This window comes from Pedobacter glucosidilyticus, from assembly GCF_002483235.1.
GTDB classification, from domain to species: Bacteria; Bacteroidota; Bacteroidia; order Sphingobacteriales; family Sphingobacteriaceae; genus Pseudopedobacter; species Pseudopedobacter glucosidilyticum_B.
In genome coordinates, this window is sequence record NZ_DLHN01000021.1 from 1 (window position 1) to 57,671 (window position 57,671).

A 57,671-nucleotide genomic window follows, 5' to 3' on the forward strand; every position below is an offset into this window, starting at 1 on the left:
CAAACGCTCACAGATGTGACAGCCATGTTAGACTATACCGTCTTAGGAAATAGTATTTTTAGAGGAGAGTTAGCCAGTGATAATGTTTATTTCACACTGGCAGATTTTAATGCCATCAGTGCAGAACGAGACCGCAATACTTTTATCTGGCAGAGTACGGCTTTGGATGGAGATGGTGGTGGCTGGGCTTCAAAATACAATAGTGTATTTGTAAGCAATGTAGCACTGGAAACGCTGGCTACCATTACACCAAAAACACCAGCAGAACAAGCAGAATGGAATCGTTTAAAAGGTACGGCACTCTTTTTAAGAGGCTACGCTTTTTTTGAACTTTTAAGTCATTATGCTGCTGTTTATGAAGCTGCTACTGCAGATGAAAAATTGGGCATACCCCTGAAATTACGTTCAGACATTAATGATAGGCAAGCAAGAGCAAGTTTAGAAGCATCTTATCAGCAGGTACAGACAGATTTAAAAGAAGCTTTAAAACGCTTACCTCTAGAAAGTACAGTAGCCACACGCCCCAACAAGAAGAGTAGCTATGCTTTATTATCTAGGGTGTATATGGCGATGGCCTTATATCCGCAGGCAGGCTTATATGCAGACTCTTGTTTAAATCTCTATGCAGAATTACTAGATTTCAATACCATCAATGCAACAACAGCGGCACCTTTTAGCAGATTCAATAAAGAGGTGATTTATCATGGAACAGGAGTAGGCTCTGGTTTGGTTCCTGGCAGATACCGGGTAGATACACTTTTGTATGATAGCTACAGCAATCAGGATATCCGTAAAACAGCTTTCTTCAGAAGAAATGGTCCTCAAAATTATACTTTTAAAGGAGGTTTTGATGGAGTAGTATCCAGTGTTTATTTTTCAGGCTTAACCACTGGAGAGCTGTATCTCAACAAAGCCGAAAGTAAGGCAAGGGCAGGGCAGCTTAATGAAGCTATGCAAACCTTAAACCAGTTAAAAAAGCATCGTTATCAGCGCAACGGCTATACGGATTTTGTAGCTAATACCGTAGAAGATGCTTTAAAAATCATTTTGGAAGAGCGAAGAAAAGAACTATTGTATAGAGGCATCAGGTGGACAGATTTAAAGCGTTTACAACGAGAGCCTGCTTATCAGAAAACATTACTGAGGATATTAGGAACCAATAGGTACGAGTTAAGGCCAGATGACAGTGCTTATGTATTTCAAATACCACAGCAGGTGATAGATCTTTCTGGTATTACGCAAAACTAAGAAAACCCAAACAGCATGGGGATATGCTGTTTGGGTTAATGCTTGTTAACTTAGTTGCGTAAGCTAACATCAGGCTGGCTAACAGAAGGGTTTTCCAGAGCAGCCTCAATTTGTTCAATCAACATACTGTTGATATTTGGCTGACCAGGCGTTGCACCTTCTTCGGCTCTTATGGCACAAACTTCGCTGCTTCCTTCACAACCGGGGGCAGTACTACCTACAAGCTGGTAGCTACTGGCTAAAGTAGGGTCGCCAGAGCCATCATACTCAAACCAAAACTGGTTTGTTGCTAGGCTACTGCTGTTAGCTTTAAAAGCAGAGAATAAAACAGCACCTGAGATTGCTGCTACAGCAATCATAGGAATGATGAATTTTTTCTTCATCTTTGATTTGGCTTTACTACACCTCGAAGCCATAGAGTTTTACATGATGATGCCTACTCTGTTACAGGGTTTTCGGCGTCCCCCTTTTTTCTTGAAAAGTTTAAACAACAGGTGCTTATTACTGTAAGCATCGGTTGTTTTGAAGGGGATGTACTTGCAGCTATCCCACTGATTTAATTTGATTGAGTTTTCATGATAAATCCTTTAAGCAGTACCTGAACATAAGCTTTTATTCGACCTTGGCCTTTGTGGCAGTGCTGCTTAAGCCTAAGCAGTTCCGTTGGTAGCAAAGGGCGCAGTCGAGAGCTTTTGTTTACTTTTTGCGGAGAAAAAGTAAATGCCATTGCCCGGCATGAGGGCAGGCAAGACTGTGCCTAAGGGATCATCATATTATTTTCATTCTTCAAAATCATAAATTAATGCCTACTCTGTTACAAGGTTTTCAGCGTTCCCTTTTTTCAACTAATTAAAATAGGTGATATTAAATGTTAAACATTCAAGATTACTGTAAGCCAACTCTGGCGTAAAATTGCTATTGCTACTTTCATTTAAGTTGAGCAGTTTGCCACGGTCTTTGCCATCACTTCTTAAAGCCGGAGCTTCCATTTTATTTAAAGCAATGGGTAAACGATGCGCCATAAAATAGCTTCCTCTGGCAGCAGCCTGACTAACAAAGCGTTCATCCAGACTGTTGAGGTAAGCGAGTTGTGCTTCATCTAAGTAGAAGTTTTGAGCAACCCAAAGTTTAAAATTCTGATGAAAGGCATTAGCCTCTGCGTTTAAATCCTGGTCGCTCTTGGCATAAAGAGTAGCCAGTTTTTGCTGTACACCAGCGGGGGTAAAAGGAACTTTTTCCATAGTTGTTTTTTTTATTAAATGAATAGATAGGCCGGCCGGCTAAACAAAATTAGAGGCTAAAAGCTTAAAAAAGCTAATAGAAAACCCACAAAAGTGATGAATGGTAGAAATTAGATGATGAAATGCAAAAATTTTTTTGGCTCTTGATATTTAGAGCTAATATATTTGAGTAAACCATAAAAAATATGAAGTTATAATCAGTATGATGTTGTTTCTTAGGTTTGTTTTATTAAGATTTATTTTATGTTTTCAGCTTTTAGAAGGAACAAGCAATCATAAAATACCCTATTCACCGAAATGAGTAAGCAATCTTCTCCTAGCTATCGGGAGTTAGGCATCAACATCTGATATTAAATAAGTGTAAACTATCCACTATTTAAGCATATTTTGACTTTATACTTTTGATTTTTTACTTGAAAAACATGAACAAATGAAATCATTCATTACCTTATGGAATAAGAAAGACGGAAAATACTTTTCTTTTGGTGTACGCTTAATAGTAGCCTTATTAGTGTCTCACTATCTAGTAGTTGTACCTCAAACGAAATCTTTTTGGCAAATCATGCAGCAAACCAATTACTATTGGGCAATGCTATTTAGTACTTTGATAGCAGTTGCACTTTTGCAATGTGTGCATAGTACCACTCGATATTTAGATAGTCGTATCAACTGGGAAGACAATTTATGGAAAAGAGGTAGCTATCAATTGATATTTGGAGTGTTACTGGTATTGTTACTAGATTACCTATTTATCAGATTTTACTTCTGGTATTTTGATAATGATTTTGAGGCTAGTGGCTATATGCAGGTGGAGTTTCAAATCATCACCATTCAGGTCTTACTATTAAATTTGATATATGTATTCAGGTATTATTATTTAGCCTACCACATAAAGAAGGCACAAAGTAGTGAAGAAATAAATGTGAGGGTAAGTTTAGGAGATTGTGTATTTTACATCAAAGCCATAGAAATACTAGCCATTATTAAAAATGGAAACGTAGGCACTATCTATACTACGAACAAAAAACTATATAACACCACAGAATCTTTAGAGCAACACGTAAAGAAATTACCTGCTCAAGACTTTATGCAGGTAAACCGTTCAGAAATCTATGCGAGATGGGCCTTAAAAGGCTACTATCGTAAGTCAGATTATAGCTACCATTTACAAATAAAATTTATGCCCTATGAACCTTTAAAATGCAAGGTAAGTCGTAACAGATTAAGCGGTTTCCTAAATTGGTTTCATCAGGTAGAGAAATAAATTGCCAGCTATAAAGCTATCCCGATTGCTTTGTCCATCGTAAGTTTGTAGAGAAATGTTTGGATAAGCGTAAACAGAATATAATTTTGTTCAGTTTAAAAAGATCCAGCAGAGAGAAGGAATAAGACTTTAGTTTCATAGCGAACACACTTTTTTGTTCATCGCAAACACATTTTTTTGTTCATAGCGATGAGGAACGAAGAAGCTATCTCTTCATAAAGGCTATCCTATAAGTATTATGAGAGAAGCCACGTTCCTCGCTTGACAAACTGGGCGAACAAAGCGAAGCTATCCCTTCATACAAGGCTCTCCCTTCATATAGGCTATAAAGAGAAGCCACGTACCTCGCTTGACAAACTAGGCGAGCAAAGCTATCTCTTTATACAAGGCTCTCCCTTCATACAGGTAACAACAGAGATTGCTTCATCCTTTGCTTGACAAACTAGAGCGTTTAAACAAAGAAAAGTCTACAACTTAAAAGTAACCACCCAGCTCAGTGCTCTCTGCGCCCTCCGTGGTTAAAACGTAACGAACACAGTAAAGCTATCTCTTCATACAGTGCTATCCCCTCATGCAGGCTATAAAGAGACTGCCACGTACCTCGCAGTGACAAACTAGAGCGGTTAAAACATTAAAAAAATATTTGCGGTTAAACCGATACAATTGAAGAGATTAAAAACAAATCACCATAACTACCCAGCTCATTGCGCTTTGCGTCCATGTTGTTAAAAAAGCGATACCATCGCCAAACCATGTTAAGTACTCGTTACAAACGAGCACAAGAAAAAGCGATACCATCGCCACACCATGTTAAGCACTCGTTGCAAACGAGCGCAAGAAAAAACAACCTCCAAGTAAAACAACAAATCAAATCACAGACCCAATTGTCGTATAAACTACCCAGTAGTTAGGTCTTTTTGCTTGCTACTCAGTACTTTTTACCTCCAACTTTCTACACTCCACAGCATACTAATGTTTGAAATGGCGTACACCAGTAGTAACCATCGCAATACCTTTTTCGTTAGCTTTATCAATAGAGTCTTGGTCCTTGATAGAACCACCAGGTTGTAAAACAGCACTTATACCAGCTTCGGCAGCTAGCTCAACACAATCCGGGAAGGGGAAAAAAGCATCAGAAGCCATAACAGCACCTTGTAAAGAAAAACCAAAGCTTTCTGCCTTAATCACAGCTTGCTTTAAAGAGTCTACCCTGGAAGTTTGCCCCACACCACTGGCAATTAAAGTATTGTTTTTAGCAAAAACAATCGTGTTAGATTTGGTATGTTTCACCACTTTATTAGCAAAGAAAAGATCTTTCAACTCTTGCTCAGTAGGTTTTTGCCTTGTTACAGCCGTCATCAATTCAGGACCTTCTACCGTATTGTCTTTATCTTGCTCTATCACCCCATTCAATAAGGTTTTAAAGAGTTTTCCCGGTAAAGCAACATCCTTTCTACGTAAGATGATCCTGTTTTTCTTACTGGTCAAAACCTGTTCTGCTGCAGCAGAATAAGCTGGTGCTATTAAAACCTCGAAGAATAATTTATTGATTTCTAAAGCGGTAGCCTCATCAACCTCGCCATTGCAAATCAACACCCCGCCAAAAGCAGAAACTGGGTCGCAGGCTAAAGCATCTTGCCATGCATCTAATAAATTTGGCCTGCTGGCCACACCGCAAGCATTGGTATGTTTTAAGATGGCAAAAGTAGGCTCCGTAAACTCATCAATTAAAGCCACCGCAGCATCAACATCTACCAGGTTATTATAAGAAAGTTCTTTACCATTCAATTTATCAAACATAGCGTCTAAATCCCCATAGAAATAACCTTTTTGGTGAGGGTTTTCGCCATAACGTAAAACCGTTGCCTTTTGCTCACTTTGTTTAAATACAGTTAACGCATCATCACCCTGGTTAAACCAGTTGAAAATAGCACTATCATAATGAGAAGAAACATGAAAAGCATTTCTTGCAAAAGCCTTACGTTGCTCCAAGCTGGTTTCGCCATTTTGTGTTTCTAAGATATTATTTAAGGTAGTATAATCATCTTTAGATGCGATAATGACAACATCCTGATGGTTTTTTGCAGCAGCTCTGATTAAGGAAATACCACCGATGTCTATTTTCTCAATAATATCTTGCTCTGGAGCACCAGATTTCACTGTTTCCTCGAAAGGATATAAATCAACAATTACCAAATCTATCTCTGGGATTTCGTACTGAGCAATCTGCTCCTGGTCGCCGCTATGCGCTCTTCTAGTTAAAATACCTCCAAATACTTTTGGATGCAAAGTTTTTACTCTACCACCCAAGATAGAAGGATACGAAGTAAGGTCTTCAACTGGGATAACATCCACACCTAAGTTCTTGATAAAGGTTTCGGTACCTCCGGTTGAGTAAATATTTACTCCTAATTTTTGCAATTGTAAAATTACCGGTTCTAAATTGTCTTTATAAAAAACTGAAATTAAGGCGTTTTTGATTTTTACTGGGTGGTTCATGAATTTAAATTTTTGAAGGCGCAAAGATAGAAAAATCAATAAGCTTTAAGAAGTAAAATTCAATATTGATGAACGATGAAATAAAGCTTTTTTATTTACCCATTTCTGCTCTGCGCATAGGCATCACATCAATGATTTTATAAAGCATATTCAGGCTGGTTATTTGGTGAGAACGGTATTTCTCTCCGCCATCTTTACCCACAAGGATGATGGTGAAGGTATTGGGTTTTGTAATGAGCTTGAGTTTATCCTTGGGTAAGCCTTCATCAAAAAAATAAGTACTCAATTTAATAGCTCTTTCTGCTAAACCCTTTTCATCTGCTTTTAACAATGCCAATTGACGAACAAAAGTCTCGTCTTCTTTACCAGGCGATAATAGGATAACCTCTCTATAATCTTTAAATTGAGGAGGATGATAAGCGAGGCTAAAAGCAAGAATAAGCAAGCTTAAGGTTTGCATCTTTTTGTTTATGAGTGTATTAAATACGAAACGTTCACGATGAGAAATTGTTTCAATTTCAGCAGTAAATCAAACAATCTTAAAAATTACATTACTATTTCATTAGTTCACTAGGTGTATGCCTTTTATTAATTATTTTTGCCGCTCAATTTAGAAAGAGAGCTGTGGAATTTATCTTATACGTATTTGACTTTATCATTCATATAGACAAGCATTTAAATGAAATTATTGTTAATTATCAGTTCTGGACTTACCTCATTTTATTCATCATCATTTTTGCCGAAACAGGTTTTGTAGTAACGCCTTTTTTACCGGGCGACCCCTTATTGTTTGCTGCCGGAGCCTTAATAGCTGGTGGTGGAACAGGCTTAAATATTTACCTGCTGGCATTATTACTCTTTATTGCTGCTATTGCCGGAAATCAGGTCAATTATTTATTAGGAAATTATTTTGGTCCTAAAGTATTTAAACCAGAAAATAGAATTTTAAAATATAGCTATTACGAGAAAACGCAGACGTTTTTTCTCAAACATGGTGGCAAATCTGTAGTGTTTAGCAGATTCTTTCCCGTATTAAGAACATTTGTACCTTTTGTAGCAGGCGTTATTAAAATGCCTATAAGCAAATTCTCTTATTACAATATTACCGGCGGTTTCATTTGGATTGTGAGTTTCCTGTTTCTGGGTTATCTGTTTGGTAATTTAGATTTTGTAAAAAATAATTTTAGCTGGGTAATCTTAATCATCAGTTTATTTACCACCTTGCCGCCAATTATTGGCGCTATTTACGCTAAAAAATCTGAAGCCAAGACTTCCTAATTAGGCTGGTATTAATTTTGACATGATCAGGTATGGATAAATACCTGGTGATGCTAACAGTAATAGGGGCTGCGGCTTTTGTCATGACTTTTATGCCTGCCATTACCGCAAAAACTAAAGTTTCCTATTCACTATATTTTTTAGTCTTCGGAGTTATCATCTACAGTTTATTTCCGCAACATTTACCATCTGCTCATCCTAAAGCTCATCCTGATATAAGTTTGCATCTTTCAGAAATGGTGGTCATCATTTCTTTAATGGGTACAGGTATAAAAATAGATAGGCCTTTCAATCTCAAAAACTGGGCTTCTCCCTTGCGCTTGGTTACCATAGCCATGCTGCTTTGCATGCTAGGGGTAGCCTTTTTAGCCTATTATATATTAAATTTTGATTTGGCTTCAGCAATTTTATTGGCGGCTGTACTGGCACCTACAGACCCTGTATTGGCATCAGATGTACAGGTTGGTCCACCTAACGAAGCTTATAAATCTGAAACTAAATTTGCTTTAACAGCAGAAGCGGGTTTAAATGATGGTCTGGCTTTCCCTTTTACCTGGTTAGCCATTACTATTGCTTTTATCCAAATAGGGGAGAAAAATAATTTACTGGAATGGTTCTCCCTGATGCTGGTGTATAAAATTTTAGCAGGTATTGCCATTGGCTACCTGGCAGGAAAAGCTACCGGATATTTAATCTTTAATTTGGCCAAACGATTTGATTTTCTAAAATCACAAGATGGTTTTCTGGCGCTCGCCTTAACATTATTGGTTTATGGCATTACAGAGGCTTTTGGTGCTTATGGCTTTATCGCTGTTTTCATAAGCGCCTTTACACTAAGACATTCAGAAAAAAGAGACAATTACCACCACCACTTACACAATTTTATCGACCAAACAGAACGTATTTTAATAGCAATTGTACTCTTGTTGTTAGGAGGCTCTTTGGTACAGGGAGGTTTAAAATACCTGAACTGGGAAATAGGAATTTGCGTGGTAGCTTTTTTATTGGTGATAAGACCTCTTGCTGCTTACCTCAGTTTATACGCTTTAAAATTTCATTTTAAAGAGAAAATGGCTATCAGTTTTTTAGGAATCAGAGGCATTGGTTCTATATTTTATTTATCTTTTGCCATAAAAGAAGTAGATTTTAAGTTCGAAAATCAGTTATGGTCTGCCGTATTTTTTACCATCTTAGTATCTATCGTTATACACGGCTTTTCTGCCCCTCGTATCATCAATTATCTGGGCCAAAATATCAAGAAAGAAAAAGTACCCGAATAATTTAAACCTCTGTTTTAAATGATGATATTTGAAAATCAAAAATTCAAATGGGATATGGCCAATAGCTTCATCAAACTTCTGGAAGAAAACGATTTAAAGAAAACCCAACCTCGCTTAAGTGTATTAAAAGTGTTAACATCTCGTGAGATGGCTACCTCACAGCCAGATTTAGAAGCTATTTTAGGTAAAGAGATAGACCGTGTAACCTTATACAGAACCCTAAAAACTTTTGAAGATAAAGGTATCATCCATAAGGTAATAGATCATAAAGGTACAGCTAACTATGCCATGTGCTCGCACCAGTGCAACGCAAAAGAGCACCATCATGACCATCTACATTTTAACTGTACCCAATGCAATCATGTATACTGTTTAGATGAATGTATTTTGCCTCAATTTACAGTACCTGCCGGATATCAGGTAGAAAATGTACAATTGATAGCTACCGGTATTTGTGCTAAATGCAGGCAAGCTTAAGCAGCCATTTTCTCACATTCATCAGCACATAATCTACAAGCTTCAGCGCAAATCTGGCAATGTTCCATACCCATTTCTGCATGCTTTTCGCATTCTTGGGCACAGTTATAACAAGCATCGGCACAAATATTACAGATAATGGTGCTGTAAGAACTGTTCAGGCTCATCAGTTCGGCATTTAGTCTGCAAATGGTAGCACATTCTAAATCCATTTGGATACATTTCGCCATTTCATCTACACCCGATTCTCGTAAACAGGAAGTAGCACATTGGTTACAAGCAACCGCACAAGCCAAACAAGCCTCTATACATTTTCTGTATTTTTCTGGTATCATTTTAAATGTTTTGGGTATGATATATCAGCTATTGTGCCAAATGTGATATGTTTAAAGCTTAGCCTTGAAAATCTGAACTTCAAAATAACTTTAGAAAAAAGAGTAAATTTGTAACGTTCAAATTAATCTGTATGAGGTGATGCCAGAAACGCAAAATATTGAGTTTAAATTAATCTGGAGAGATGAGTACATAAAATGGATTTGTGGTTTTGCAAATGCCTACGGCGGAACTATTTTTATCGGAAAAGATGATACTGGAAATGTAGTTGATTTGCAGGGTTCTAAGAAACTTTTAGAAGAAATACCAAACAAGGTTAGAGACACTTTGGGGATTTTGGTTGATGTTAATCTGCACTAAACTAACTTTGGTAAATATATCGAAATTATTATTGAGCAACATCCTTATCCAGTCAATTACAAAGGGCAATATCATTACAGAAGCGGAAGTACCAAACAAGAATTGAAAGGAGCCGCACTTGATAAGTTCCTCCTAGAGAAAAAAGGCAAAAGATGGGACGGTGTTCCTATTCCGAATGTTTCTATAAATGATTTTACTCAAGAAATATTTGATTTTTTTCGAAAACGGGCTTTTAGAAGCCAAAGAATTGATGAAGAAAGTTTAGCTGACAGTAATGAACATCTTATTGAAAATTTACAACTTAAAGAGGGTAAATTTCTTAAACGAGCATCTATTTTACTTTTTCATCCCAAGCCTGAAAAGCATGTAGTAGGAGCTTACATAAAGATTGGTTTTTTTGAAAGTAATAGTGACTTAAGATTTCAGGACGAAATTCACGGAAATCTTTTTGAACAAATTGAAAAGACAACAGAAATACTATTCACAAAATATATTAAGGCCTTGATAAGCTATGAAGGATTGAACCGCGTGGAAACTTATGAATATCTGATAGAAGCAATTAGAGAAGCGCTATTAAATGCAGTTGCCCATAAAGACTATGCAGGTGGTGTTCCAATTCAAATTAGTGTGTATAAAGATAAATTAATGATTTGGAACGAAGGACAACTTCCAGAAAACTGGACTATCGAAACACTTTTAGACAAGCACTCGTCTAAGCCATTCAATCCTGATATCGCAAACGCACTTTTTCGTAGCGGATACATTGAATCTTGGGGTCGGGGCATTTCTAAAATGACAGAGCAATGTCTAAATTCTGGACTTCCTGCACCCTTATTCTTTTTTAAAAGTTCAGGTTTTTGGGTAGAGTTCAGAAAAGATATTTATAATGAAGAATATTTGCGTGAAATGGCACTTAATGAAAGACAAAAAGATGCTCTGTTGTTTTTTAAATTAAAGGCAGAAATTGTTAATGCTGAGTATGTTAGTCGCTTTTCTGTTTCTGATAAAACAGCCAGAAGAGATTTAGTAGAGCTAGTTGAAAAAAACCTGCTATATCGCATTGGTAAGGGAAAAGGCACAAAGTACATATACTATGTCCGATAAAACCACTAAATGTCCGATAAATGTCCGATAAATGATAGTATACTTTATACAAGACAAAATCTCATAATTATATCGGAACTTAACAATTATTTAAGAGATATAGCCAATAACAGTTTGTTATAAATTGGTATTACTCACAATAAGCTACTACCAAATAGCTACCATACGTTTGTAGTTAAACCATTTTGTTTTTTTAATAAATATTAACGTAACTTTACAACGTGAAAAAACTATTTACGCTTACACTGATATTTCTTTACTCGCTTTCTGTATTAGGAGTAGCGGTAAATAAATTTTATTGCTGTGGCGAGTTAGAATCGGTTACTTTCACAACCTCAGAAAAATACCTAAAGGCTAGTAAAGAAAGTAAAGATGCTGGATGTTGCCAAAATGAGGTACAAACATTTAAAGTTAAAGACAGTCACCTGTCAAGCTCAGCTAAATTTTTAGAGGCTAAACTTTTTGCAACGCTTTTATCACCAATCCCCGTATTTGATTTTAAAGTTGTAAATACAAAAGAAGTTGTATTGGCTTACCAAAGTCATGCACCACCATTAGGAGCTCAATCTCCCATCTATCTACAAAACTGTAATTTCAGAATCTGATTTTTCTTCTTGATGCTTCGTAAATGCGGAGCTGTATCAAAATGCCATTTCTTGTGAGACAGCAAAACAAGTTAATGTCGTCCTGAATGTTAATGCCTGTTTACCGCAGGCAAGTATTTCAATCAATATGTAATGATGTTTTAAAGTAGTTCGATAATGGAGCCTAAGTAGAAACAACCGTTTACACTAAATTCCGCCTTGGCGGTTGCGGTATCTACAGAATTAGCCTTAGCAGAACCTTTAGAAGCAAGCGGCGCAGCGGAGAGTTTTTGGTTACTTTTTGCGGAAACATGCGAAGCATTCATGAAGACCAAAACATAAAATCAATACTTTGAATAAAAGTAACTTGACATGGCCGGTCAAGAGGCCGGAGAGCTGGTGCGTGAATGCTTGAATTTGAAATATTAATAAATAACGTAGATGATAGAAAAGTCGAAGGACAGCACTTTATTACAGTTCCCTATTTCAAGTTTTTGGGTATCCTACCCTAAAAGCATATCCCCAACCTTAGTATTTAATTTTTTATGTACAGATAATATCCCTGCAAAGGGTTGATTTTAATTTTTTTATAATGAAAAGAATAGCTTTAAGTTTAGTGATTTTAGCAACATTAGTTGTAACCGCATGTAGTAACAATACCCAAAATAATGATGCCACTGCAACGGATAAAAACATGACCTACACTTGCCCAATGGATCCTGAAGTAATTGCCTACGAGCCTGGTACCTGCCCTAAATGTAAAATGGATTTGGTAGCTCAGGCTGATGTAGCAAGTGATACCACACACATACATAGCGATACTACTCATCATAACCATAACCATTAAGAAAAGATGATACCAGCAATTATAGATTTTTCTTTAAAAAACAGGCTCTTCGTTTTATTGATAACGATGGGCTTGTTTGGCTGGGGGATATATGCTGTACAAGAAAATCCGATAGATGCCATCCCTGATTTATCAGAAAATCAGGTGATTGTATTTACCGAATGGATGGGTAGAAGTCCGCAAGTGATAGAAGACCAAATTACTTACCCATTGGTAAGTAATTTACAGGGTATCCCGCAGGTAAAAGATATCAGAGCGAGTTCTATGTTTGGGATGAGCTTTGTATACATCATTTTTGATGATAAGACAGATATATATTGGGCTCGTACCCGTGTATTAGAACGCTTAAATTACGCCCAGCGATTATTACCAGACGGTATTACCCCAACACTTGGCCCTGATGGAACAGGCGTTGGCCACGTATTTTGGTATACACTAGATGCCGGTAAAATGGACCTTGGCGAGCAACGAGCTTTACAAGACTGGTACATCAAACTGGCTTTACAAACCGTACCAGGTGTTGCAGAAGTGGCCTCTTTTGGTGGGTTCGAGAAGCAATACCAATTGGTGATAGACCCTTTAAAACTGCAATTCTATAACCTTTCCTTAATGGATGTGATGAATAAGGTGAAAGCGAATAATAATGATGTTGGTGGAAGAAAGTTTGAGATGAGCGATATGGCCTACATCATTAGAGGTTTGGGTTATGTAAAGAATAAGCAAGATTTAGAGAACATTGCTATTGCCAATAATAAAGGCATCCCAGTAAGGGTAAAAGACATTGGTACGGTGCAAATGGGGGGCGATTTAAGACTAGGAATTTTTGATGAAAATGGCGAGGGCGAAGCCGTTGGAGGTATTGTGGTGATGCGTTATGGCGAAAATGCCGATAAAGTTATTGCTGCTGTAAAAACCAAAATGGAAGAAGTAGAGCGTGGACTGCCTGCTGGCGTAAAGTTCAATATCGCTTATGACAGAAGCTCATTAATTGAAGCCGCCATTTATACCATCAAGGTGAAACTGTTAGAAGAAATTATCGTAGTATGTATCATCGTTATCATTTTCTTGATGCACTGGAGAAGTGCTTTAAGCATTATCCTACAAATACCTGTTACCATTGCTTTGAGTTTCTTATTGTTAAACGCCTTTGGTATTTCATCTAACATCATGTCTTTAACCGGTATTGCTTTAGCTATTGGTGTTATTGTAGATAATGGCATCATCATGTCTGAAAACGCTTATCGCCGATTATCCGAATGGCAAAACAATCCAATACATCAAAAATCATGATAGGATTCATCAAAAATATATTCAACAAGAAAAAGGAAGATTTAGGTTATACGCCTATTCCTGAAGCTACCCGCTTGCAAATTATTGCTGATGCTTGTAAGCAAGTATCAAGAGGGGTATTTTTCTCTACCATTATCATCATTGCCTCTTTCTTACCTGTATTTCTATTAACAGGGCAGGAAGGAAAACTATTTGGTCCTTTAGCCTATACTAAAACCTTCATTTTAGTGATAGATGCCATTTTGGTGCTCACTTTAGCACCGGTACTCATCTCTTATTTTATGAAAGGAAGGTTTAGAAGCGAAAATGAAAACCCGGTAAACAGGAACTTAGAAGCTTGGTACGAACCCTTGATTACCAAGTGTATCCACTGGCGTAAAACCACTATCGGAGTAAATATACTGGCTTTATTAATTAGTGTGCCGATGTTATGGAGCTTAGGTAGAGAGTTTATGCCTCCGCTAGATGAAGGTTCTATCTTATTTATGCCCGTAACCCTGCCCGATGTTTCTAACGGTGAGGCCAAGCGTATCTTACAAGTTCAGGATAAGTTGATTAAATCTGTACCAGAGGTTAGCTATGTTTTAGGAAAAGCCGGAAGAGCCGAAACAGCAACGGATAACTCGCCTATCAGTATGATAGAAACGATTATCCTACTTAAACCTAAAAGCGAATGGCGTTCTGGTCTTACGAAAGACGATATCATCAACGAGTTAAATCATAAATTACAAATACCTGGGGTTACCAACGGTTGGACACAGCCTATTATCAACCGTATCAATATGCTTTCTACAGGTATTAGAACAGATGTTGGTGTAAAAGTTTATGGTCAGAATCTTGATACGATTGATGCTTTTTCGCAAAAAATACGCAGCTATTTGCAAGGTATAGATGGAGTTAAGGATTTATATGTGGAGCCCATTACTGGCGGTAAATACATTGATATTGCCATTAAAAGAGATGAAATAAGCAGGTACAATTTAAGCATCGATGATGTAAATACTGTGGTAGAAAGTGCTTTAGGTGGGATGCAATTAACCACTACGATTGAAGGCCGACAAAGATTTTCTGTGAATGCCCGTTACGGTCAAGATTTTAGAGATAACCTACAAGATTTAAAGCGTTTACAGGTACAAACCATGGATTTTGGACCTATTCCTTTAGAAGCTGTGGCTGATATTGGGATTTCTGAAGGTCCGCCTATGATTAACTCAGAAAATGCTTTACTACGCGGTACCGTTTTGTTTAATGTCAGAGATCGGGATTTGGCAGGTACGGTAGAAGAAGCTCGCGAAAAGCTGGATGCCATGATTGGGCAATTACCTAAAGGTTATTTTATAGAATGGAGCGGGCAATACGAAAACCTTATCCGTAGCGAGCGTACCATGAAATTGATTATCCCTATTGTATTGGTGATCATCTTTTTATGTATGTATTTCGCCTTCCACTCGGTAAGAGAAGCATTTTTTAGCCTAATTTCTATTCCTTTTGCGCTTATAGGAGGTGCTTTTATGGTTTATTTCTGGGGTGTTAATTTATCAGTAGCAGTAGCTGTAGGTTTTATAGCACTTTTTGGTTTGGCGGTAGAAACAGGTATTGTCATGGTGATTTACTTGAATGATGCCATGCAGCAATTGGTTGCGCTGAAGGGAAACTCAAGAGAAACCATTACCAAAGAAGATTTAAGAACTTATGTTATCGCTGGTGCAGCAAAACGTTTAAGACCAAAGTTAATGACGGTTTGCGTTTCTCTGTTTGGTTTAATCCCTATCCTTTGGAGTACAGGTGTGGGTAGCGATGTGATGATCCCTATAGTATTGCCAATGGTTGGTGGGGTGTTAACATCATCAACACATATATTATTGGTTACACCATTAATATTTCTGATGACTAAAGAGTACGAGTTAAAGAAATATGGAAAAATAGAGGTATTAGATGCTAAACACTAGATTTTAATAAGATGAAAACAAGATTAATGATACTAGTGCTGCTTTTGCAAGTTGTTTTTGTAAAAGCACAAGAAAAGTTAGACTTAGCAACTATTTTGAAGGAGATAGAGCAGCAAAATCCACAGTTGAAGATGTACGATGCCGAAATTAAGTCTATGGATGAAATGGCAAAAGGCGCTAAAGATTGGGAAAGCCCACAGTTGGGAACTGGTTTATGGATGGTGCCTTACAATACTTCTATGTGGAGAAGAGGCATGGATGGTAGTACCGGTATGGGCCAATATGCCATCAGTTTAGAACAGATGTTTCCTAACAAAAGTAACCTTAATGCCAATGCAAAGCTGATGGAAACAGCATCCTCTGTAGAGTTACAGAATAAAAAAGGTATTGCTTTTAATTTATTCAGCTTAGCTAAACAAAATTTTGTAGAATGGAAATTAGCGAAAGAAAAAGCTAAGGTTTTAGAGCAAAATCAGCAGTTATTGGCTTTTATGATTAGGAGTACCGAAATCAGATATAAAAACGGTTTAGAAAAGTTAAATACTTATTACAAAGCAAAAGCCGCTTTAGCCAATATAGAAAACATGCAATTGATGTTAGAGAATGATATCAAACAGAACAAGATTATGCTGAACACTTTAATGAATCGCAATAAGCTATCCAGTTTTGATATCGATACCATGTATCCGCAAAAGCAATATCAGTCATCATTGTATGATAGTACAACATTAGCCAACCATAGAAGTGACATCAAAGCTATAGAGCAAAGCATAGTATTGAACGGTTTAGAGCAAGCTGTAGAAAAAAGTATGTTGAAGCCAGAATTTGGAGTGAGGTACGAGCACATGTTTGGTTTTGGTGGGATGCCTATGCAATATTCTTTAATGGGGATGATAAAAATACCTGTTGCTTGGTCTACAAAATCAGAAAGGGCAAATATAGAAGGTTTAAAATGGCGCTCTGAGGCTTTAAGACAAGAAAAAGATATGCTTTTAAGTGAGGTAAGAGGGAGGGCTTTTGGAAAAGTAAACGATTTGCAAACCAAAGAAAAGCAGCTTAAACTTTTTGAGCAGCAGATTATCCCGGCTCTAAAGAAAAATTATCAAAGTTTACAACTCTCTTACGAGCAAAATACAGCAGAACTTTTTATGTTGTTTGATGCTTGGGAAAGTTTAAACATGACTCAACTTAATTATATCGATTTGCAAAAAGAATGTCTGATGATGCAAATAGAGCTGGATAGAATTTTAGAGTTGAAGTAAACCATTAACATATAAAAGATTTAAAAATGGTGAATTTAAGATATAAAAAAAGCGTTTTTGTAATAATGCTCTCGCTTATAGCTGTAATTTCTTCTTGCGAACTTTTTACCGATAAAAAAGCACATGAGCATACCACGCAATATACTTGCCCCATGCATCCAGAAATTATCAAGGATGAATTTGGCAGCTGCCCAATTTGCAAGATGGATTTAGTGCCTAAAATAACCGAGGCAGAGCAGGTAAAAGATGTAAGTTTAGAAAGTTTACTACAACCTACCAATAGTTTGGTAGTTTCTAAAATAGGCCTAACTAAAATCAGCGAAAGCGAAGAAGAAATAACGATTGATGCTTTAGGCTTTACCGCTTACAATGATAATTATACAGGTACGGTATCGGCAAGATTTGGTGGGAGAATAGAAAAAATGTATCTGAAATATAATTTTCAGGATGTAAGCAAAGGGCAAAAAGTATTAGAACTTTACAGTCCGGAGATGCTTACCGCACAAGAGGAGCTGTTATTCTTGGTGAAAAATGATGCTGAAAACGAAGTGTTAATTCAAGCTGCTAAACAAAAATTACAGCTATTAGGTGTATCTGCTCAGCAAATTAATCAAATCATTAAAACTAAGAAAAGCAATTTTACATTGCCGGTTTACAGTGCTTATACCGGGCATATCCATGATGTGAGTGAGCCTGAACAAGCTATGGCAGCTAGTGCTGCAACCAGTCAGTTACAGTTAAGAAGCGGGATGTATGTAAATAAAGGAGATTTTCTTTTTAAAGTATACAACCCCGAGCATTTATGGGTATTGGTTGATATTTACACGCACCAGCAAAAGATGTTGAAAGTGGGTTCGCCAGTAAGCCTTACCGTAGAAACGCATCCTGATAAGCCTATTCAAGCTAAAATAAATTTTATTGAGCCTTTCTTTAGAGAGGGAGCTAAAACGATTAAGGCGAGGATCAATATTGATAATCCGAAATTACATTTGCCCGTTGGAGCACAGGTAAAGGCAACAATTAAAGCCGAAACTTTATCTGGAAAATGGTTACCAGAAACAGCCGTGATCAGCCTAGGAATGAATGAGGTAGTGATGCTGAAAACAGCCGCTGGTTTTAAAGTACATGAAGTAGAAACCGGTTACAAAGGGAATGCTAAAGTACAAATACTAAAGGGGCTTACGGCTAATGATGAAGTGGCTGTAAATGCTCAATACTTAATAGATAGTGAAAGTTTTATCGCAATTAAACCATAAGATGAAAATATTAAAATTGATTTCGCTTGCTGTTTTAATTGTTTTATCAGCCTGTAGCGGCGATAAAAAAAATACAGCAGATAGTAATACCTATTATACCTGCTCCATGCATCCACAAATTATGGAGCCAGAGCCGGGTACTTGTGCCATTTGTAAAATGGATTTAATTGCGGTTCAAAAAAATGCTAGTAAAAAGGTGAACGAGTTGATGTTAAGCGACCAGCAAATTCAGTTAGGGAATATCCAAACAGATACAGTAAAAGCAGGTGGCGTAAACACAGAAATTACCGTTACAGCAACTTTAAACACCGATGAAAATTTACAAGAAGCTATCAGTGCAAAAGTTGCGGGTAGGGTAGAGCGTTTGTACATCAAAAATATAGGTGATTTTGTTCCTGCAGGAGCTAAGCTGATGGATATTTACAGTGAGGAGTTGAACAGTGCTAAACAAGAGTATCTGGCAGCTTTAGAAAAGCAACAAGAATTCAAAAGCGGTTTGATAGATTATGGTCGTTTATTGCAAAGCGCAAAGCAAAAATTATTGTTGTGGGGGATGACAACACAGCAGATTAAAACGCTGGCGGCACAAAAGAAAATAGATGATTTGACTACTTTTTACAGTAAAAAAGGAGGTTACATTACTGAACTTATGGTTACCGAGGGCGATTATGTGATGGAAGGTTCCTTAATTTTAAAACTGGCAGATTTATCTAATTTATGGGCAGAAGCTCAGCTTTATGCCTCACAATTAGCACAAGTTAACTTGAAACAAACCGTAAAAGTTAGCATTCCAGATTTTCCTGAAAAAGAAATGATGGGTCGTGTTGATTTTCAAAACCCTGAAATTAATGCAAACAGCAGGGTGAATTTGGTTAGGATTAATGTGAAGAATAACGATTTACAATTAAAACCTGGCATGCTGGCCTATGTAAAACTCAAAGGTAAAACCTCTGAAGGCATATCGCTACCCATAAATGCGGTACTTAGAAACGGCAAAACCAATGTGGTTTGGCTAAAAACGGGTAAAAATACCTATACCAAAAAAGAAGTTATGATAGGTTTAGAAAACAGTAACCAAATAGAAATTAAAGAAGGTATAAAAATAGGCGATTTGGTGGTTACCAAAGGGGCTTATCTATTAAACAGCGAATTAACATTTAAACAAGGGAGTTAGCCTAGGCTAACTCCCTTGTTTTCAAAAATTATCCTTCATACCTCTCTCCTCCAGACGTCTATATAGCTTATTAAAATTGCATGGCTTTACAATTTTAAATTACAATTTCTATACCTTAAACACTCAATCACTTGCTTTTGCTAAAATCCTCACAAACACGTTAATATGAGGTAATTCTTTGCCAAGATGACATACTTTTTTCAATAGAATATATCTCATATTTGATAAAAGACCAATCATTATAAATCTTATTTCTTGTATAAAAGCCAACATCAATTGGGTATTACAAGATAGGAATAGGCAAACCAATTAACTCAGATATGAAATCAATTTTTACACTAATTTTTGCTTGTGTACTCTGTACATCATTAAAAGCTCAACCTTGGAGCTATAACTTTGGCAGCCAGAAAGGTGTTTTTAGCAACACTGTTGTGTCAAGCTCATCAAAAAGTAATTTATTAAAGCCAGCATCAGGTGGTGTAGCTCGCTTAAGACATATCGATAGCATAGGATATGCTGAATATGTACAGCAAGCCAATGGTTCTGCTTTAAGAATGAACGCTTCGGCTACAGGTTCTGGGACTAAATTTTCTATTTATGATTTTCCTGCAACTACTGTATTAGACTTAAGTTTTAAACTTAGGTTTGAAACAGGTTCAAGTGGGAGTTTTTTTATTGGGATTGGTAATCATACCACAGAGGGTTCATTCTTTTCTAATAACAGTAATGTAAATCAAGAAAAAGATAAAGTTTTTACAGGTTTAAGAATAGATTTAAAAGCCAATCCGGTAAATCATACCTTACGTTATATAGAAGGCACTACCTATACAGGTATCAGTAGTAAGCTAAATCCAATTGTAGCATTAGAAAACAGTAAGGATTATCAGGTGCAGATACTGTGTAACAATAGCACCAATACTGCTACTTACCAAAAAAGTGGTTCAAATTATACCATAGAGCCACAAAAATACCATGTTTGGATAAACGGGATACAAATTTTAAAAGCAACAGCTGATGCTAATTTCAGTGTTTATCAAGCTAGCGCTAAAGAGACTAATTTGAATGCTTTCGGCTTGTTTTTTAACAATACAAAAGATAAAGCTGCCGCTTTAGTTGATGATTTTATCTACAGCAATAAACTTCCATAAACTATAATAAACCATTTAAAACTATTTGATATGAAAAAAAACTTACTTCTTATGTTTTTGATAGGGCTGGTATGTGGTGTACATGCACAACCTTGGACTTATGATTTTGCTACAGCCACAGGTACAACAACGGCTACCTTAACTTCTAATTCTTCATCAACATTTCTTCCTAAACCTGTTACCAATAATAATGATGTTATAGCTAGATTAAGACATGTAGGAAATCCATTAGGATATTTTGAAATGGTGAACTCTGGAGCAAGTTTTATTTCAGGATCTGCTTTACGAACTTACAGTGCAGGTAGTGGTTCTGGAACTAAATTTAGTATTTATGGGATTCCATCTCGGTCTCGTTATTTTGATTTAGCATTTGATTTCCAAGTTATATCTGGTGCAACAGGAAACTTTTTTGTTTGCGTTGGAGCAGACGGCGTTTCACCTTCGTTAACGGATAATTTTTTTAATGACAATTCAACTGCTGATATTGCTGATACTGTTTTTACTTATGTGAGATTAAATTTTGGTTCACCTAATCATGCTTTCAGAATTGGAAATTATCCTTCAGGTGGTGGAAGTTTAGTACAAACTACTTTAAGTACCAGCTTAAACCCTAGCATAAGTGCTATCAATAATAGTACAGCTGGTCGACTAAGATTATTGTGTAATGCTTCTAATAATAGTGTTCAATATACTATTGCTGGTACTAATTATACCATTACTCCTCGTTCTTACCATATTTGGTTTGGTAATAATCAACTCCTTTCTGCTGCGGATAATCCAAACTTTGGTCAAGCTAACCCTGATTTTCCTGCTCTAAATAGGTTAAATGCTTTTGCCATATTTAGTAATGGTACTACAGATAATGCTAATTTTATTGTAGATAACTTTGCCTACAACAATACCTTACCTAGTTTGGTGGTTTTACCAGTTTCTTTAACATCATTTACTGCTAAAAAAAGTAATAACCAAATACAATTAGCTTGGTCTACAGCTTCAGAAAGTCAAAACTCTCATTTTGAGATAGAGCGTTCTGTAAACGGAACCGATTTTGTGAAGATTGGAGAAAGAAAAGGAGCAGGCAATAGCTCTTCGGTATTAAACTATAGCTTTTTAGATAACAATCCTGCTAACGGTACCAATTACTACCGTTTAAAACAAGTAGATTTTAACGGTAAATTTGAGTATTCTAATATTGAAGCAGCTTCATTAGCTTCCACAGAAGAATTAGCGCTTAAATATTTAACAGATAAAGATAACAGTCAGGTTAAGTTTGAAATAAATACTCAGAAAAGCGCTAATGGGTCTTTAGTAATCTATGATTTATCCGGCAGAAGAGTAGCCAAACAAGATTTGTTGCTAAAACAAGGTTCAAATTTGGTTTCTTTATCCATGCTGAATTTAAACTCAGGTATATATTTTGCTGCCTGCCAGGTTGATGGTAAAGTAGTGAGCCAAAAGTTTGTAAGATAATACAAATGTTTAGGTATGAAAAGAGGCTGTTTCAAACCATTATATGGTGCCAGGCAGAGCGGAGTTAAAGCCTTTTCTGAGTATATCATAGAACATTCCGATTACGCTCGGGATGGCAATTACGATTTTTGAAACAGTCTCTTTTTGATGGACTTCAATATGTATAATTTATTTTTAAACCCGATGAAGCAGTATCCATAAAAATCAAAAAGCAGTTTAATAAATCCAAAACTTAACTTGGCATACATGAAAAAAAATATCATCAAAATCTTATTCATCATTGGCTTAAGCAATGCTATTATGGTTCATGGTAGTACGCCTAAATTGGGTTCTGGCATAGAAGAGAAAGCACTTTTAGAAGGAAAGATTTATAAAATTAAATCTGCTGCCGAGTTAAATGCTTTAGTATTAAAACCCGGAGATAAGGTGGTGATGCAAGCCTCTGATTGGTCTAACCAACAACTGAATTTTAAAGGAAAAGGAACCAAAGAGCAGCCAATTACTTTAACCACAGCAAACCCGGGTGCAATAAAACTGACGGGAAGTTCTAATTTGAAAATTGATGGAGAATGGCTTTTAGTAGATGGTTTGGCTTTCGCCGATGGTTACCTAGATAAGGGGCATGTTATTTATTTTTCAACAACATCATCAAACTGTAGGTTAACTAATAGCAGTATTATCAATTATAATCCGCCTTCACGAGAAACTGATTATAAATGGATTTCTTTATACGGAAGCTACAATAGGGTAGACCATTGCGAATTTACGGGTAAAACCCACCAAGGTACAACATTAGTAGTTTGGTTGGCAGATAAGCCTAACTATCATCAGATAGACCATAATTATTTTGGTCCTCGTCCGCCTTTAGAGGCTAACGGAGGCGAAACCATTAGAATTGGTACTAGCGATTGGTCTATGCATGATTCTTACACACAGGTATCTCATAATATTTTTGATAAATGCGATGGAGAAACAGAGATTATTTCCATAAAATCTGGTCATAATACCATAAAAAGCAATTTGTTTTACGAGTGTGATGGAACCTTAACTTTTAGACATGGTAATTTTTCTGAGGTATTGGATAATTATTTCATCGGTAACAAAAAGAAAAATACAGGCGGTATCAGAATCATCGGTGAAAACCAAAAAGTAGAAGGTAATTATTTACAAGGCTTAAGCGGAACAGGTTTAAGAGCTGCTATTTCTGTGATGAATGCTGTTGAGAAACCAAAACTTAATGAGTATTGGCAAGTGAAAAATGCTGTGATTAGCAAAAATATTATAGCAGATTGTACAGAGGCTTTTAATTTGGGTTCGGGTAAAAATGCTACCCGTGTTTTGATGCCAGATGGCGTTAAAATTACAGAGAATTATATCGCTAATCCTCAAAGGCTCATGACTTTTGAAGATCAGCCTAAGAACTTACAATTGGAAAACAATCAGCTGGTGGGAGCTACTTTAACCCAAGGTTTTGTGAAAGCCAAACAAGAATTGATAAAATCTAACGGAGTTTGGCAATTGAAAAATAACTTGAAAAAGCCATTTTGGTTAACAGAAAGGGTAGGGCCAGCTTGGAAAGTTGCAAGAAATAATTTTTAATTACCTACAAGTACTAAATAAAGGGGTTATCGTTATTTAATCCCTTTTTTAAATGATATTTTAGCTTAAATATTAAACCAAAAATGAACCGTATTTTAATCCTGATTTGCCTTTTGTTTTTAGGTTTTAGCGCTGATGCTACTCCTCAGTTAGAAAAACAAATTACCCAAGTATTAAAAAAGCAAATTCTTGAAGAAGCTGCATGGGCTTTACAAGAGCAACCTGTTACCATAACAGCAAGCTCATCACCAAGAAGTGCTGGAGGTAAAAATGATTTCTACTCAGAAGGAGATTATTGGTGGCCAGATCCTCAAAACCCAGATGGACCTTACATACAAAAAGATGGTTTAACCAATCCAGATAATTTTGTTGCCCATCGTTTTGCGGTAATTAGGTTAGGGAAAATTATAGGTTCTTTAGCATCAGCTTATAAGCTTACCGGAGATAAAAAATATACCAATCACGCTGTAAAACACCTGAAAGCTTGGTTTATAAATACTGATACGAAGATGAATCCTCATCTTTTATACGCTCAAGCTATAAAAGGGCGGTTTACAGGTCGTGGAATAGGTATTATTGATACTATTCATTTGATGGATGTTGCACAAGGTATAATCGTGATGCAAAAAGGAATTTTAGCAGAGGATTTAAAAGCCATTAAAGATTGGTTTGCCGCGTATTTAAACTGGTTGATGACACATCCATACGGTAAGGCAGAAATGGAAGCTAAAAATAACCATGGCACTTGTTTTACCATGCAGGTAGCTTCTTTTGCTAAACTAACGGGGGATGAAAAGCTACAAGAATTTTGTAGAAATAGATATAAAACTGTTTTATTACCCAATCAAATGGCGCTTGATGGAAGTTTCCCTTTAGAAATGGCTCGAACTAAACCTTATGGCTATTCTTTATTTAACTTAGATGCAATGGCTACCCTTTGCCAAATTTTATCAACCCCTCAAGATAATTTATGGGCTTTTAAAACTGCTGATGGTAAATCTATCCAAAAAGGTATAGCTTTTTTATATCCATACATCAAGGATAAAAGTAAATGGCCATTAAAACCCGATGTGATGTATTGGAACGATTGGCCTGTAGCACAACCAGCATTAGTTTTCGGGGCAAATGCTTTTAAAGAAAAAACATGGTTTAATACTTGGGTAGGCTTAAATCATCAACCTCAAGTAGAAGAAGTTGTTAGAAATTTAGTGATTAAATATCCTGTAATTTGGCTTTAAGCGGAGATAATCTTTGTTAATGTATCATCATAAATCATCAAAAAATAACACCAAGAAGGTAAAAGCTTTATCTTAGAAAAAAATCATAGGTAAAAAATAATGGCAAACCTTTCTGCAAACGATTATCTAAATAAATACTTCCCTCAGTTTGAACTAGCTTTAAAAGAAAAATTAGCACAGCATACCAGTATCAAAACTTTTGAAGCTGGCGAGTTGATGATGCAGCCTGGGCAGTATTTTCGTTCTACCATGCTGGTGGTAGATGGTAAAGTAAAATTATACAGACAAGGTGAAGATGGGGGTGAATTTTTTATGTACTATCTGGAGCCTGGTAATGCTTGTGCTTTGTCTTTAATTTGTGCTACCAAGCAAGAAACCAGCGAGGTAATGGCTAAAGCGGTAGAAAAAACCACGGTTTTAGCTATCCCTATAGAAATTATGGATGATTTGGTGCGTAATTATAAAACATGGTATTATTTTACACTAGAAACCTACAGAAATCGTTTTGAAGAACTTTTACAAGTGATAGATAGCGTAGCGTTTAAAGGTTTAGATGAGCGTTTGCTATTTTACCTCAAGAAGCAAACAGAAAAGCTCAATACCAAGCAATTACCTTTAACGCATCAAGAAATTGCAGCAGATTTAAACTCATCAAGAGAGGTAATATCCAGATTACTGAAAAAAATAGAACAACGTGGCGATGTTATCTTGCATCGTAATGCGGTAGAATGGTTAAAATAATCTTTTGATGTTTTTCTTGAAGATGTGACAAAAGTCACCAATAAGCAGTAGCCATTGCAGCATCTTTGTTGTAAATTATAATAAATGGAAATAGCAGGTTACTTAGCTTCGGCTCTTATTGGTGTTTCACTGGGTTTAATTGGTGGCGGTGGTTCTATTTTGACAGTTCCTGTACTGGTTTATTTATTTGGGATACATCCATTACTAGCCACTTCTTACTCTTTATTTATAGTAGGTACAACCAGTTTAATTGGTTCTTACAACAATTTTAAAAATAATTTGGTAAGTGTTAAAACTGCTTTATATTTTGGCGCTGCCTCTATCATCACCGTATTTTTAACCAGAAAATTTTTAGTACCTAATATTCCGCATTACTTATTTACGGTAGCGGGTTTCGAGTTTACTTCATCAGTCTTTACAATGGTTTTATTTGCCATTTTAATGCTGGCAGCATCTATAAGTATGATAAAAAACGGGAGTTTAGCAGCTCCTGATAAAGAATGTACAGATTGTATTAAATTTTTAAAGCTGCTAGGATATGGCGTTGCTATAGGTGTTATAACTGGTCTTTTAGGTGCCGGAGGAGGTTTTTTATTAATCCCAGCACTAGTTTTCTTGGTTAAATTACCTATGAAAAAAGCTATCGGAACATCTTTACTCATCATAGCTTTAAACTCTTTAATAGGCTTTGCCGGAGACTTAGGTCATTTTCAAATCGATTGGATTTTCTTGCTTACCATTAGTGCTATAGCCATTGCCGGGATTTTCATAGGCGGAATTATAGGTAAGAAAATAGCTGGCGATAAACTGAAAAAAGGTTTTGGTTGGTTTGTATTATTGATGGGGATATATATTCTGATTAAAGAAATATATCTGTAAAGTGATAAAAGTCACCAAATAAATCACAAACGAAGTCGAAATTTGAATACATAAAATAGAAAAATTAAAAAATTATATAGATGACAATTGAGCAAATTTATACCGGATGTTTAGCACAAGGTGCTTACTACATTCAATCAGGGAATGAAGCCGCCATTATAGATCCTTTAAGAGAAGTTGGTCCTTACATAGAGAAAGCTAAAGCTAATGGCGCTACTATCAAATACATTTTTGAGACCCATTTCCATGCAGATTTTGTATCCGGTCACGTTGATTTAAGTAAGCAAACAGGAGCAAAAATTATTTATGGTCCACAAGCAAATCCAAGTTTTGATGCGCATATAGCTACAGACGGAGAAATTTTTAAACTTGGCGATATCAGCTTTAAAGTATTACATACACCAGGCCATACCATGGAATCTAGCTGTTATTTATTATTAGATAAAGATGGAAAAGAAACAGCTCTTTTCTCTGGCGATACTTTGTTTATTGGTGATGTTGGTCGCCCAGATTTAGCACAAAAAGCAGCACACATGACCCAAGAAGAACTAGCAGCTACTTTGTTTAGCTCGTTAAGAAATAAAGTGATGACATTACCAGATGATGTTATTGTATATCCAGCACATGGGGCAGGTTCTGCCTGTGGCAAAAACATGAGTAAAGAAACAACAGATACCTTGGGTAATCAGAAAAAATACAATTATGCTTTAAGAGCAAACATGACAGAAGAGGAGTTTGTAAAAGAAGTAACAGATGGCTTAACCCCTCCGCCAGCATATTTCCCAGAAAACGTGAAAATGAATAAAGAAGGTTATGAAAGTTTTGAAAAAGTTCTGGAAAAAGGTACACAGGCTTTATCTCCGGATGCTTTTGAAGCCGCGGCTAATGAAACAGGTGCTGTTTTGTTAGATACCAGAGATGCACAAACTTTCGCAGCAGGTTTTATTCCTAACGCTATAAATATTGGTATCGATGGAAATTTTGCGCCTTGGGTGGGTTCTTTAATTCCGGATATTAAGCAGGAAATATTATTAATAACCGATGAAGGAAGAGAAGAAGAAGTGGTAACACGTTTAGCAAGAGTGGGTTATGATGCCGCTATTGGTTATTTAGCCGGAGGTATGAAAGCATGGGAAGCAGCAGGTAAAGAAGTAGATAAAATAGCATCTGTTTCTGCTGAGGAATTAGCTCAAAAAATGGCTTCAGGTGAAACCGTAAATATGGTTGACGTTAGAAAAGATACCGAGTATTTTGCAGAGCATGTTTTGGAGGCAGAAAACGTTGCATTAGATTATATCAATAACCAAATGAGTACGCTGGATAAGAATAAAACTTATTATGTACACTGTGCTGGTGGTTACCGCTCCATGATTTTTAACTCTATTTTAAGAGCCCGCGGTTTCGAGAATTTGATTGACGTAAAAGGTGGTTTTAAAGCCATCAAAGAAACAGAGAAGTTTAACATCAGTGCTTATGTTTGTCCAAGCACTATAAAATCTTAATCAAATGGAAACATTAAAAATTTTAGTGCCAACAGATTTTTCTAGCACTTTTAAAGCAGCAGATGCTGTGGTTAGCTTACTTCAAAAAAAGCTAAATACACAAATTACCCTATTGCATGTTATACCTGTAAACGGAAATATTTTAGATGAAGAAGCCGCAGAAAATAAAGTGCTTACCCTAATAGATGAGGCAAAACAAAAGTTTAAAGCTTTACAATTAAGCTGGAAGTTTGATTATCTTCTAAAAAAAGGAGCTATAACCTCAACCATTAATGAAATGGCTGTAGAGTTAGGTGTAGATGTTATCATCATGGGAACAAAAGGTTCTTCTGGTTTAATGGAACATTTAGTAGGTTCAGAAGCACAACATGTAGCAAGAGGCGCTGCTGTGCCTATCATTACGGTAAATCAATATAGCGCCCCAACCAAGCTACAACAGGTTTTGTTATTGTTAGATTTTGAAAAGCCAAGCAAACACCCTCAATTAGATTTTATTCATAAAATTGCTAATCAAGATGCTTGTATCAACTTATTACATATTTTAAAACCTAATGAAATAAATATGGTAGCAGATATCGAACATAATATGCGAGAGTTTGCAGTTATCAATAACTTGGAAAATTATAACATTTTTCTTCATTCTGATGATCAGGTTGATGAAGGTGTATACAATTTTAATAAAGACCATGAAATGGATTTGGTTTGCATAGGAACGCATGGACGTAAAGGGTTTGGTCATTTATTATTTGGTAGCGTGGCAGAGCGTTTAATCAACCATTGCGCTAAACCAGTTCTTACTTATCATTTAAATAGTTTATGATGTTAGAAATTTTAAAACAGCCATGGCCATGGTATGTATCTGGTGTGGCTATAGCTTTTATTATGATTTTATTGCTGTTTTTTGGGAAATCATTTGGTTTTTCATCAAACCTGAGAACCATGTGTAGCATGGCAGGTGCCGGTAAAAAAGTAAAATTTTTTGATTTTGATTGGAAATCACAGCAATGGAATCTATTATTTTTAGTGGGCTCTGTAATTGGAGGCATTATAGCATCAACCATTTTAAAAAATGATGAGCCTTTAGCGCTTTCAGCATCAACCATACAAGATTTAAAACAACTGGGAATTGCATTTGACGGGCAGCTAAACCCTTCCCATATTTTTGGGTTAGAATTTGCCACTTCTTTTAAAGGCATATTGATATTATTGATAGGTGGTTTCTTGGTAGGTTTTGGTTCTAGATACGCAGGTGGTTGTACTTCTGGTCATGCTATCAGTGGTTTATCAAATTTACAAATACCTTCTTTGGTAGCTGTAATAGGTTTTTTTATAGGAGGCTTAGCCATGACATATTTTATTTTACCATTAATATTCTAGAAACATGAAGGGATTAAAATTTATACTAGCAGGAATAGTTTTTGGAATTATCATGGCTAAATCAGAGGCTATATCTTGGTATCGCATACAGGAGATGTTCCGTTTTCAATCTTTCCACATGTACGGCATTATTGGTACTGCGGTAACTTTAGGTGTATTAGCCGTTTTTTTGATTAAAAAATTTCGCTTAAGAGATACAGAAGGCAATCCCATCGTTTTTCAGGATAAAGATAAAAACTGGAAAAAATATATCATTGGCGGTACAATTTTTGGCTTAGGTTGGGCTTTAACAGGTGCTTGTCCAGGGCCTATGTTTGTAAATGTGGGTTACGGATATTTTGCTATGCTTATTGTGATAGCTGGCGCCTTAGGCGGAACGTATCTTTATGGTGTCATTAAAGATAAATTGCCGCATTAATATCTAAAACGCTTTTAAAACATCTTATAAAAGTAAAAATATTTTAAATGTAAATAGGCTGTTTAAATGACCATCTCTTGTTCAGCAAAGGGCTCAACTTAATTAAATGGTTTAAAACAGCCTATTTATATAGAAATAACTATCGAGAGCTATTTGACTAGAAGCCAAAGCCGCATTCTATATTTAAATTTTTTCCATTCCTTATAATCTGGAATTCTGATCTTCTATTTTGTTGTTGTAAATTTTCTGGACAAGGTACACCATCTGCACAACCATTAGTAAGGTTAGATTTACCAAAGAAAGTAGCTATAATTCTTGATTCTGCCACACCTCTTTGCATTAAATATTCTTTTGCAGCTTGCGCCCTTCTTTTAGATAAATCCAAATTATACAATACTCCGGCTCTAGAATCGCAATGAGAGCCTATCAATACTTTAAGTTCTGGTTCTGCCAATAATAAACCAAGTAAGCGTTGCATGGTAGGTACAGCATCAGCCCTGATGTATGACTGGTCCAAATCATAATAAATTTCTGGTAAATAGTAATGTTTCTTTAGAGAATCGCATTTAGCTGTAAGTTTAATGTCAACATTAACCGTTTTAATACCTCTAGGTGGTTTGCTCAATACTATTTTAGCATATAAGGTTTGGTTAGGAAGCTTATCTACAGTAGTAATGCTAACTTGCTGAGCTGTAAAGCCTTTTTTAGAGCCTTCTATGGTATAATTTAAATTGGGTTCTAACTCATAAAATGCTTTCCCATTTACATCATTAAGTTGTTCAAAAGTATAACTGCTTGACGATGTTAACTTAACAAGCGCTCCTTCGATTGGCGTGTCATTCTCATCAACAACATCCACAATTAAATCTAAACGATTTGAGGGTAATTGCACAAAGCTAAAGATATCATCGTTATAATTTCTGTTAGAGGTAAAAAATCCTTCTGTTTTTTCTTTGTTGATGATAAAGCCAAAATCGTCTTTATTAGAGTTTAAAGGTGCACCTAGATTTCTTACTGGTCCATTCGGTTTTAAATCTTTAAGCGGGACAAAAAATATGTCGAGTCCGCCGTAACCTCCTTTGCCGCTTGAAGCATAATATAAATTACCATCATCATCAACAAATGGAAATTGTTCTTCACCTGCGGTATTAATCATGTTTCCCAAATTTGTTGGGTTACTCCATGTATTATTTCCTCTTCTTGTGCAGTAATAAATATCAGACCCTCCCAAGCCACCTGGTTTGTCTGATGAAAAGAATAAAATTTTTCCATCCTTAGATAAAGAAGGGTGTCCTGTAGAATATTCTTGACTATTGTAAGCAAACGCTGTAGGTTTGGTCCATGCTCCATCTCGAAAGGTAGAAGTCATGATTTTTAATTTATAAGTTCCGTTTTGATCTTTTTTCTCATGATTTCTGGTGAAGAAAACTTCATTTTCGTCTTCAGAAAAAGTGGCTGTTCCGTCATGGAATTTTGATTTCAAATCGGTACTAAATTTCTTGGCTTCTACAAAATTATCTGTATAAATACTGGTATTGGTTTTTGTACTGAGGCTGTAAGTATTTAATAATTTACTATCATTACTAGTTGCTTTAGTATCATCATCATTGAAAATGTAAGGGTATTTACTTTTTGTGATGGAGCTGACATTACTAGAATCGGTGGTGATAATTTTATCATTACTTATAAAATATAGGTTGTTATAAGGCGATAAATCCCAACCATAAATGTGTTTTACCAGTTTATCTAAGGTTCTGTTGCTTGTAAACACAAGTCCATCTTTATAATATACCGGGCTAAATTCTGAAAACTGTGTGTTAAAATTAGTTAACTTTATTTTCCATCTACTACTGTCGGCAGTATTATTAATATAATCTTTTCTATACTTAGCATTGGTTATTTTATTAGAAATCATCTGAGATTCCTCGTACTTCCCGTTGTTTGCTAAAGCTTCTGCATAGTATCTTAAATCATTGGTATTTAGGCTCTTTTTGGTTTTACTAAGTTTAGTATACCATATCTCGGCATTATCATAATCTTTAATTAAACGGTAGCTATTGGCTAACCGCTCTATAACTAAGCTATTTGTGGTATCTTTTTTATAAGCATTTAAGAAATGCGGGACAGCCATTTTATACCTTAACGCTTGATATTCTTTTTCGCCAGCTTTAAGATGCGATTCAAAAAGTTGAGATTTTGCTTGTAAACTAAAAAGTAACAAACAAATGGTATATAATATAGTGCTAAATTTCATAAACATCTTTCTTAGAAATATCGTGGAGATAATAATTTAGATTTTGCAGACCCAAATTCATAGCGTAACATAAACTCATGACTACCAGAGTTGAAGTCTGCTAGTCTGGTTGTACTTCTATCGTAAGCATAACCAAACCTAATTTGCGAATTTAACTGAATCTCTGTCATAGCTGCAATATCAGCTTCTGTACGGTATTGTAAACCGATGGAAAAAATATCAAAAAACCAAACATTGCTGTTAATGTCTAATTGCAATGGAGCACCTTGTACACCTTTAAACAATACAGATGGTTTAATTTTTATATCCTTATTGATATCAAAAACATAGCCTGCTGCAATAAATAAATGGGTATACTGTCTTGCAATAAGTCTACTGCTTGATATATTGGTATTGTTGTTTAAGGTATTACCCAGCATTTGTGGTACAGAAACACCCAAATAAAATTTATCAGAATTATAATAAACGCCAGCACCAAAATTGGGCTGTACGGTTCTAACATCTTGTGCAAAACTTACATCAGGCGCACCAGTTGGATTTAAGGCCACGCGACTAAAATTAGCAGTATATAATGCTGCGCCTGCTTGTAAACCAAATGCTAAAGTCCCTTTATCCATTCTGATACGATACGCATAGCTGGCAAATGCTCCGGTAGTTTTACTAATTCCTATTTCGTCATTAAATACCTGGAAGCCTAAACCAACTTTTTTATTTGACGTTGCGCCATCAAAAGAAATAGTTTGTGTGCTTGGAGCTCCTTCAATACCTACCCATTGGTTTCTGTATAAGGCAGTTGCGCTTACAACATTTCTACTTCCGGCATAAGCAGGATTAATAGCAAGTGTATTAAACATGTATTGCGAGTACATGGCTTCTTGTTGTGCATAAACGACGTTTATACAAAAGAAAGCAAGCAAAAAGCCGATGATATATTTTGATATTGTGTGCATATTATTATCTCTTTAGCGTGATATAACCAGTATATCTTTCTTGTTGATTTACAATGAGGATATAAAAATATGTTCCGTCTGGGAGGTCTTCACCTATTCTTATACCTTGATTTGAAATACCGTTCCATGTATTTTGATAGTTTGGATCTTTAAATACTAGATTACCCCATCTATTATAAATTTCTAATAGTAATAAGTCATTATTAGGGTTTTCTATCACAAAATTATCATGAGTACCATCGCCGTTAGGAGAAAAACCTTCTGGAATATAAATAGAAGTTCCTCTTAAAATAACAGGTGTAGGTATTTGTTCATCAGGTACACCATTATTATCAGGGTCGCTGTTTATACCATTGGTAGAAGTATCATTAACTGTTCCGTCTATACTCTCAGCAGTTGCATTAGCTGTATTTAGGTAAGTACCATTTTTTTTCTTGGTATTGATTTGAAGTGTAAAACTTACGCTTTGTCTTTCGCCAGGTATTAAACTTCCACCATTTAAAAGATTGATAACAGAAATACCATTAAAACTATTATTAGCAATTAAGTTGCCTGTAGTTGTCAATCCTCCTACTAAATTAAATTCTAATGGATCAGGAAAAGTAACTCTTAAATTGTCTGTAATATTAAGATTATTGAGTTCAATATTACCTAAGTTTTCTGCTGTGATGGTATAAGTTACTGTATTGATTCCGTTTGCATCTACCACAACCGCACTTGCAGATTTAGCCAAACCTAATACCGGTGAACTATTAACCGTTACAATTACTGTAGCTGTAGTCGTATTTAAAGGGTCTGTTTTATCGGTAATCCTGTAATTTATGGTATATATGCCTGGGGTAGTACCTGGTGGTACCACTACCTGTCCATTATTTGTGCTGATGTTGATCGTACTATTGGTAGTGCTAATTTGGATAATGTCAACATTATTAACAGATGCTGGCAAACCATTTAAATTATCGTTAACTAAAATATTTACAATGGCTACGCCACCAGTTTTTCCATTAACATTACCGGCATCATTACCTGCGCCAATTATTTTTGGCGTTATGGTCGAAATATTATTTAAAGGATTGGGGTCTGTTTGCGAACTTGAACTAACGGTAGCTGTATTGGTATAATTACCTGTAGCATTAACAGTAGCAGAAATTACTAGAGTTTGGCTTTGTCCGCTGTTAAGGATATCTAAAACCCAGTTTGGAGCATTCCAAATACCTGCAGAAGAAGTTGCACTTACTAAAGTATAACCTGTGGGTAGCACATCATTAACAATAATATTTCTGGCAACGCTTGGTCCGTTATTTTTTACGGTTATGGTAAAAGAACTTGTAGTACCTACCACTTGATAATTGCTTGGTAGTGTTTTAGTTACTTCTAAATCAGCAATTCCTCTTGGACTTGGTGTAACCGTAGAAGTATTATTAGCTACATTTGAGTCTGATTTATCACCTCTTATAACTGCCGTATTGGTATAGCTACCATTTAATAATACAGTTGCTACAACAGTTAAAGTAGCTCTTTCGCTAGCCATTAAACTACCTATGTTCCAGTTAGGTGTTGTATAACTTCCTTTGGTTGCGCTAGTGCTTACAAGTGTGTATCCATTTGGCAATAAATCTTCAACTACAACACCTGTTATATCGCCAGGACCATTGTTAATAGCCTCTAAAGTGAAGGTTACATTACTATTAACATTAGGTGTATTGTTATTTATGGTTTTTCTAATCTCTAAATCAACATCACAGGCACCAACATCTAACCTAATAGGTATATTGATGATTGAGCCTTCGCTACCACTGGTAGAACCATTGGCCAGAAATTCTGTCATAGCTAAAGAGGTTGTCCTGCCGTTTATCCCTCCTTTAACATTTTTTGTTGATGCATCGCTAGTAGCGTTAATAGAAATTACACCACCGCCACCGCCACCGCCCGGACCTTCAGATTCGAAATTGGTGATCAGTTGCGAGCCACCTTTACCACCGTTAGCATTGATAGTTAAAGTACTGGCAATAGTATTAGACTGGATAAGTACCGTACCACCACCACCACCGCCACCTGGTGCATCATTGTTAGTATTTATAGTATTAGTAGCGTCTTCTCCATTGGCTTCTATAGAGCCGTTTCCGGTTAATCCATTAGCTACAATTAAGAAAAGTATACCTCCGCCATCGCCGCCGTCGCTATTAGAAGAGTCATTACCATCTCCAGCACCACCACCACCACCAAAAAATAATTGATTCCTTAAGTTTGGTGATATTAAAGGTCTGCCACCTAAACCTCCGGCTGCTACTCTATAATCTCCACCCCAACTGATGTTTAAAATATCAGTAGGAGGGATATTTGGAGCAATTTCATTTGCAGCATAAGAAGGCCCTACAGTACAAGCATCTCCATCTACCAAGGCGAAATTTATCAGTCCTGCAAAAGTATAACCACCTCTACCACCACCAGAAGAATTTGTTAGTTGATTGTTATTCGCAATATAATCAGGATCTAGCTTCCAGGCATCTGAAGCACAAGAGCCTCCAAAATCATTCATAACTCCAGCACCTCTAAACCAGTTATTTGGGTTTCCTCCATTAGATCCGCCACCACCGCCTGCGTTGTGAGCGTTACCGCCACCACCACCATTGGCTGGTGCACCACGTCCCCATCTACCAATTTCTATCGTATTAGGATAAGGCCGGTCTTCATAGTCTTCGCGGTAACCAGCAATACTTTCTCCTTTTTCTGCACCTCTATTAGGGTCTTTAGATCTATATTCTTTAACGATTTCCGATCCGGCCTCATTAGTATAAGGGTCTATAGTACCACCCCTAAACCCAGCAAAATTACTGTTGATGGAACCATTGTTTACAATATTTGTGGCATGTATGGCAGTAAAACCACCTCTTCTTCTGGTTAAAGAAGATGGGGCTAATGTTATTCCGTTGATTTCGAAATTTCTATCTGGGTCTGTACCAAATGATGGTGAACCCCAAGGAATAGACGTTATGCTAGCACCTGTATTTATAGTGAGGTTATTATATTGTGGTATTCTTATAACCTGAACATAAAATCTAGAGAAATAAGATAATTTAGTGCCGCAAATTAACGTTATCTCATTTCCGTTAGTGCTTTCTACATAAGCAAACTCATATCGGCCAGCACCATTAAAATCTAAAATATTACCATAATTAACGGTATTTGAAGTGTTTATACTAGCACCCTGTGCTTGATAAATCAAAATTAAATCGCCATTAGCTAAAACATTATTTGCAAAAACACTATTGTTGGTAGTATAACCAGCAGGTAAATAAGTGATATTATCCCTGTTTAAATCATTAATATTACTAACAATAATTTTATTAGTTCCTGCATTGATGTCTGCTACAACTCTTGTATATCTATTCACAACAGTTTTTGCTGTGGTTATAGTTAAATTACCATCTTTATTAGGTTGGGCTAAGGTAGAAAAGCAACTTAATAAAAACAGAAAGAGTAAAGACTTTCTCGAATACTTAAGTACAAAATTTATCATTTACAAATAATTGTTTTTTGTTGGGGTAACAAAGCAGATACCAGTTTATTTTTTTAAATTAAAAGAAATAATAGTTGTTTTATTGTTTTCATTGTTTGGTAAAATAAACTATTATTTCTGATTTATATAGATTGTGCAATGTGTATTTCCCCATTAGGGGAAAAAAATACACGCCTATTTAGGCGAATTTTATTTATGGTAATGCTTCTTTCGGAATCTAATATTAAGTAACATTTAGAAATTTAAAATACGAAGGTTCTCCTTCTGATAATTTAGCCTCAAATATCAATAGTATTTATTTTAATTTAACTTTTTTTATCAGCTCAAAAGGTTTCTTTTGATTTTTGAAGGAAATAGAGGTTCAAAAGTAAGTTTAGGCTATCGTTTTTAATTAATTGAATTTGCCAAACAGATTATCTGGCGTATTTAAATAATTGTTAAAAATATTTAATAGTTTATAACGTGAGACATAACCTATGATAATTTCTTTTTTACTCACTAAAATATAGTCAAGATTTATCAGTTCAGGATTACTAACTAATTGATTTCTAAGTTGAGCATATTCAATCAAAGTAAATTCTGTTTGCAAGAGTTGCTTGGCAATAATGCTATCATATTGTTCGAAATTTTTCATTAATTCTCGTACTGTTTTTAGTTCAATAATTCCTACAACTTTATTCTCACTATTCAAAACTGGTATTATAGCGTGGTCATGGTTAGAAAAGTGTTCAATTATTTTACGTAATGTATAGTTGCTATATACAAAAGTATTCACTGGCTCTATGATATTATGCAAATTAATCTGGTTAAGGATAAATTTCTCAATTTGTAATGGTCCATGACCATCTTTTTTAAGAGGGTGATGCGCATCTATATAGTTTTTAAAAGTGTAGGCTACGGTTGTAGCTATCATTAAAGGGACAATTATCGCATAGCTTTGGGTGGTATCAGCAATTAAGAAAATAGCTGTTACAGGTGCTCGCATCACACATGCAAAAGTGGCAGCCATCCCTAAAAATATAAAAGTATTACCTTCTAAATCTAAATGATGACCACTTAACAGGATAACAAGTTTGTATAATAAGTAACCACTTATACCACCTGCTACTAAAGATGGAGCAAAATAACCCCCTTCGCCACCTGCACTTAAACTTAGGCCGGTGCTAAGTGGCCGTAACAAAAGTAATATCAACAAAACCAATAATCCCTGAAAAGGAATATCTAAATTTTGGAAGATAGAGTTTTTCCAAACCTCAGTTTCTTGCCCATGCAATAAACGGTTTATACTCACATAACCTTCGCCATATAAAGCTGGAAAAATATATATCAAACAACCTAAAAGACCACCACCTATTAAAGCCATTAAATAGGGATTGTTTAGCCTAGATAGTATTTTGTAGCAAAAACCATAAGTTTTAATCATGTACATGGCAGTAAAAGCACCAGCAAAACCTATCAAAACCACATAAGGTAAACTTTCATAAGAGAAAGCATCTACATGAGCATCAAACCTTAAGTTTTCGCCCATAATCATTTCAAATAAGATTTTTCCTGTAGCAGAGGCTATTAATAATGGAATAAGTAAGGCTGGTGTAAACTCAGGTAATATTACTTCTAAAGCAAACAAAAATCCGCCAATAGGGGCATTATACATCGCAGAGATTCCAGAAGCTGTTCCGCAGCCTATTAATAAAGTTCTAAGTTGGTAGTTTAAGCCTAATGATTTTCCTAGATTAGAGCCAATAGATGCCCCAGAAGTAACAATAGCTGCTTCCATGCCAGAGCTTCCTCCAAAACCAATAGTGATACCTGCTGTAACAAACTTGGCGTATATTAACCTGATATTGATAAAAGACTGATGATTCTCTATAGCTTGAATTACATGCTGCATGCCCTTAAAAGCTACCAGCTTTTTAAAAATATTACCGTTTAAAAAAGTTACCAGCAACAAGCCTATCATAGGTAAGACAAAAAATAAATAGCCCGGAAAGAAACTTACCGCATAATTTTCTACCGCATAAATAATCTGTTTAATTAAAATAGCAGCTAAACCAACAATTAATCCCACTAGAGCACTTAAAATGATAACGGTTATATTCTTGTTTTTTTGCTGACTTACAATCTTTCTTAGTTTTACCCTCAGCTTTCTTAACTTTGTAATATTTGGTGTGTCTTTAGGCATGCGAATCAAGATAAATAATAATTACGATAAAACAGATGAGTACAAAAAAATATAAAATATTAGTGGTTAATGATGATGGTATAACTGCTCCAGGAATAAAAGCTTTAATTGAAGTGATGAAAGAGTTAGGAGAAGTAACCGTAGTTGCTCCTGATAGTCCGCAATCTGGTATGGGCCATGCTATTACTATAGGTAAGCCTTTAAGAATGGATAAGGTTAGTTTGTACGAAGGGGTAGAGATGTATAAATGCTCTGGTACACCTGTAGATTGTGTAAAACTAGCTGTAACCAAAATTTTTAAAGGTAAAAAACCTGACATCTGCGTTTCAGGAATTAACCATGGTCTTAATAATTCTATTAATGTTTTATATTCTGGTACCATGTCTGCAGCTGTTGAAGGCGCTATAGAAAGTATTCCTTCAATTGGTTTCTCTTTAGATGATTACACATGGGATGCCAATTTTGAACATTGCAAAAAATACATCAAAGAAATTTGTTTACAAGTACTTAAAAATGGCTTACAACCGGGTGTTTTGTTAAATGTTAATTTTCCAGCAGGGTCTCAATTAAAGGGTATCAAAATATGCCGACAAGCAAATGCTAAATGGGCCGAGGATTTTGACGAAAGACAAGATCCTTACAAAAGAAGTTATTATTGGTTAACAGGTGTTTTCCAATCGCATGACCATGGAGAGGATTCTGATGTTTGGGCCTTAAATAATGGTTTTGTTTCTGTAGTACCTGTTCAGTTTGATATGACAGCTCATCATGCAATTTCTATTTTAAACACATGGGATTTTAATGTTTAAAAAAGATAATGTTTGGTTAGGCTTAGTACTAGGACTTGTTGTACCTGGTATAGCATTTTTGTTGGTACAATTGATAAAAAGAAATCTGGTAGTATTAGCAAAAGACGATTTATTATACATAGGTTGTGTAGCTTTAAATCTGGTACTTATAAAGTTTGTATATAAAGACGAGTACGAGCAAACGGTAAGAGGTATCATTTCTGCATCTTTTATTTGTGCAATTATCTTCTTTTTTTACAAATACAATCTTTAAACATCTATCATGAGATATTACATCGTAGCAGGCGAGGCCTCTGGAGATTTGCATGGTGCAAACCTCATGAAAGCACTTAAAAGTTTAGACACTAAGGCCGAGTTTAGATTTTTTGGTGGCGATTTAATGCAGGCTCAAGGTGGAACCCTCGTAAAGCACTATGCAGATATGGCTTTTATGGGCTTCTTAGAAGTACTCATGAATTTAAGAACGGTTCTTAAAAACATTGCTTTCTGTAAACAGGATGTATTAACCTACCAGCCTGATGTTTTAATTTTAGTTGATTTCCCAGGTTTTAACCTGAAAATTGCCGAGTTTGCTAAAAAACACAATATCAAAGTATGCTATTATATCTCCCCTAAAGTTTGGGCATGGAACCAAAAACGTGTACTCAAAATTAAAAAGGTAGTAGATAAAATGTTTTGCATTTTACCTTTTGAGGTAGATTTTTATAAGGAATGGGGCATGGAGGTTGATTATGTTGGAAACCCTTTATTAGATGCTATCGCAGCCTTTACACCTCAGGATGATTTTCTAAAGGCATACAATCTAGGTGATAAAAAAATCATCGCCCTATTACCCGGAAGCAGAAAGCAAGAACTACAATACTTATTGCCAGATATGTTAGCTGTAGCCGATAAGCTACCCGAATATCAATTTGTAATTGCCGGAGCACCTAGTTTTAATCAAGCACATTATGATAATTTTTTAAACGGAAGACATATTCCTGTTGTATTTGGTGCTACTTATGATTTATTGCACCATGCGCATGCTGCTTTGGTAACTTCTGGAACGGCAACCTTAGAGACCGCTTTATTTAAAGTACCAGAAGTTGTTTTATATAAAGGCGGAAAAATAAGTATTGCTATTGCTAGGATGCTTGTAAAAATCAGGTTTATCTCTTTAGTAAATTTAATTATGGATAAAGAGGTAGTTAAAGAGTTAATTCAGGAAGATTGCAATGCTGAGCAAATTTTGAAAGAGCTAAAACCTCTTTTAGAAGGAGATAAGCGAACGCTTCAATTACAGCAATATCAGCTATTAGCTGATAAAATGGGACTTCCAGGTGCTTCTGAGAAAACCGCAAAGCTTGTTTATAAGTATTTGAATGGTTAGGATAAGTTACTTTTTTCTGACGATTAACTGTTTCTTTCATGACAAGTGGGAATGATATTTGTAATATGTTTGTTTAAACATGTAATTACAATATGAGCAATCACTTATTTCAGACCTATAACTTAGGTCAACTTACCTTACAAAATAGAGCTGTTATGGCTCCAATGACTCGTTCAAGAGCTATAAATAACATTCTTAACGATTTAATGGTAACTTATTATCAGCAAAGGGCAGGAGCAGGTTTGATTATCACAGAAGGTACTTCTCCGTCACCAAATGGTTTAGGTTATGCCAGAATTCCTGGTATTTTCAATCAGGAACAAGTAGCTGGTTGGCGTAAAGTTACCGATGCTGTACATGCAAAAGGTGCTAAAATATTTATACAATTGATGCATACTGGTAGAGTATCTCACCATGTAAATCTCCCTGAAGGAGCAAAAGTTATTGCCCCATCTGATATGACTGCAGCTGGAGATATGTGGACAGATGCAGAAGGAATGAAGCCTCATACCCAGCCACATGCACTAACTACAGAAGAAGTTAAGGCTACCATCCAAGAATATGTAAACGCAGCAAAATTAGCTATTGATGCAGGTTTTGATGGCGTAGAACTTCATGCGGCTAATGGTTATTTGATTGAGCAATTTATTAACGGAGTTGTAAACAACCGTACAGATGAATACGGCGGCTCTGTAGCAAATAGAAGCAAATTTTTATTAGAAATTGCCGAACAAACAATTGCAGCAATAGGTAAAGAAAAAGTAGGAGTAAGGTTTTCTCCATTTAGCGGTTTTAATGACATACCAGCTTACAATGAAGTAACTGAAACTTATGATTACCTCTCTAAAAAATTAAATGATTTAGGTGTTGCTTATTTACACTTTTTAGATCATTCTCCAAACGATTGGATTTAGTACCAGCAGATTTAAGAGCAACTGTAAGAGCTAATTTTAAAGGTGCTTTAATTTGGTGTGGTGCTTATGATTTAGAAAGAGCTAATCAAGATTTACAAGACGGAAAAGCAGATTTAATTGCTTTTGGTAAGCCTTTTATTTCAAATCCTGATTTAATAGAACGTTTAAAACAAAATGTAGCTTTAGCACAGCCAGATTTTAATACACTTTATACGCCAGACGAAAAAGGTTATACAGATTATCCTGCTGCTGTTTAAGTTAAAATAATTTTAAAAAGGTAGTTTCGCTGAAAAACGCAGAAACTATCTTTTTTAAAAGTTTATCCTATCCAAATCTTTATTTTGATTTATATTTCTATCTTTTAGGTTCTTTCTCATTCTACTCAATATTTTACTTTCGCTCACTTAAATTCTCTAAATTAAGAACACCTCTTGGGCACACTGCCGAGCATACACCACAACCAACACAAGAAGCTCTGATGATATTTTCGCCTTTTTGTGCGTAAGCTCTTACATCAATACCCATTTCGCAATAGGTAGAGCAATTGCCGCAAGAGATACACTGTCCGCCGTTGGTAGTTATCCTAAATTTAGATTTAAACCTTTGAAATAAACCCAAAATAGCAGCCATAGGGCATCCAAACCTACACCAAACACGATTTCCAAAAATAGGATAGAAGCCTGTACCAATAACTCCAGAGAAAATTGAGCCTATAAAAAAGCCATACCATTGAGAAAAATTACCAGACCATGTGCCTAACAAGCCACCTTCCCAAGCAGAATTAAGCCATAACATGATGGTGGTAATGATGATGAAAACCAAAACGCCATGTACGGTATAGCGTTCTATTTTCCAAGCTTTTAAAGATTTATCAGAAAGTTGCCTGTAGGGGTCGCCCATGGTTTCTGCCAAACCGCCACAGCCACAAACCCAAGAGCAATACCATCTTTTACCATATTTATAGGTAAGTAAAGGCGTGGCAATAAAAGTCATGATAGCTCCCCAAAAAATCATGAAATAACCTAGTCCTCCGGATGAAATCACATAATTAATATCATTTGGCCATAAATAGCCATATTTTAAAGGCCAGAAATAAGAGAAATAGAATTCGGGCTCATTAAACATCAATAGCAATCCGGGCAAAACAAAGGCAAAACCCAACTGAAAAAACATCACCGAAAGGGTACGGATAATTTGATAGCGATTATGTCTGTATTTTCCAATAAACCTAAATCCCATAACTAAAACGGCTAGGGTATATAAAGTCCCGTAAAGAAACCATTGGTCGGCAGCTTTATTTCTAAGCAACCAACTCAAAGGGTCGCACATCCTGATTAAGCCTTCTAAATACTGCGGAAACCAATATAAAATGATATAAAAACCAGTAAGAACTAGCCCTGTAAACCAGGCTATAGCACCTCTGTTGGTCATCCCGTTTTTAAAGATGTTATTGTTTTTTATACCCGCTTCATGCTGAAAATATGGGTAGGCATAAACCAAAGTTCCGGCACTTATGAAACCTACAGATAGCCAAAAAAATAATACAGGTTGCGTAGCACCAGCACCAAAAGCAGCTATAATAGTAGCTAATACGCCAAATGCCAAAAGAGCAATGCCTGTTTTTTGAAGTTTATTAGCTCCCGAACCATCGGTTACAGCCAAGGAAATATCTTTACTCATCTTTCTATCTTTACCAGATTAAAAACTTCTTTTTCTTTTTCACCGAGATTGCCATTTCAGGATAATCGGTATTAAATTTCTCTACAATTGCCGGGTAATGATTTTCAAAAAACTCGGGGTCGAAAAAACCTTTTTCTAATTCTTGCATGACATTTTGTAAAGGCATTTCATTTTTTATCCAGTCGTTTGCTGTTTGTTGTCTAAAGCGCATCCCTAAAAAATTAAATCCGGTAACAGCTTTACTAATTGCTTTAAAATTTATTCTACACGCTATTTTTCCTTTCGGATGCTCCCAGTAAAAGCTTTGTTCACCTTCCAAAGGTTTGTTAAACATAAAGCCATAAGTTTGATACTCAATATCCAGAAACTTGGCCGAATTAAACCAAATACCTCTTTCGTAAGCTCTTTTATCACCACAAATATTTTGGGCTAAAGTTTCGGCTTGCATTTTACCGGTATACCAAAGTTGTTCTACCGCAGGGTGTAAGTTTTTAGGATGTCTAAATTGGGCGCAATCTCCAACGGCATAAATATCAGGATGGTTAGTTTCCAGATATTCATTGATCAGAACACCTCTATCGGTTTCAATTTCGCTATTTTGAAGGAAATTTATATTGGGGTTTACCCCGATGGTTAAGCCTACAAACTGACAAGCTATTTTTTTACCATCATGAGTTATTACGGCTTTCACTTTGCCATTTTCATCGCCAATAATTTCTTTTAATTGTGTGTTTGTATATAAATGGATATGATGAGCAGCTATATGATTATTGATTAAACTGGCTTCTTCTTTGGGTAATACGCTATTCCAGTAATATTGTTCTCTTATTAAAAGATGTACATTGATGTTTCTAGAACGCAGCATTTCTGCCATTTCTATCCCAATTAAACCACCACCTATAATAACAGCATCAGTAATGCCTCTTGTATTTTCTTCCATCAGGTCTACATCTTGTTTGCTGTATAAACCTTGCACACCTTTTAAATTTAAACCAGGCCATGCTAGCGTTTTAGGAGTAGAGCCTGTTGCAATAACCAGCTTATCAAAAGTTATCATCCTACCATCCTCAAGCTGTAACTGTTTTTGTTTTGCCTGTACTTGTGCAACTTTGGCAAATAGTAAATCAATACGGTTTTTCTCCCAAAACCAATCTTCGTATGGCTTGGTATGCTCGTATTTCATGTGTCCCATGTAAATATACATTAGGGCTGTACGAGAGAAAAAATGTTCTGTTTCTGAGGAAATAACCAATATTTCGTGGTTACTAAGCTTACGGATATGCCTAGCTGTAGTAATTCCACTGATACCATTACCAATGATAACAACTTTCATGTTGAATGATTTATGGATACAAGCTACAAATTATTTGTTATTCAAAGACCAATTGTAATTGATATAGCTTAGTGGGGTGTTTTCGTTGATTTTTACTTTCGCATATTTATTAATGAAAGCGGCAACACTTCCTTCTGCTTTAACAAAATCTGCCTTGTACCAATTAAAAATATTAGATAATTGAGCCTTAGCAGGAGATAGTTTATTAAACTCTGTATCATTTAAAAATGCTGAAGTATTTGCATTTAAAAGACTTTGTACGTTATCAGCTGTGTAAGCTTTGTTTAATAATTTAGGGCAAGATACCGCTGCACAGTTTACTGCAAAATGCACTCTGGCATCGTTTAATTCTTCAATCAGTTTTACCTTTTCTATTTCATTTAAAGTATAGCTTTTTCCGGCAAAAGTATAAGGTATTTTTTGATCCCAAACTTTACCTCCAGAAATATCCATGATAGATTTTACAGGATAATTTCTTAGAATTTGATCTATGGTTGCTGCATTATAAATGTTTATCCAAAAAGCTAATTGTTCATCTTTAGACAAGGTACTTACCTTAACATTTACTAAAGATTTTAAATACTGTTGTAAGGTTAATTTATCTTTCAAAAAAGCTTTATAATTAACTATACCAGCACTGTTTACATAAGTATTTAACAGCTTATTTAAAACAGCATGATTTGGTTTTGAATTTTGTAAGATTTCTAAACCTGAGCTAGAGACTATTTTCAACTTACTTTCTGCTGTAACCTGAGATACTACTAAAGAAGCTAGCATGAAAGCTATGATATACTTTTTCATTTTATACATACCTTAAATACGGTTGAAGATGCGGATAAGTTTTTCACTATAATAGATTATAGCGTTAAAATATGTTAAATGAAATGATGAGGTTGTTAACTACTTAAAATCAGCTCTTTGGTAAGCGCCTGGGGATGCATGGTCTCCGGCTTCAAAATCAAAATAAACAACCTTTATCCCGGGTATTTCTGTGATAGAAAAGGTACTTTCTGCTAAAAATATTCTTGCCCCTAAAGAGCCGCTTGATTGTGTTAAATAAAAAGCATCAGGGATGTTTACATAAGCAGTATCATTACTTTTTTTCTTCCAAACCAATTGGTTTTCAGGATACTTTTTATTGATAATCTGAATCACATTTTTGACGTCTAAATTTTGGGTGGATACCTGATTATTTCTCTTTAACGAGATGTTTAAGCTCACAGTATCAACTTCTGCAAGCCAAGGCAATTCTTTAAGTTCTGCATGGGTAGTGGTAGTTTCTGTTGCTGTAGATGAAACATCAGAACTTACGCTATCTGCTACGTCTTGCGTTTCTTGTTTATTATCTCTTACACAAGATGCAAGCGTAACAATAAATATTAATGTAGCATATAATTTAAAATTTTTCATGATGTTTTGTTTATTAAAATAGCTGCAATATTGCTGCCAATAAAACTTATTTATGGCGTTGCCAAAGCAACTGGAAGCACTTTGCCATTAAAGAATTTATGCCCAGTTAAGGCAAAATCTGCTACATATTTACCCATTTCATAAGCTTGTACCGGAGATTGGTAACCCGGAAATGCTTTTTCTAGCATTTCTGTTTGTGCCGAGCCTAGTGCTAAACAATTTACACTTATTTTCTCTTCGCTCAATTCTTGCGCTAAACATTCTGTTAAATTATGTAAAGCAGCTTTACTTGCCGAGTATGCCGCTAATCCTGGGAATTTAGAACTCCCTAAATAACCACCCATCGAGCCAATATTGAGGATATGAGCATTTGGTAATAAAAAAGGTAAGCAAGCTTGTATCATTCTAAAATGCCCCATCACATTAGATTGAAACATTTCTGCCATATCTAATTCGCTAAGCTCTTTAAAAGGTTTATTAATTAAAGCGCCTGCATTGTTTATCAAAATATTGAAGCTTCCCCATTTTTGTTGTATAAATTGGGTTATACCCTGATAATCATCATTAACAATATCAAAAACAATAGGATATAAAACAGCATCAGGATTTAAGCTGAGCGTAATTTTCTGCAAATTTTGCAACTTTTCTTTAGAGCGTGACAATGCAATTACTTGATGACCTTTAATAGCCAATTCTATAACGGCTTCAAAACCAATACCACTACTTGCACCAGTAATGATGATTTTTTGAGGTAATTGCTCGTCTGTTAATGATGTAGATTGCATAAAAAATGTGATAGTCTATTTTTTAAATATGGTTTTGATACCTTTCTTAATCTTGTTAACTTTTTGTACGCCTTTGATAAATAATTCTGCATTCATATCACTATACTCGGTGTACTTATTATCAGATGTTTTAACAGAAGGATAAATCAATAAAATATTATGGTCGTTAATATCTTTATTAAGTGTTGAGTTTAAGTTATCTAGCATAGAATGATAAGAGATAGAACCTTTACGGGCTGATACAAATATCATCAAATGATCAAAAGGCGCATTACTGAGCAGTTGTGGATATTCATCAAAATTTAATAGGCTTAAACTATAAGCGGTTTTGCTTTTTACTATTTTGGTATATTTAATAATGGCATTCTGGGTTTCTGCCGCAGCATGAAAATCAATCATTACACTTAACTCATTAGCTAGTTTCAAAATTTTATCCATCCAATAAGAAAAACCATCTTCCAGTTCGGTTAAAGGTGGGCAAACCAAAACTATTTTTTTACTTGTATTTAATGGTTTTACAAAATCACAAAAGAAAATTGTTTTGGTTGTAGCATTGATGATTGCTTCAGATTTTGGTCCAAAAATTTTATCCAGAAAAGTTTCTTTATGCGGCCAACCCAAAATTAGTGTGCTTGCTAAAATTTCTTTTGATATACGCGTAATGCCATCAGATATGTTAATATCTATAGTAGCAATTGGGTTTACCAATGTTTCTGTTGCGGATGCGTATTTTACAAAATCTTCTAATTTTCTTTTTACCTGTACAATATTGGTTTCTGCATCGCTATCATTACTTACAATAGACAAAATATTGAGGGGGTAAGGAGATTTTTTATCTTTGATAAGAATTGTAAAATCAACGATAGGTTCAAGCTTATTAAAATTTGAAACTGGAATTAAGATGTTCTCATAATTAACAACTTCTTCGGGTTCTTCTTTAAAATCCGGATTATCTTGGTTTTGTACAATCTTTTTAACTGCTGCCTCGGTAGCAAAAGAAGCAACAACACAAGTTACTAATATTAAGATAATAGTTCCATTTAGAATGTTTTCATCCAAAATATTAGCTTTATAACCTACCAATATTACTGCTAATGTTGCGGCAGCATGGGCACTACTTAAGCCAAAAATAAGTTGCCTTTGTTCTGCTTTGTATTTAAACGTAATTTGAGTAATAAATGCAGCTACCCATTTACCTGCTAAGGCTACAATAGAAAGTGTTGCGGCTACAAATATGGCAGTATAGCCACTTAAAATTACTCTTATATCTACCAACATCCCAACACTAATTAAGAAGAATGGGATAAATATGGCGTTACCTACAAATTCTAACCTATTCATGAGTGCTGATGAATGGGGGATAAGCCTGTTTAATGCTAAACCAGCCATAAAAGCTCCAATAATAGGTTCTACACCCGCAACTTCTGCTAAGAAAGCCGATAAGAAAACTAATGAAAGCACAAAGACATAATTTGAAGTTTTATCGCCATCCATACGGTTAAAAAACCATTTGGCAATACGCGGTAATATCAAAAATATGATGAGTAAAAATATAGTTAATGATATTCCTAGCTTCATCCAAAATTGGGTGGTTAAACCTCCGTTTGCAGAGCCTACAATAATGGCTAGGATAATTAACACTGCAGTATCTGTTAAAATAGTTCCACCAACAGTTATGGCTACTGCTGGGTTTTTAGTAACACCAAATTTGGTTACAATGGGGTAAGCCACTAAAGTATGCGTTGCAAACATACTAGCAATTAAGAAACTAGCATTTAAATCGTAACCTAAAATATAATAGCAGGCTGGTAAACCTAAAGCAATTGGGATGATAAAAGTGAAAAATCCGAAACCTAAACTTTTAAACTGATTTTTTTTAAACTCATTCATATCCAGCTCTATCCCTGCAATAAACATAATATACAGTAAACCAATGGTAGAAAATAAATCAACAGCTGAGTTTTTAGCCAAAAGGTTTACGCCATGTGGACCTATAACAACTCCAGATAGGATAAGTCCTATGGTGCCTGGTATTTTTAGCCTCCTAAGCAAAATAGGAGATAGTAAAATGATGAATAATATGAGCGAAAATATTAATACAGGATTTTGTAATGGTAGCTCAAATTCATGGATTAAGTGCTCAAAAAAGTCGATATTCATAGCCTCTAAGATAACAATAATAATAAAAGAGACTTATTTATTTCTTTATAAATGGGTAGTTTAGAAAGATTTTATCGTTCAAAATCTAAACGTAAAGAAAATACATTGCTATAAAGAGCGTCGCTTTGGTTGCCCACATTGGTTAGCGCATAATCTATAGAAAAGTTCTTAATTCTAATACCTAAACCTATATTTGGTTGTATGCTATAAGTTTGTTTTCCTTCAAAATCACTTATTTTTTGGATGTTCCCAATACCGCTTCTTAAGTAAACGGTTTTTTTGAAATCGGCTTCTAGACCAATGGTTGGGTCTATACTTACAGGGTCGGCAGAGAGTAATACATTTCTTTGCCCATCTGTGGTTAAGTTAAGATTGGTTTCTGTAGTGAGTCCAAATTTATCACCAAAAGCTTTATAATAAGCTGCCCCTAAAATAATTCTTGGTAAGGTAGTTTCGGTTGAGTTTTGAGGAATATCGTTCCCGGTTGTAGTATATACACTTCCAAATTTGTCAGGATTATAACTCCAAGCATTAAAAGTGGTGGTAATATCTCTTCCAACAGCAGAAAAAATAAAGTTTTTTAATTTGTACTGGGCACCAACATCAAAACCAAATCCCCAAGATTTTCCATATTCTCCAACTTTTCTATGGATAACTTTTACATTGGCTCCATAACTTAAGCCATCCTCATCTTTTTGTCTTCCTTTGTGGTTGCGGGCATAACTAAACATAAATGCATAGTCTGCTGCCGAGAAAGAACGTACTCTATCGTAATTAATGCTACCATCGGCACTAATCAATTCTGAAGTATCAGGGATATCATCTACACCAAACCTTATAACAGATACACCTACAACAGCAGTATTATCGGCAACAAAAGTGGCAAATCCTGCATAATCATATTTCGCAATTCCGGCAAAGTAAGAGGAGTGCATTAAGCTAGCTTGTGCATTTGTTCTCATTCTGGTTAGGCCAGCTGGGTTCCAATAGCCCGAAGTTACGTCATTGGTTGATGAGGCTACTGAGCCTGACATACCAAACGCTCTAGAGCCAATACCAATCTGTAAAAATTCATTTGAATATTTTCTAGTTTGGGCTTGCGCAAGAAAAGGTATCGTTAAAAGTAATAGTAAGAAGCGTTTAGTCATTCAATAATTGCCGTTCTATCTGCTCAAATATAATTATAAATTTTTCTTCGATATCAAAAATATAATCAATTAGTATTTGAGTAAGTGTATCTTCTTGTTTTGTGGTAAGTGGATTGGGCCAGATACGCATAAAAATTCTTTTTAAAGCATAGCTAATGTTAGCCACATCCTCATAACTTTTAAGGTATTGTTCTTTTTTAAACATCTCAAAAAAAATAAAGAATTTTTCTTGCTCTTTTACGTTATTAAGGTTTAAAAAAGCAGTTAAATGATGCTTTGATACATTATCTAAATGCTTATATAATTTTGTTGCATCTATTTTCTGATGTTTTAAAAGTAAATGGTCTAGTATTAATTCTATTGCAATATGGCCAGCAAAAAAAGGCTTTATAGGAGTATTTTCTAATAAGTCTTTTATTCTTAATTTTAATTGATGCTGGTGTTCTAAGAAAAATGTAGCATTATGAAACAGTTTATCTACTTTTAAGTGTTTCTTCCATCCTTTTAAAATAGCAATTTCATGAGGTTGTGTAAACTTATCTTCATTTTTCTCTGGAAATATATTACTGGTTTTATCCGCATTCTTTAACAAATCGGGCAAAATACTCCCTAAAACTTCATAAGAGTTGGGGTTGTAACGGTCAAAATAATAGTGCGAAAGGAAATTCATTTTTAATAGTTAAACCAATTCTATCTAAATCTTATATTTGCCACCTTGTTAATATAGTAAAAATTTTAAATCTTATAAGATGAATTTTGTTGAAGAATTACGCTGGAGAGGTCTTTTGCATGATATTATGCCCGGTACAGAGGAAGAATTGGCTAAAGGTATGGTTACCGGTTATATTGGTTTTGACCCTACCGCAGATTCTTTACATGTTGGTAGTTTATCTCAGATATTCACGCTGGTTCGTTTTCAGCAGGCTGGGCATAAGCCTTTGGCTTTGGTTGGTGGCGCAACCGGTATGATTGGCGACCCTACAGGGAAATCTCAAGAACGTAACCTTTTATCTGAAGAAGATTTACAAAAAAATCTTCAAGGTATACAAAAGCAATTAGAGCAATTTTTAGATTTTGATTGCGGTGCTAATAGTGCAGAAATTGTAAATAATTACGATTGGTTTAAAAACTATTCTTTTCTAGATTTTATCAGAGATGCTGGTAAGCACATTACTGTTAATTATATGATGGGAAAAGATTCTGTTAAAAAACGTCTAGAGAGTGAAGTGGGCATGTCTTTTACAGAGTTTACTTACCAATTGATACAAGGTTTTGATTTTTATCACCTTTGGAAAGAGCGAGGTTGTTTGTTGCAGATGGGAGGCTCAGACCAATGGGGAAATATTGTAACAGGAACAGAATTTATCAGAAGAAAAGCGGGCGGACAAGCTTTTGCTTTAACATCTCCTTTAATTAAAAAATCAGACGGAACAAAATTTGGAAAAACCGAAGGCGGTAACATTTGGCTTGATGCTAAAAAAACCAGTCCATATCAGTTCTACCAATTTTGGTTAAATTCTTCTGATGAGGACGCCGCTAATTTTATTAAAATTTTCACTTTCTTTTCTAAAGAAGAGGTTGATAATTTGATAGCTCAGCACCAGCCTGCTCCTCATTTTAGGTTATTACAAAAGGCTTTGGCAGAAGATATTACCAGAAGGGTACATGGCGAAGCAGCTTTACAAACAGCTATCAATACTACAGATTTTCTTTTTGGCAATGGTTCTTTAGATTTCTTAAAGGCTTTAAGCCACGAGGAAGTTTTAGGCGTTTTTGAAGGTATTCCACAATTTACAATAGCTAAAACTTCTTTAGACGCTGGAACTGATATTTTAACTTTATTGGCAGAGCAAACTCAAATTTTCCCTTCTAAAGGCGAGGCCAGAAAAATGATTCAAGGTGGTGGGGTTTCTTTAAATAGAGAGAAAATTGCTACCGCAGATATGGTTATAAATTCCTCATTCTTGATAAATAATAGCTTTTTGATAGTACAAAGAGGTAAGAAAAATTATTTTTTGATTATAGCAGAATAAATTTGCAAAACAAGACAAAATTTGTATTTTTGTGTACAAATGTCTGTTTTATGGAAAATAATAAAGTCGAAGAACCCCTCATAGAATACTTAACACAACCGCAAGAAATGCTTCATGCGGTTGTGTATTTGTTTGGAGGTTTAAGTGTTTTAAATTTCAAAAAACCTATATCTTCAGATTTTGATTTACTTGAACTTACCAGAGCTGGTTTACCTAAAAAAGCATTGGTTCATTTAATTAAATCTATTGCCTTTACTTTTCAAGAGTTGGCTGCTATTATGCATATTTCTGAGCGTACTTTACAACGTTTTGATGAAAACGCTTTAATAGATGCAGCATATTCAGAAAAAGCCATAGATTTAGCTCGTCTTTATGTAAGAGGCGAGCAAGTTTTTGGTTCTTTAGAGCGATTTAAACTTTGGATGAAAACGCCTTCTTATGTTTTTAAAAATCAAACTCCTGCATCTTTCCTAGACACTTCTCTAGGTTTTGATTTAATCTCAAAAGAACTTGGCCGTATAGAGCATGGTTTATTTGCTTAGTAATGGAGCTTTTTAGATTAGCCAATGCCAAATATATTGAGGATTTATCGGGTACAGGTGCCCGATTATATGGTGGCAGGTGGAATAGTGTTGGCACTCCGGCAGTTTATTTGACTTCTTCAAAATCGTTGGCAGTTTTAGAGGTTTTGGTACATTTAAATCCAGCACTTTTTCCTGATGATTTTTGTATGGCAAGTTTTGAGGTACCTGATGATAGTTTTACAGCTTTGTCTATAGAGAAACTTCCGACAGATTGGAAAAATAATCAGGAACAATTACTTAAGCGATTTGGCGACGAGTTTATCCGTAAGAATGAATATCTAGGTTTAAAAGTCCCTTCTGCAATTGTTGATGATGAGTTTAACTATATTCTAAACCCAAATCATCCATTGATGAATAAAGTTAAAATAAAATTGGTGAAGCCTTTTATTTTTGATAATCGTTTAGTTTAACTTATCAATAGGTTACATCCTCTGATATCGCTATTATCAAACCTACCCAACACCTCAAAAGTATTATCGTTATAACATTTACCTAAATCTTGAGTTGCAATAAATGAACAAGAGTTGATATTGGCTAAATCTATTACGTTAATACCGCCAGTTTTCTGTTGCTCTAAATAGGTCAAGGGGTCGTTTACATCTCTTATCATGACTTTCATCCAAGGGGGGCATTCAAAGATTCCATTTCCTTTAGAATAAGCTTGAGATAAAAGCTCGGTCATTCCATATTCAGAGTGTATATGTTTAACACCAAAACCATTACAAAGCTTTTGGTGTAACTCTTCTCTTATCATTTCTTTTCTACGCCCTTTCATTCCACCAGTTTCCATAATAATCAACTCGGGGAAATGTATTTGGTAGGCTTCAATAAAATCTAGTAAAGCGTAGGTTACGCCTATTAAAACGGTTTTCTGATTTTGCTTTTTTAATTTTTCTAGTTTGTTAAAAAGCAGCTCGTGGTCGTATAATAAAAATGAACTTTCTGGGTGCTGACTTATCTTAATCAAATCATCAATCATATAAATTAATGATGAGCCTTCTCTTTCCAAATAATTTGGTAGTAAAGCCAAAAAACAACATTCAGAAGCAAAACCATAAAATAATTCGAAACTTTGTTGATAACTATTCTCATAATAGCTAACATCTTGTACAAAATGTTTACTTGTAGAAGTACCAGTAGTACCAGAACTACTAAAAATAATTTCTGCTGTTTTATTTGGAGCTATAAGTTCGTGAGTTTTAAAAAACTCTATTGGTAGAAATGGTATAACTTTATACGTTTTGATGGATGACCAATTTGGATTTAAGTGTTGTACAAATTCTTGATATACAGGGATATTTCTCATCTGAAAGTTAAAAACTTCTAAAGCCAATTCATTAAATTGGGCTTCAGTTTTAATTTTGAAAATATGTTCCCTATCTATGTTCATAAGCTGCAAATATAAGCATTAGCCATACGAAGCTTAATTTGATAAAACAAAATTATTAACAAATAGAAATTTGTTTAAATGTATTAATATCAATAAAGTGTTTTATTTGTTGATATAATTTCAAAAAAAATAGCTTTTGATAGTTAATATTGTAGTGTTTTTGTTGAAAATAAGTGTTTTATTTGTGCTAGATAATCATGATATTAGAAAAAAACAATTGATAATATGAAAGAACAAGAGCCTAAAGGCCTCCCTATAGAGTTAACCTCAGAAGATTTAGAACAAGAAATACAACATGTTAACAACCCCATTGTAGGTTTAAAGCCTATAGAGAAAAAATATTTAGGTAAGGTAACAGAAGTTAGACAGGAAAATAACCGTTATATATTTAGTGATGGAGATGCTTCTGTTGAGATAAGAGTAGTAAGCGATGAGATTATTAAGGTAAGAATGGCGCCTCATAGTGTATTCTTAGAAGAATTTTCTTACGCAGTACCAAAGTTAGACCAACGTGTGGCAGTTTTCACCTTTACTGAAGAAGATGATAGGTATGCCGTTTCTACCAATACGGTAACTTGCTTTATCAATAAAGCAGATTTTAGAATCTCTTTTGCTGATAACGAAAGTAATATCATTAATGAAGATTTCCAGGCGATGCATTATGAAGAAAATGTACAGTTTGGTGGTTATTATGTGTATTGTACCAAAACTTGTTTCCCCGAAGAAAGTTTTTATGGTTTGGGCGATAAACCTACGGATTTTAATTTAAGAGGTAAGCGTTTCCAGAATTGGAATTCAGACACTTATTCTTTTGCTAAACATCAAGATCCTTTATATAGAAGTATTCCATTTTATATCAGCTTGAATAAAGGTATTGCCCATGGTATTTTTATGGATAATACTTTTAAAACTCATTTTGATTTTGCGCATGAAGATGCTGGCAAAACTAGTTTTTGGGCAGATGGTGGCGAACTCCAATACTATTATATCCACGGCCCACACATGATGGATGTTGTGAAAAGATACCATACCCTAACAGGAACACATAAATTACCTCCGATTTGGGCTTTAGGCTATCATCAATGTAGGTGGAGTTATTATCCAGAATCTAAATTGGAAGATTTAGCAGATAATTTTAGGAAAAGAAAAATTCCTTGTGATGCCCTGTATCTGGACATAGATTATATGGATGGTTACCGTTGTTTTACCTGGAATAAGAAATATTTCCCTAATCCTAAAAAGATGATTAAGGAGCTTTCTGATGATGGTTTTAAAACGGTAGTTATTATAGACCCAGGAATTAAGGTTGATAATAATTATTGGGTATTTAAGGAGGGTAAAGAAAATAAATACTTCTGCAGAAGAAGTGATGATTACTTTATGGAAGGTCATGTTTGGCCAGGTCGTTGCCAGTTTCCTGATTTTACCAACCCAGAAGTAAGACAATGGTGGGGAACTTTATTTAAAGAGCTTGTAGAAGTTGGGGTTGCAGGCGTTTGGAATGATATGAATGAGCCTGCCGTATTTGGTTCAGGTACTTTCCCTGATGATGTTCGTCATCAATACGATGGTCATCGTGGCTCTCATCGTAAAGCACATAACGTTTACGGTATGCAAATGGTAAGGGCAACTTATGATGGTTTAAAACTCCTACAAAAAAACAAAAGACCATTCACCATTACCAGAGCAGGTTATGCTGGTGTACAAAGATACAGCAGCGTATGGACAGGCGATAACGTAGCAACTTGGGAGCATCTTAAAATAGGAAGTATTCAAATGCAACGTTTATCGGTATCAGGAATTCCTTTTGCTGGTACAGATATAGGTGGTTTTAGTGGCGAGCCTTCTGGCGAGTTATTCACCAGATGGATACAATTAGGCGTATTCTCTCCATTTATGAGAGCTCACTCTGCTGGCGATACTGCCGAGCGTGAGCCATGGAGTTTTGGTCCTGAATTAGAGGATATCAACCGTAAATTTATCGAGTTACGCTATAAACTTCTACCATATATCTACTCTACATTTTGGGAGCATCATCGTTATGGTTTCCCAATTTTACGTCCGGTAGTGATGATAGAGCAGCATAATCCTACCAACCATTATCGTGAAGACGAATTTACTTTTGGGGATAAAATTTTAGTTTGCCCAGTTCTTCAGGAAGGTGCAACTAGCCGCAGGTTATACTTGCCAGAGGGCCAATGGTTTGATTATTGGACACATGATAAGATTGAAGGTGGTAAAGAGTTAGATGTGTTAGCGCCTTTAGATTCTATGCCGATTTTTGTAAAAGCAGGTTCTGTTATTCCAGAATTCCCGGTAATGCAGCATGTAAACGAGTTTGAAGTAGAAGAAATGATTTTCCAAGTTTACTATTCTGATTATGAGGTGAATTCATTCTATTTTGAAGATCATGGAGATACTTTTGCTTACGAACAAGATATTTATCTGGAGAAGAAGTTTGTAGTTAATGGAGATAAAAAATCTATGCTGATTAAACAAAGTATAGAGGGTTTATTTACACCTCGTTACGAAACTTACGATTTAAAAATTATCGGGCTTCCATTTAAGCCATCTAAAGTAGTGATAGATGGTAAAGATTATACCGGAGATCTTGCTTTTGATGATTTAAAAAGAGTTAGGTTAAAAGTGAACAAAAACTTTAGACAGGTTCAAATCTTTAAGTAATAAACAAGAAAGCCGGATAAAAAATCCGGCTTTCTTTATTTAAATCTGTACCCTAAGGATAAGCCTAAATTATTATGATACATAGTATTGTTGTTGTTTGGGCTAACATCATAAATACCAAGTCCTAAACTCAAACCTAAACTCAAACCTTTTTTAAATTCATAACCAAGCTGAATATTAGCGCCAAAATCTAAGTTTTTAAAATCATCCTCAGTACTATTACCAAAATTGGTTTTTTCTTCTTCTTTTAAAACTAATTCTAAGCTATTGCTAGAAATGGTTGGCAGCATAAATAGTTCCGTTTTAATTTTACCATTTATACCGATAGCTGCATAAGGTCCTGCACCAATAAAAAAGTTACCTTTCCCAGCATTAAATCTAAAAAGACCATAAATAGGAATTTCAATATAGTTACCTTTAATATCGCTTCTTAAAGAAAAAAACTTCCCAACATCATCTATGCCGGTAATATCCTGTTTAAATCCTTTAACAATATAATTTAAGCCTCCTTGTAAATAGAAAAGTTTTCCAACATGATGTTCCGCAAAACCACTTATCGTAAAGGACGAAATACTATTTATATCTAAATTGATATTTGATGGCGTAAAAAGTGTTTCTGTTACAATAGAAGCATTACTAGATGTAAC

At 35.3% G+C, this 57,671-nt stretch carries 52 protein-coding genes (1 of these 52 running past the window's edge); 33 read left to right on the forward strand and 19 right to left on the reverse strand.

Features of this window, described 5'->3' with window-relative positions; translation table 11 throughout:
- Positions 1–1,248 (forward strand): RagB/SusD family nutrient uptake outer membrane protein (locus B2745_RS06565; protein WP_304064475.1); only part of this gene is annotated, 1,248 nt, incomplete at its 5' end.
- Positions 1,249–1,298: 50 nt separating this feature from the next.
- Here the strand turns inward: B2745_RS06565 and B2745_RS06570 are convergent.
- Positions 1,299–1,631, reverse strand: a complete 333-nt coding sequence (locus B2745_RS06570; protein ID WP_304064478.1) for a hypothetical protein — start codon at positions 1,629–1,631, stop codon at positions 1,299–1,301.
- A gap of 462 nt (positions 1,632–2,093) precedes the next feature.
- Positions 2,094–2,489 carry a hypothetical protein gene (locus tag B2745_RS06575; RefSeq protein ID WP_304064481.1) on the reverse strand — a complete coding sequence of 132 codons (396 nt, stop codon included), beginning with the start codon at positions 2,487–2,489 and terminating at the stop codon, positions 2,094–2,096.
- Positions 2,490–2,919: 430 nt separating this feature from the next.
- Between B2745_RS06575 and B2745_RS06580 the strand changes: the two genes are divergently transcribed.
- On the forward strand, positions 2,920–3,753 hold the full coding sequence (locus tag B2745_RS06580; RefSeq protein ID WP_026903726.1) for a LytTR family DNA-binding domain-containing protein: 834 nt from the start codon (positions 2,920–2,922) through the stop codon (positions 3,751–3,753).
- A 969-nt stretch (positions 3,754–4,722) separates the two neighbouring features.
- Here B2745_RS06580 and purH read toward each other — a convergent pair.
- Positions 4,723–6,252, reverse strand: a complete 1,530-nt coding sequence (purH, locus tag B2745_RS06585) for a bifunctional phosphoribosylaminoimidazolecarboxamide formyltransferase/IMP cyclohydrolase (RefSeq protein ID WP_026903725.1) — start codon at positions 6,250–6,252, stop codon at positions 4,723–4,725.
- A gap of 91 nt (positions 6,253–6,343) precedes the next feature.
- Positions 6,344–6,712: a DUF4174 domain-containing protein gene (locus tag B2745_RS06590; protein WP_304064484.1), complete on the reverse strand. Its 369-nt coding sequence runs from the start codon at positions 6,710–6,712 to the stop codon at positions 6,344–6,346.
- Between the two features lie 164 nt (positions 6,713–6,876).
- Here B2745_RS06590 and B2745_RS06595 point away from each other — a divergent pair, with 164 nt between their 5' ends.
- The 3 genes from B2745_RS06595 to B2745_RS06605 are packed head-to-tail and all read left to right on the forward strand — an operon-like array spanning position 6,877 to position 9,287.
- A complete protein-coding gene (locus B2745_RS06595) occupies positions 6,877–7,530 on the forward strand; it encodes a VTT domain-containing protein (protein ID WP_026903723.1) in 654 nt (217 codons plus the stop codon).
- A gap of 32 nt (positions 7,531–7,562) precedes the next feature.
- Positions 7,563–8,810, forward strand: coding sequence for a cation:proton antiporter (locus B2745_RS06600; protein WP_304064486.1), 1,248 nt, complete (start codon positions 7,563–7,565; stop codon positions 8,808–8,810).
- An 18-nt stretch (positions 8,811–8,828) separates the two neighbouring features.
- Complete coding sequence (locus tag B2745_RS06605; protein ID WP_304064489.1) at positions 8,829–9,287, forward strand: Fur family transcriptional regulator; 459 nt, start codon at positions 8,829–8,831, stop codon at positions 9,285–9,287.
- On the opposite strand, the gene B2745_RS06610 is transcribed toward B2745_RS06605, so the two are convergent.
- Positions 9,284–9,622 carry a four-helix bundle copper-binding protein gene (locus B2745_RS06610; protein ID WP_304064492.1) on the reverse strand — a complete coding sequence of 113 codons (339 nt, stop codon included), beginning with the start codon at positions 9,620–9,622 and terminating at the stop codon, positions 9,284–9,286. The genes B2745_RS06605 and B2745_RS06610 overlap by 4 nt on opposite strands.
- Before the next feature lie 139 nt (positions 9,623–9,761).
- Between B2745_RS06610 and B2745_RS06615 the strand changes: the two genes are divergently transcribed.
- The 19 genes from B2745_RS06615 (at position 9,762) to B2745_RS06705 (ending at position 29,818) form a co-directional block, all read left to right on the forward strand.
- The gene (locus B2745_RS06615) at positions 9,762–9,980 is read left to right on the forward strand and encodes a helix-turn-helix domain-containing protein (protein ID WP_304064495.1); all 219 of its coding nucleotides are present in this window, start codon (positions 9,762–9,764) and stop codon (positions 9,978–9,980) included.
- A 102-nt stretch (positions 9,981–10,082) separates the two neighbouring features.
- Positions 10,083–11,084 carry an ATP-binding protein gene (locus B2745_RS06620; protein ID WP_304064498.1) on the forward strand — a complete coding sequence of 334 codons (1,002 nt, stop codon included), beginning with the start codon at positions 10,083–10,085 and terminating at the stop codon, positions 11,082–11,084.
- Positions 11,085–11,305: 221 nt separating this feature from the next.
- On the forward strand, positions 11,306–11,689 hold the full coding sequence (locus tag B2745_RS06625; protein ID WP_304064500.1) for an HYC_CC_PP family protein: 384 nt from the start codon (positions 11,306–11,308) through the stop codon (positions 11,687–11,689).
- A 571-nt stretch (positions 11,690–12,260) separates the two neighbouring features.
- Positions 12,261–12,515, forward strand: coding sequence for a heavy metal-binding domain-containing protein (locus tag B2745_RS06630; protein ID WP_304064503.1), 255 nt, complete (start codon positions 12,261–12,263; stop codon positions 12,513–12,515).
- Between the two features lie 6 nt (positions 12,516–12,521).
- Positions 12,522–13,805 (forward strand): efflux RND transporter permease subunit, encoded by a 1,284-nt coding sequence (locus tag B2745_RS06635; RefSeq protein ID WP_304064506.1) that lies wholly within the window; start codon positions 12,522–12,524, stop codon positions 13,803–13,805.
- The gene (locus B2745_RS06640; RefSeq protein WP_304064508.1) at positions 13,772–15,754 is read left to right on the forward strand and encodes an efflux RND transporter permease subunit; all 1,983 of its coding nucleotides are present in this window, start codon (positions 13,772–13,774) and stop codon (positions 15,752–15,754) included. The genes B2745_RS06635 and B2745_RS06640 overlap by 34 nt, the downstream gene beginning before the upstream one ends.
- A gap of 11 nt (positions 15,755–15,765) precedes the next feature.
- On the forward strand, positions 15,766–17,016 hold the full coding sequence (locus B2745_RS06645; RefSeq protein ID WP_304064510.1) for a TolC family protein: 1,251 nt from the start codon (positions 15,766–15,768) through the stop codon (positions 17,014–17,016).
- A 26-nt stretch (positions 17,017–17,042) separates the two neighbouring features.
- Entirely contained in the window at positions 17,043–18,272 is a 1,230-nt protein-coding gene (locus tag B2745_RS06650; protein ID WP_304064513.1) for an efflux RND transporter periplasmic adaptor subunit, read from the forward strand.
- Between the two features lies 1 nt (position 18,273).
- Entirely contained in the window at positions 18,274–19,446 is a 1,173-nt protein-coding gene (locus tag B2745_RS06655; RefSeq protein WP_304064515.1) for an efflux RND transporter periplasmic adaptor subunit, read from the forward strand.
- Between the two features lie 320 nt (positions 19,447–19,766).
- Positions 19,767–20,594, forward strand: a complete 828-nt coding sequence (locus B2745_RS06660) for a hypothetical protein (protein ID WP_304064517.1) — start codon at positions 19,767–19,769, stop codon at positions 20,592–20,594.
- A gap of 30 nt (positions 20,595–20,624) precedes the next feature.
- Entirely contained in the window at positions 20,625–22,064 is a 1,440-nt protein-coding gene (locus B2745_RS06665) for a T9SS type A sorting domain-containing protein (protein WP_304064520.1), read from the forward strand.
- Positions 22,065–22,310: 246 nt separating this feature from the next.
- Positions 22,311–23,663, forward strand: a complete 1,353-nt coding sequence (locus B2745_RS06670) for a polysaccharide lyase 6 family protein (RefSeq protein ID WP_304064523.1) — start codon at positions 22,311–22,313, stop codon at positions 23,661–23,663.
- Positions 23,664–23,746: 83 nt separating this feature from the next.
- Positions 23,747–24,901, forward strand: a complete 1,155-nt coding sequence (locus tag B2745_RS06675) for an alginate lyase family protein (RefSeq protein ID WP_304064525.1) — start codon at positions 23,747–23,749, stop codon at positions 24,899–24,901.
- 99 nt (positions 24,902–25,000) lie between these two features.
- Positions 25,001–25,642 (forward strand): Crp/Fnr family transcriptional regulator, encoded by a 642-nt coding sequence (locus B2745_RS06680; protein WP_304064528.1) that lies wholly within the window; start codon positions 25,001–25,003, stop codon positions 25,640–25,642.
- Positions 25,643–25,726: 84 nt separating this feature from the next.
- Positions 25,727–26,521: a sulfite exporter TauE/SafE family protein gene (locus B2745_RS06685; RefSeq protein WP_304064531.1), complete on the forward strand. Its 795-nt coding sequence runs from the start codon at positions 25,727–25,729 to the stop codon at positions 26,519–26,521.
- Between the two features lie 80 nt (positions 26,522–26,601).
- On the forward strand, positions 26,602–28,023 hold the full coding sequence (locus B2745_RS06690; RefSeq protein ID WP_304064534.1) for an MBL fold metallo-hydrolase: 1,422 nt from the start codon (positions 26,602–26,604) through the stop codon (positions 28,021–28,023).
- Positions 28,024–28,027: 4 nt separating this feature from the next.
- Positions 28,028–28,843 carry a universal stress protein gene (locus B2745_RS06695; RefSeq protein WP_304064537.1) on the forward strand — a complete coding sequence of 272 codons (816 nt, stop codon included), beginning with the start codon at positions 28,028–28,030 and terminating at the stop codon, positions 28,841–28,843.
- Positions 28,840–29,400 carry a YeeE/YedE family protein gene (locus B2745_RS06700; protein ID WP_304064540.1) on the forward strand — a complete coding sequence of 187 codons (561 nt, stop codon included), beginning with the start codon at positions 28,840–28,842 and terminating at the stop codon, positions 29,398–29,400. The genes B2745_RS06695 and B2745_RS06700 overlap by 4 nt, the downstream gene beginning before the upstream one ends.
- Before the next feature lie 4 nt (positions 29,401–29,404).
- Positions 29,405–29,818, forward strand: a complete 414-nt coding sequence (locus B2745_RS06705) for a DUF6691 family protein (protein WP_304064544.1) — start codon at positions 29,405–29,407, stop codon at positions 29,816–29,818.
- Between the two features lie 157 nt (positions 29,819–29,975).
- Here B2745_RS06705 and B2745_RS06710 read toward each other — a convergent pair whose 3' ends face one another.
- The 4 genes from B2745_RS06710 to B2745_RS06725 form a co-directional block, all read right to left on the reverse strand.
- Entirely contained in the window at positions 29,976–32,072 is a 2,097-nt protein-coding gene (locus tag B2745_RS06710; RefSeq protein WP_304064547.1) for an OmpA family protein, read from the reverse strand.
- 11 nt (positions 32,073–32,083) lie between these two features.
- Entirely contained in the window at positions 32,084–33,022 is a 939-nt protein-coding gene (locus B2745_RS06715) for a PorP/SprF family type IX secretion system membrane protein (protein ID WP_304064549.1), read from the reverse strand.
- Between the two features lie 4 nt (positions 33,023–33,026).
- Positions 33,027–36,542 carry a gliding motility-associated C-terminal domain-containing protein gene (locus B2745_RS06720; protein ID WP_304064551.1) on the reverse strand — a complete coding sequence of 1,172 codons (3,516 nt, stop codon included), beginning with the start codon at positions 36,540–36,542 and terminating at the stop codon, positions 33,027–33,029.
- A 391-nt stretch (positions 36,543–36,933) separates the two neighbouring features.
- Entirely contained in the window at positions 36,934–38,724 is a 1,791-nt protein-coding gene (locus B2745_RS06725; RefSeq protein WP_304064553.1) for a chloride channel protein, read from the reverse strand.
- A 35-nt stretch (positions 38,725–38,759) separates the two neighbouring features.
- Here B2745_RS06725 and surE point away from each other — a divergent pair, with 35 nt between their 5' ends.
- From surE to B2745_RS06750, 5 genes are all read left to right on the forward strand, one after another.
- Positions 38,760–39,533, forward strand: coding sequence for a 5'/3'-nucleotidase SurE (gene surE / locus B2745_RS06730; protein WP_026902648.1), 774 nt, complete (start codon positions 38,760–38,762; stop codon positions 39,531–39,533).
- Positions 39,526–39,786 carry a stationary phase survival protein SurE gene (locus tag B2745_RS06735; protein ID WP_304064557.1) on the forward strand — a complete coding sequence of 87 codons (261 nt, stop codon included), beginning with the start codon at positions 39,526–39,528 and terminating at the stop codon, positions 39,784–39,786. Before surE ends, B2745_RS06735 begins: the two co-directional genes overlap by 8 nt.
- Positions 39,787–39,795: 9 nt before the next feature.
- Positions 39,796–40,902 (forward strand): lipid-A-disaccharide synthase, encoded by a 1,107-nt coding sequence (lpxB, locus tag B2745_RS06740; RefSeq protein WP_304064560.1) that lies wholly within the window; start codon positions 39,796–39,798, stop codon positions 40,900–40,902.
- 92 nt (positions 40,903–40,994) lie between these two features.
- The gene (locus B2745_RS06745) at positions 40,995–41,816 is read left to right on the forward strand and encodes an alkene reductase (RefSeq protein WP_304064563.1); all 822 of its coding nucleotides are present in this window, start codon (positions 40,995–40,997) and stop codon (positions 41,814–41,816) included.
- Positions 41,807–42,073 (forward strand): hypothetical protein, encoded by a 267-nt coding sequence (locus tag B2745_RS06750; protein WP_304064566.1) that lies wholly within the window; start codon positions 41,807–41,809, stop codon positions 42,071–42,073. The genes B2745_RS06745 and B2745_RS06750 overlap by 10 nt, the downstream gene beginning before the upstream one ends.
- Positions 42,074–42,206: 133 nt before the next feature.
- Here B2745_RS06750 and B2745_RS06755 read toward each other — a convergent pair whose 3' ends face one another.
- The 8 genes from B2745_RS06755 to B2745_RS06790 form a co-directional block, all read right to left on the reverse strand.
- Positions 42,207–43,496 carry a 4Fe-4S binding protein gene (locus B2745_RS06755; protein ID WP_304064568.1) on the reverse strand — a complete coding sequence of 430 codons (1,290 nt, stop codon included), beginning with the start codon at positions 43,494–43,496 and terminating at the stop codon, positions 42,207–42,209.
- Positions 43,497–43,506: 10 nt separating this feature from the next.
- Complete coding sequence (locus tag B2745_RS06760; protein WP_304064570.1) at positions 43,507–44,829, reverse strand: NAD(P)/FAD-dependent oxidoreductase; 1,323 nt, start codon at positions 44,827–44,829, stop codon at positions 43,507–43,509.
- A gap of 30 nt (positions 44,830–44,859) precedes the next feature.
- Positions 44,860–45,630: a DUF547 domain-containing protein gene (locus B2745_RS06765; protein WP_304064573.1), complete on the reverse strand. Its 771-nt coding sequence runs from the start codon at positions 45,628–45,630 to the stop codon at positions 44,860–44,862.
- 99 nt (positions 45,631–45,729) lie between these two features.
- Positions 45,730–46,239 (reverse strand): hypothetical protein, encoded by a 510-nt coding sequence (locus tag B2745_RS06770; protein WP_304064576.1) that lies wholly within the window; start codon positions 46,237–46,239, stop codon positions 45,730–45,732.
- Between the two features lie 50 nt (positions 46,240–46,289).
- On the reverse strand, positions 46,290–47,024 hold the full coding sequence (locus tag B2745_RS06775) for an SDR family NAD(P)-dependent oxidoreductase (protein WP_304064579.1): 735 nt from the start codon (positions 47,022–47,024) through the stop codon (positions 46,290–46,292).
- Positions 47,025–47,039: 15 nt separating this feature from the next.
- Positions 47,040–49,184, reverse strand: coding sequence for a cation:proton antiporter (locus tag B2745_RS06780; protein WP_304064581.1), 2,145 nt, complete (start codon positions 49,182–49,184; stop codon positions 47,040–47,042).
- A 71-nt stretch (positions 49,185–49,255) separates the two neighbouring features.
- Positions 49,256–50,332 (reverse strand): hypothetical protein, encoded by a 1,077-nt coding sequence (locus tag B2745_RS06785; RefSeq protein WP_304064583.1) that lies wholly within the window; start codon positions 50,330–50,332, stop codon positions 49,256–49,258.
- Entirely contained in the window at positions 50,325–51,002 is a 678-nt protein-coding gene (locus tag B2745_RS06790) for an ACP phosphodiesterase (protein ID WP_304064585.1), read from the reverse strand. Before B2745_RS06790 ends, B2745_RS06785 begins: the two co-directional genes overlap by 8 nt.
- Positions 51,003–51,081: 79 nt before the next feature.
- Here B2745_RS06790 and tyrS point away from each other — a divergent pair, with 79 nt between their 5' ends.
- Genes tyrS through B2745_RS06805 form a run of 3 tightly spaced genes read left to right on the forward strand, consistent with a single transcriptional unit; the run spans position 51,082 to position 53,359 of the window.
- Positions 51,082–52,365 (forward strand): tyrosine--tRNA ligase, encoded by a 1,284-nt coding sequence (tyrS, locus tag B2745_RS06795; RefSeq protein WP_304064588.1) that lies wholly within the window; start codon positions 51,082–51,084, stop codon positions 52,363–52,365.
- A 50-nt stretch (positions 52,366–52,415) separates the two neighbouring features.
- Positions 52,416–52,907 (forward strand): type II toxin-antitoxin system Xre/ParS family antitoxin, encoded by a 492-nt coding sequence (gene parS / locus B2745_RS06800; protein ID WP_304064591.1) that lies wholly within the window; start codon positions 52,416–52,418, stop codon positions 52,905–52,907.
- A 2-nt stretch (positions 52,908–52,909) separates the two neighbouring features.
- Positions 52,910–53,359, forward strand: a complete 450-nt coding sequence (locus B2745_RS06805) for an RES family NAD+ phosphorylase (RefSeq protein WP_304064593.1) — start codon at positions 52,910–52,912, stop codon at positions 53,357–53,359.
- Here B2745_RS06805 and B2745_RS06810 read toward each other — a convergent pair.
- The gene (locus B2745_RS06810; protein ID WP_304064594.1) at positions 53,356–54,339 is read right to left on the reverse strand and encodes an acyl transferase; all 984 of its coding nucleotides are present in this window, start codon (positions 54,337–54,339) and stop codon (positions 53,356–53,358) included. The two genes, B2745_RS06805 and B2745_RS06810, sit on opposite strands and share 4 nt — an antisense overlap.
- Before the next feature lie 225 nt (positions 54,340–54,564).
- Here B2745_RS06810 and B2745_RS06815 point away from each other — a divergent pair, with 225 nt between their 5' ends.
- On the forward strand, positions 54,565–57,024 hold the full coding sequence (locus tag B2745_RS06815) for a glycoside hydrolase family 31 protein (RefSeq protein ID WP_304064597.1): 2,460 nt from the start codon (positions 54,565–54,567) through the stop codon (positions 57,022–57,024).
- Positions 57,025–57,059: 35 nt separating this feature from the next.
- Here B2745_RS06815 and B2745_RS06820 read toward each other — a convergent pair whose 3' ends face one another.
- A protein-coding gene (locus B2745_RS06820; RefSeq protein ID WP_304064600.1) for an outer membrane beta-barrel protein crosses the window boundary here: on the reverse strand, positions 57,060–57,671 show its 3' portion. Its footprint extends 261 nt past the window's final position; only the last 612 of its 873 coding nucleotides appear in the window; its start codon lies beyond the right edge, outside the window — the gene reads right to left on this strand; its stop codon occupies positions 57,060–57,062.

Bases quoted from the DNA above. Each gene is read 5' to 3' on its own strand.
- B2745_RS06570 (WP_304064478.1), bottom strand. From the start codon at position 1,631: ATGAAGAAAAAATTCATCATTCCTATGATTGCTGTAGCAGCAATCTCA.
- B2745_RS06575 (WP_304064481.1), bottom strand. From the start codon at position 2,489: ATGGAAAAAGTTCCTTTTACCCCCGCTGGTGTACAGCAAAAACTGGCT.
- B2745_RS06580 (WP_026903726.1), top strand. From the start codon at position 2,920: ATGAAATCATTCATTACCTTATGGAATAAGAAAGACGGAAAATACTTT.
- purH (WP_026903725.1), bottom strand. From the start codon at position 6,252: ATGAACCACCCAGTAAAAATCAAAAACGCCTTAATTTCAGTTTTTTAT.
- B2745_RS06590 (WP_304064484.1), bottom strand. From the start codon at position 6,712: ATGCAAACCTTAAGCTTGCTTATTCTTGCTTTTAGCCTCGCTTATCAT.
- B2745_RS06600 (WP_304064486.1), top strand. From the start codon at position 7,563: ATGGATAAATACCTGGTGATGCTAACAGTAATAGGGGCTGCGGCTTTT.
- B2745_RS06605 (WP_304064489.1), top strand. From the start codon at position 8,829: ATGATGATATTTGAAAATCAAAAATTCAAATGGGATATGGCCAATAGC.
- B2745_RS06610 (WP_304064492.1), bottom strand. From the start codon at position 9,622: ATGATACCAGAAAAATACAGAAAATGTATAGAGGCTTGTTTGGCTTGT.
- B2745_RS06615 (WP_304064495.1), top strand. From the start codon at position 9,762: ATGCCAGAAACGCAAAATATTGAGTTTAAATTAATCTGGAGAGATGAG.
- B2745_RS06630 (WP_304064503.1), top strand. From the start codon at position 12,261: ATGAAAAGAATAGCTTTAAGTTTAGTGATTTTAGCAACATTAGTTGTA.
- B2745_RS06635 (WP_304064506.1), top strand. From the start codon at position 12,522: ATGATACCAGCAATTATAGATTTTTCTTTAAAAAACAGGCTCTTCGTT.
- B2745_RS06640 (WP_304064508.1), top strand. From the start codon at position 13,772: ATGGCAAAACAATCCAATACATCAAAAATCATGATAGGATTCATCAAA.
- B2745_RS06645 (WP_304064510.1), top strand. From the start codon at position 15,766: ATGAAAACAAGATTAATGATACTAGTGCTGCTTTTGCAAGTTGTTTTT.
- B2745_RS06650 (WP_304064513.1), top strand. From the start codon at position 17,043: ATGGTGAATTTAAGATATAAAAAAAGCGTTTTTGTAATAATGCTCTCG.
- B2745_RS06655 (WP_304064515.1), top strand. From the start codon at position 18,274: ATGAAAATATTAAAATTGATTTCGCTTGCTGTTTTAATTGTTTTATCA.
- B2745_RS06660 (WP_304064517.1), top strand. From the start codon at position 19,767: ATGAAATCAATTTTTACACTAATTTTTGCTTGTGTACTCTGTACATCA.
- B2745_RS06665 (WP_304064520.1), top strand. From the start codon at position 20,625: ATGAAAAAAAACTTACTTCTTATGTTTTTGATAGGGCTGGTATGTGGT.
- B2745_RS06670 (WP_304064523.1), top strand. From the start codon at position 22,311: ATGAAAAAAAATATCATCAAAATCTTATTCATCATTGGCTTAAGCAAT.
- B2745_RS06675 (WP_304064525.1), top strand. From the start codon at position 23,747: ATGAACCGTATTTTAATCCTGATTTGCCTTTTGTTTTTAGGTTTTAGC.
- B2745_RS06680 (WP_304064528.1), top strand. From the start codon at position 25,001: ATGGCAAACCTTTCTGCAAACGATTATCTAAATAAATACTTCCCTCAG.
- B2745_RS06685 (WP_304064531.1), top strand. From the start codon at position 25,727: ATGGAAATAGCAGGTTACTTAGCTTCGGCTCTTATTGGTGTTTCACTG.
- B2745_RS06690 (WP_304064534.1), top strand. From the start codon at position 26,602: ATGACAATTGAGCAAATTTATACCGGATGTTTAGCACAAGGTGCTTAC.
- B2745_RS06695 (WP_304064537.1), top strand. From the start codon at position 28,028: ATGGAAACATTAAAAATTTTAGTGCCAACAGATTTTTCTAGCACTTTT.
- B2745_RS06700 (WP_304064540.1), top strand. From the start codon at position 28,840: ATGATGTTAGAAATTTTAAAACAGCCATGGCCATGGTATGTATCTGGT.
- B2745_RS06705 (WP_304064544.1), top strand. From the start codon at position 29,405: ATGAAGGGATTAAAATTTATACTAGCAGGAATAGTTTTTGGAATTATC.
- B2745_RS06710 (WP_304064547.1), bottom strand. From the start codon at position 32,072: ATGAAATTTAGCACTATATTATATACCATTTGTTTGTTACTTTTTAGT.
- B2745_RS06715 (WP_304064549.1), bottom strand. From the start codon at position 33,022: ATGCACACAATATCAAAATATATCATCGGCTTTTTGCTTGCTTTCTTT.
- B2745_RS06720 (WP_304064551.1), bottom strand. From the start codon at position 36,542: ATGATAAATTTTGTACTTAAGTATTCGAGAAAGTCTTTACTCTTTCTG.
- B2745_RS06725 (WP_304064553.1), bottom strand. From the start codon at position 38,724: ATGCCTAAAGACACACCAAATATTACAAAGTTAAGAAAGCTGAGGGTA.
- surE (WP_026902648.1), top strand. From the start codon at position 38,760: ATGAGTACAAAAAAATATAAAATATTAGTGGTTAATGATGATGGTATA.
- B2745_RS06735 (WP_304064557.1), top strand. From the start codon at position 39,526: ATGTTTAAAAAAGATAATGTTTGGTTAGGCTTAGTACTAGGACTTGTT.
- lpxB (WP_304064560.1), top strand. From the start codon at position 39,796: ATGAGATATTACATCGTAGCAGGCGAGGCCTCTGGAGATTTGCATGGT.
- B2745_RS06745 (WP_304064563.1), top strand. From the start codon at position 40,995: ATGAGCAATCACTTATTTCAGACCTATAACTTAGGTCAACTTACCTTA.
- B2745_RS06755 (WP_304064568.1), bottom strand. From the start codon at position 43,496: ATGAGTAAAGATATTTCCTTGGCTGTAACCGATGGTTCGGGAGCTAAT.
- B2745_RS06760 (WP_304064570.1), bottom strand. From the start codon at position 44,829: ATGAAAGTTGTTATCATTGGTAATGGTATCAGTGGAATTACTACAGCT.
- B2745_RS06765 (WP_304064573.1), bottom strand. From the start codon at position 45,630: ATGAAAAAGTATATCATAGCTTTCATGCTAGCTTCTTTAGTAGTATCT.
- B2745_RS06770 (WP_304064576.1), bottom strand. From the start codon at position 46,239: ATGAAAAATTTTAAATTATATGCTACATTAATATTTATTGTTACGCTT.
- B2745_RS06775 (WP_304064579.1), bottom strand. From the start codon at position 47,024: ATGCAATCTACATCATTAACAGACGAGCAATTACCTCAAAAAATCATC.
- B2745_RS06780 (WP_304064581.1), bottom strand. From the start codon at position 49,184: ATGAATATCGACTTTTTTGAGCACTTAATCCATGAATTTGAGCTACCA.
- B2745_RS06785 (WP_304064583.1), bottom strand. From the start codon at position 50,332: ATGACTAAACGCTTCTTACTATTACTTTTAACGATACCTTTTCTTGCG.
- B2745_RS06790 (WP_304064585.1), bottom strand. From the start codon at position 51,002: ATGAATTTCCTTTCGCACTATTATTTTGACCGTTACAACCCCAACTCT.
- tyrS (WP_304064588.1), top strand. From the start codon at position 51,082: ATGAATTTTGTTGAAGAATTACGCTGGAGAGGTCTTTTGCATGATATT.
- parS (WP_304064591.1), top strand. From the start codon at position 52,416: ATGGAAAATAATAAAGTCGAAGAACCCCTCATAGAATACTTAACACAA.
- B2745_RS06805 (WP_304064593.1), top strand. From the start codon at position 52,910: ATGGAGCTTTTTAGATTAGCCAATGCCAAATATATTGAGGATTTATCG.
- B2745_RS06810 (WP_304064594.1), bottom strand. From the start codon at position 54,339: ATGAACATAGATAGGGAACATATTTTCAAAATTAAAACTGAAGCCCAA.
- B2745_RS06815 (WP_304064597.1), top strand. From the start codon at position 54,565: ATGAAAGAACAAGAGCCTAAAGGCCTCCCTATAGAGTTAACCTCAGAA.